Annotated in this window: 53 protein-coding genes; 36 read left to right on the top strand and 17 right to left on the bottom strand. The window is 67.7% G+C overall.

The window, feature by feature from the left end:
- The 6 genes from OK17_RS03100 to OK17_RS03075 all read left to right on the top strand — a co-directional run.
- Positions 1–544: nuclear transport factor 2 family protein (locus OK17_RS03100; protein ID WP_461416638.1), on the top strand; the 544-nt coding region annotated here is incomplete at its 5' end.
- A 172-nt stretch (positions 545–716) separates the two neighbouring features.
- Positions 717–1,664 (top strand): SMP-30/gluconolactonase/LRE family protein, encoded by a 948-nt coding sequence (locus tag OK17_RS03095; protein WP_461416637.1) that lies wholly within the window; start codon positions 717–719, stop codon positions 1,662–1,664.
- A gap of 44 nt (positions 1,665–1,708) precedes the next feature.
- Entirely contained in the window at positions 1,709–2,614 is a 906-nt protein-coding gene (locus OK17_RS03090; RefSeq protein WP_005194388.1) for an SDR family NAD(P)-dependent oxidoreductase, read from the top strand.
- A 37-nt stretch (positions 2,615–2,651) separates the two neighbouring features.
- On the top strand, positions 2,652–3,902 hold the full coding sequence (locus OK17_RS03085) for a cytochrome P450 (RefSeq protein WP_461416636.1): 1,251 nt from the start codon (positions 2,652–2,654) through the stop codon (positions 3,900–3,902).
- A 9-nt stretch (positions 3,903–3,911) separates the two neighbouring features.
- Positions 3,912–4,229 carry a 2Fe-2S iron-sulfur cluster-binding protein gene (locus OK17_RS03080; RefSeq protein WP_005194384.1) on the top strand — a complete coding sequence of 106 codons (318 nt, stop codon included), beginning with the start codon at positions 3,912–3,914 and terminating at the stop codon, positions 4,227–4,229.
- A gap of 1 nt (position 4,230) precedes the next feature.
- Positions 4,231–5,502 carry an NAD(P)/FAD-dependent oxidoreductase gene (locus OK17_RS03075; RefSeq protein WP_005194382.1) on the top strand — a complete coding sequence of 424 codons (1,272 nt, stop codon included), beginning with the start codon at positions 4,231–4,233 and terminating at the stop codon, positions 5,500–5,502.
- A 9-nt stretch (positions 5,503–5,511) separates the two neighbouring features.
- Here OK17_RS03075 and OK17_RS03070 read toward each other — a convergent pair whose 3' ends face one another.
- From OK17_RS03070 to OK17_RS03045, 6 genes are read right to left on the bottom strand one after another with little or no spacing between them, the layout of a single operon-like run.
- Positions 5,512–6,471, bottom strand: coding sequence for an alpha/beta hydrolase (locus OK17_RS03070; RefSeq protein WP_232716489.1), 960 nt, complete (start codon positions 6,469–6,471; stop codon positions 5,512–5,514).
- Entirely contained in the window at positions 6,468–7,145 is a 678-nt protein-coding gene (locus OK17_RS03065) for a GntR family transcriptional regulator (protein WP_461416635.1), read from the bottom strand. The genes OK17_RS03070 and OK17_RS03065 overlap by 4 nt, the downstream gene beginning before the upstream one ends.
- Positions 7,146–7,155: 10 nt before the next feature.
- Entirely contained in the window at positions 7,156–8,421 is a 1,266-nt protein-coding gene (locus OK17_RS03060) for a CaiB/BaiF CoA transferase family protein (RefSeq protein ID WP_232716492.1), read from the bottom strand.
- On the bottom strand, positions 8,418–9,512 hold the full coding sequence (locus tag OK17_RS03055; RefSeq protein ID WP_461416634.1) for an acyl-CoA dehydrogenase family protein: 1,095 nt from the start codon (positions 9,510–9,512) through the stop codon (positions 8,418–8,420). The genes OK17_RS03060 and OK17_RS03055 overlap by 4 nt, the downstream gene beginning before the upstream one ends.
- Positions 9,509–10,675: an acyl-CoA dehydrogenase family protein gene (locus tag OK17_RS03050; RefSeq protein WP_232716496.1), complete on the bottom strand. Its 1,167-nt coding sequence runs from the start codon at positions 10,673–10,675 to the stop codon at positions 9,509–9,511. The genes OK17_RS03055 and OK17_RS03050 overlap by 4 nt, the downstream gene beginning before the upstream one ends.
- Positions 10,672–11,484, bottom strand: a complete 813-nt coding sequence (locus OK17_RS03045; RefSeq protein WP_005194372.1) for an enoyl-CoA hydratase-related protein — start codon at positions 11,482–11,484, stop codon at positions 10,672–10,674. Before OK17_RS03045 ends, OK17_RS03050 begins: the two co-directional genes overlap by 4 nt.
- Positions 11,485–11,636: 152 nt before the next feature.
- Between OK17_RS03045 and OK17_RS03040 the strand changes: the two genes are divergently transcribed.
- The 3 genes from OK17_RS03040 to OK17_RS03030 all read left to right on the top strand — a co-directional run bounded on the left by OK17_RS03040 (position 11,637) and on the right by OK17_RS03030 (position 14,494).
- Positions 11,637–12,395: an SDR family NAD(P)-dependent oxidoreductase gene (locus OK17_RS03040; protein ID WP_232716497.1), complete on the top strand. Its 759-nt coding sequence runs from the start codon at positions 11,637–11,639 to the stop codon at positions 12,393–12,395.
- On the top strand, positions 12,392–12,811 hold the full coding sequence (locus OK17_RS03035) for a VOC family protein (protein ID WP_232716498.1): 420 nt from the start codon (positions 12,392–12,394) through the stop codon (positions 12,809–12,811). The genes OK17_RS03040 and OK17_RS03035 overlap by 4 nt, the downstream gene beginning before the upstream one ends.
- Before the next feature lie 105 nt (positions 12,812–12,916).
- Positions 12,917–14,494 carry an FAD-dependent oxidoreductase gene (locus tag OK17_RS03030; protein WP_461416633.1) on the top strand — a complete coding sequence of 526 codons (1,578 nt, stop codon included), beginning with the start codon at positions 12,917–12,919 and terminating at the stop codon, positions 14,492–14,494.
- Between the two features lie 7 nt (positions 14,495–14,501).
- Here the strand turns inward: OK17_RS03030 and OK17_RS03025 are convergent, their stop codons facing one another.
- A complete protein-coding gene (locus OK17_RS03025; protein WP_006865424.1) occupies positions 14,502–15,299 on the bottom strand; it encodes an IclR family transcriptional regulator in 798 nt (265 codons plus the stop codon).
- Between the two features lie 292 nt (positions 15,300–15,591).
- Between OK17_RS03025 and OK17_RS03020 the strand changes: the two genes are divergently transcribed.
- From OK17_RS03020 to OK17_RS02960, 13 genes are all read left to right on the top strand, one after another.
- Entirely contained in the window at positions 15,592–16,611 is a 1,020-nt protein-coding gene (locus OK17_RS03020; protein WP_461416632.1) for a 2Fe-2S iron-sulfur cluster-binding protein, read from the top strand.
- A gap of 126 nt (positions 16,612–16,737) precedes the next feature.
- The gene (locus OK17_RS03015; protein WP_461416631.1) at positions 16,738–17,943 is read left to right on the top strand and encodes a Rieske 2Fe-2S domain-containing protein; all 1,206 of its coding nucleotides are present in this window, start codon (positions 16,738–16,740) and stop codon (positions 17,941–17,943) included.
- A gap of 53 nt (positions 17,944–17,996) precedes the next feature.
- Entirely contained in the window at positions 17,997–19,181 is a 1,185-nt protein-coding gene (locus OK17_RS03010) for an acyl-CoA dehydrogenase family protein (protein ID WP_461416630.1), read from the top strand.
- Positions 19,182–19,198: 17 nt separating this feature from the next.
- Complete coding sequence (locus OK17_RS03005) at positions 19,199–20,110, top strand: VOC family protein (RefSeq protein ID WP_461416629.1); 912 nt, start codon at positions 19,199–19,201, stop codon at positions 20,108–20,110.
- Positions 20,107–21,726, top strand: a complete 1,620-nt coding sequence (locus OK17_RS03000) for a flavin-containing monooxygenase (protein ID WP_232716511.1) — start codon at positions 20,107–20,109, stop codon at positions 21,724–21,726. The genes OK17_RS03005 and OK17_RS03000 overlap by 4 nt, the downstream gene beginning before the upstream one ends.
- A 59-nt stretch (positions 21,727–21,785) precedes the next feature.
- Positions 21,786–22,772 carry an alpha/beta hydrolase gene (locus OK17_RS02995; protein WP_461416628.1) on the top strand — a complete coding sequence of 329 codons (987 nt, stop codon included), beginning with the start codon at positions 21,786–21,788 and terminating at the stop codon, positions 22,770–22,772.
- A complete protein-coding gene (locus tag OK17_RS02990) occupies positions 22,769–23,671 on the top strand; it encodes an SDR family NAD(P)-dependent oxidoreductase (protein WP_232716515.1) in 903 nt (300 codons plus the stop codon). Before OK17_RS02995 ends, OK17_RS02990 begins: the two co-directional genes overlap by 4 nt.
- A 52-nt stretch (positions 23,672–23,723) precedes the next feature.
- A complete protein-coding gene (locus tag OK17_RS02985) occupies positions 23,724–24,605 on the top strand; it encodes an SDR family NAD(P)-dependent oxidoreductase (protein WP_461416627.1) in 882 nt (293 codons plus the stop codon).
- Positions 24,605–26,629 (top strand): flavin-containing monooxygenase, encoded by a 2,025-nt coding sequence (locus OK17_RS02980; protein ID WP_461416639.1) that lies wholly within the window; start codon positions 24,605–24,607, stop codon positions 26,627–26,629. Before OK17_RS02985 ends, OK17_RS02980 begins: the two co-directional genes overlap by 1 nt.
- Positions 26,626–28,311: a 3-ketosteroid-delta-1-dehydrogenase gene (locus tag OK17_RS02975; RefSeq protein ID WP_232716520.1), complete on the top strand. Its 1,686-nt coding sequence runs from the start codon at positions 26,626–26,628 to the stop codon at positions 28,309–28,311. Before OK17_RS02980 ends, OK17_RS02975 begins: the two co-directional genes overlap by 4 nt.
- Before the next feature lie 13 nt (positions 28,312–28,324).
- Positions 28,325–28,840, top strand: a complete 516-nt coding sequence (locus tag OK17_RS02970; protein ID WP_232716615.1) for a flavin reductase family protein — start codon at positions 28,325–28,327, stop codon at positions 28,838–28,840.
- Positions 28,837–29,112 (top strand): hypothetical protein, encoded by a 276-nt coding sequence (locus OK17_RS02965; protein WP_232716521.1) that lies wholly within the window; start codon positions 28,837–28,839, stop codon positions 29,110–29,112. The genes OK17_RS02970 and OK17_RS02965 overlap by 4 nt, the downstream gene beginning before the upstream one ends.
- A gap of 62 nt (positions 29,113–29,174) precedes the next feature.
- A complete protein-coding gene (locus OK17_RS02960; protein ID WP_232716522.1) occupies positions 29,175–30,074 on the top strand; it encodes an alpha/beta fold hydrolase in 900 nt (299 codons plus the stop codon).
- Positions 30,075–30,139: 65 nt separating this feature from the next.
- Here the strand turns inward: OK17_RS02960 and OK17_RS02955 are convergent, their stop codons facing one another.
- Together OK17_RS02955 and OK17_RS02950 are read right to left on the bottom strand one after the other, a co-directional pair.
- Positions 30,140–30,793: a Dabb family protein gene (locus OK17_RS02955; protein WP_232716523.1), complete on the bottom strand. Its 654-nt coding sequence runs from the start codon at positions 30,791–30,793 to the stop codon at positions 30,140–30,142.
- On the bottom strand, positions 30,786–31,133 hold the full coding sequence (locus OK17_RS02950) for a hypothetical protein (protein ID WP_040535266.1): 348 nt from the start codon (positions 31,131–31,133) through the stop codon (positions 30,786–30,788). The genes OK17_RS02955 and OK17_RS02950 overlap by 8 nt, the downstream gene beginning before the upstream one ends.
- 103 nt (positions 31,134–31,236) lie before the next feature.
- Here OK17_RS02950 and OK17_RS02945 point away from each other — a divergent pair, with 103 nt between their 5' ends.
- Positions 31,237–31,890: a PadR family transcriptional regulator gene (locus tag OK17_RS02945; protein ID WP_232716525.1), complete on the top strand. Its 654-nt coding sequence runs from the start codon at positions 31,237–31,239 to the stop codon at positions 31,888–31,890.
- Positions 31,891–31,911: 21 nt separating this feature from the next.
- Here the strand turns inward: OK17_RS02945 and OK17_RS02940 are convergent, their stop codons facing one another.
- The 3 genes from OK17_RS02940 to OK17_RS02930 form a co-directional block, all read right to left on the bottom strand.
- Entirely contained in the window at positions 31,912–32,715 is an 804-nt protein-coding gene (locus OK17_RS02940) for an IclR family transcriptional regulator (RefSeq protein WP_232716527.1), read from the bottom strand.
- Positions 32,716–32,830: 115 nt separating this feature from the next.
- On the bottom strand, positions 32,831–34,072 hold the full coding sequence (locus OK17_RS02935; protein WP_461416626.1) for an NADH:flavin oxidoreductase: 1,242 nt from the start codon (positions 34,070–34,072) through the stop codon (positions 32,831–32,833).
- A 58-nt stretch (positions 34,073–34,130) separates the two neighbouring features.
- On the bottom strand, positions 34,131–34,733 hold the full coding sequence (locus OK17_RS02930; protein WP_461416625.1) for a TetR/AcrR family transcriptional regulator: 603 nt from the start codon (positions 34,731–34,733) through the stop codon (positions 34,131–34,133).
- Between the two features lie 319 nt (positions 34,734–35,052).
- Between OK17_RS02930 and OK17_RS02925 the strand changes: the two genes are divergently transcribed.
- From OK17_RS02925 to OK17_RS02885, 9 genes are all read left to right on the top strand, one after another.
- A complete protein-coding gene (locus OK17_RS02925; protein WP_232716618.1) occupies positions 35,053–36,309 on the top strand; it encodes an ABC transporter substrate-binding protein in 1,257 nt (418 codons plus the stop codon).
- Positions 36,310–36,330: 21 nt separating this feature from the next.
- Entirely contained in the window at positions 36,331–39,108 is a 2,778-nt protein-coding gene (locus OK17_RS02920; protein ID WP_461416624.1) for an ABC transporter permease subunit, read from the top strand.
- Positions 39,105–39,815 (top strand): ABC transporter ATP-binding protein, encoded by a 711-nt coding sequence (locus tag OK17_RS02915; RefSeq protein WP_232716534.1) that lies wholly within the window; start codon positions 39,105–39,107, stop codon positions 39,813–39,815. Before OK17_RS02920 ends, OK17_RS02915 begins: the two co-directional genes overlap by 4 nt.
- A gap of 161 nt (positions 39,816–39,976) precedes the next feature.
- Positions 39,977–40,765, top strand: coding sequence for a 2-keto-4-pentenoate hydratase (locus OK17_RS02910; protein WP_461416623.1), 789 nt, complete (start codon positions 39,977–39,979; stop codon positions 40,763–40,765).
- A gap of 36 nt (positions 40,766–40,801) precedes the next feature.
- On the top strand, positions 40,802–41,707 hold the full coding sequence (locus tag OK17_RS02905) for an acetaldehyde dehydrogenase (acetylating) (protein ID WP_006865400.1): 906 nt from the start codon (positions 40,802–40,804) through the stop codon (positions 41,705–41,707).
- The gene (gene dmpG, locus OK17_RS02900; protein WP_006865399.1) at positions 41,704–42,798 is read left to right on the top strand and encodes a 4-hydroxy-2-oxovalerate aldolase; all 1,095 of its coding nucleotides are present in this window, start codon (positions 41,704–41,706) and stop codon (positions 42,796–42,798) included. Before OK17_RS02905 ends, dmpG begins: the two co-directional genes overlap by 4 nt.
- The gene (locus OK17_RS02895) at positions 42,785–43,633 is read left to right on the top strand and encodes an SDR family NAD(P)-dependent oxidoreductase (protein ID WP_461416622.1); all 849 of its coding nucleotides are present in this window, start codon (positions 42,785–42,787) and stop codon (positions 43,631–43,633) included. Before dmpG ends, OK17_RS02895 begins: the two co-directional genes overlap by 14 nt.
- Before the next feature lie 106 nt (positions 43,634–43,739).
- Positions 43,740–44,600 (top strand): LLM class F420-dependent oxidoreductase, encoded by an 861-nt coding sequence (locus tag OK17_RS02890; RefSeq protein WP_232716542.1) that lies wholly within the window; start codon positions 43,740–43,742, stop codon positions 44,598–44,600.
- Between the two features lie 5 nt (positions 44,601–44,605).
- Entirely contained in the window at positions 44,606–45,112 is a 507-nt protein-coding gene (locus OK17_RS02885; RefSeq protein WP_461416621.1) for a nuclear transport factor 2 family protein, read from the top strand.
- 4 nt (positions 45,113–45,116) lie between these two features.
- On the opposite strand, the gene OK17_RS02880 is transcribed toward OK17_RS02885, so the two are convergent.
- Positions 45,117–46,034 carry a LysR family transcriptional regulator gene (locus OK17_RS02880; protein WP_461416620.1) on the bottom strand — a complete coding sequence of 306 codons (918 nt, stop codon included), beginning with the start codon at positions 46,032–46,034 and terminating at the stop codon, positions 45,117–45,119.
- Between the two features lie 48 nt (positions 46,035–46,082).
- Here OK17_RS02880 and OK17_RS02875 point away from each other — a divergent pair, with 48 nt between their 5' ends.
- Together OK17_RS02875 and OK17_RS02870 are read left to right on the top strand one after the other, a co-directional pair.
- Positions 46,083–47,279 carry a TDT family transporter gene (locus OK17_RS02875; RefSeq protein ID WP_461416619.1) on the top strand — a complete coding sequence of 399 codons (1,197 nt, stop codon included), beginning with the start codon at positions 46,083–46,085 and terminating at the stop codon, positions 47,277–47,279.
- A 95-nt stretch (positions 47,280–47,374) separates the two neighbouring features.
- Positions 47,375–47,587 (top strand): hypothetical protein, encoded by a 213-nt coding sequence (locus tag OK17_RS02870; RefSeq protein WP_461416618.1) that lies wholly within the window; start codon positions 47,375–47,377, stop codon positions 47,585–47,587.
- 46 nt (positions 47,588–47,633) lie between these two features.
- Here OK17_RS02870 and OK17_RS02865 read toward each other — a convergent pair whose 3' ends face one another.
- Positions 47,634–48,428 (bottom strand): VOC family protein, encoded by a 795-nt coding sequence (locus OK17_RS02865; RefSeq protein WP_461416617.1) that lies wholly within the window; start codon positions 48,426–48,428, stop codon positions 47,634–47,636.
- A gap of 291 nt (positions 48,429–48,719) precedes the next feature.
- Here OK17_RS02865 and OK17_RS02860 point away from each other — a divergent pair, with 291 nt between their 5' ends.
- Entirely contained in the window at positions 48,720–49,286 is a 567-nt protein-coding gene (locus tag OK17_RS02860; RefSeq protein WP_461416616.1) for a hypothetical protein, read from the top strand.
- Here OK17_RS02860 and OK17_RS02855 read toward each other — a convergent pair.
- The 3 genes from OK17_RS02855 to OK17_RS02845 form a co-directional block, all read right to left on the bottom strand.
- On the bottom strand, positions 49,261–49,785 hold the full coding sequence (locus OK17_RS02855) for a C40 family peptidase (protein ID WP_461416615.1): 525 nt from the start codon (positions 49,783–49,785) through the stop codon (positions 49,261–49,263). The genes OK17_RS02860 and OK17_RS02855 overlap by 26 nt on opposite strands.
- 128 nt (positions 49,786–49,913) lie before the next feature.
- Positions 49,914–50,309: a hypothetical protein gene (locus OK17_RS02850; protein WP_006865389.1), complete on the bottom strand. Its 396-nt coding sequence runs from the start codon at positions 50,307–50,309 to the stop codon at positions 49,914–49,916.
- A 2-nt stretch (positions 50,310–50,311) separates the two neighbouring features.
- Positions 50,312–51,544: a Rieske 2Fe-2S domain-containing protein gene (locus OK17_RS02845; protein WP_232716558.1), complete on the bottom strand. Its 1,233-nt coding sequence runs from the start codon at positions 51,542–51,544 to the stop codon at positions 50,312–50,314.
- Between the two features lie 225 nt (positions 51,545–51,769).
- On the opposite strand from OK17_RS02845, the gene hsaA reads away from it, so the two are divergent.
- Positions 51,770–52,954: a 3-hydroxy-9,10-secoandrosta-1,3,5(10)-triene-9,17-dione monooxygenase oxygenase subunit gene (gene hsaA, locus OK17_RS02840; protein ID WP_232716561.1), complete on the top strand. Its 1,185-nt coding sequence runs from the start codon at positions 51,770–51,772 to the stop codon at positions 52,952–52,954.
- Positions 52,955–52,993 lie beyond the last annotated feature (39 nt).

Raw genomic sequence — 52,993 nt, 5'->3', positions numbered from 1 at the left:
GGTGGCCGCGCCTAACGTGCCGCCCATGGCGAACAACACATGGTCCAGGCAGGAACTCGAAGAGGCGTATCAGCGGTGGTTCACCACGATCAACCGCGCGGGGTCGGGGGAGGGGAGCTGGCGGGACTTCCTCGAATTGTTCACCGAGGACGTCGTCTATCACGAGCAGATGGCCGGGGAGCTGAAGGGCAGGGAAGGCATCTGGGCGTGGGCCGAACCCAGCCTGGCGCAGTTCCCCGGCTCGCACACCGAGAGTTTTCCCGAGCACTGGCATGTCATCGACGAGACCAACGGGACGATCGTCGCACGCCTCGACAACGTGATGAGCGATCCCGGTGACGGAAGCCGGTTCGCGGCCCCGCACATCAGCGTCCTCGACTACGCCGGTGGCGGGAAGTTCTCCCAGCAGCGGGACGTCTACGACGTGACGACCTTCCTGGACCTCATCAAGGCGTGGGGGCGTCGTGCGATGGAGCTGGGGACCTTCGACGACGAACAGCGGGCGTGGTTCGCCGCGGTGTACCCGGAGACCGTCCCCGACTGACCGTTCGGGCGGGGTGGTCCACTGAATGGGAAGGTCCCGACCGCCCCGCCGTCGAACACTTAACGTACCTCTGTACGCGGCTCTGTGATCCAGCTCACGACGAGCCTGGCTGGCCGCCCACCACGTTGTCGCACAACGTAACTCAGCACCTCACGTTCCGGAAGGTTCACCGATGACCACTCCAGTCGATGCCGTCGCAGCTGCCGTAGCCGCCGCGGACGCACCCACATTCGAGGCCCGCAAGATCGCGTCGGGGTTCTCCTGGCCGGAATGTCCGCGCTGGCACGACGGGGCGCTCTGGTTCTCGGACATGTACACCGGGACGCTCAAGACCCTGGACGCAGAGGGCAACGCGACCGTCGTCATCGACGCGAACGGACGCGCGGCCGACACCGATGTCCCGATCACCCTGGGCGGTTTCGGTTGGCTGCCCGACGGTCGGTTGATCGTGAACTCGATGCACGAGCAGAAGGTGCTCGTCCACGGCGGCAACGGGATCGACGATCTCACCGTGTACGCCGATGTCAGCGGGTTCGCGATCAAGGCCGTCAACGACATGGTCGTCGACGCCGACGGTCGTGCCTACATCACCCAGCTGGGTTTCGACATCTTCCAGGGCGAGACCCCGATCACCTCGCCGCTGATCGTCGTCGAGCCCGACGGTACCGCGCACGTGCCGGCCGGTATCCCGGAGCTGAACTGCGGCAACGGAATCGGTATCAGTGCGGACGGTTCCAAGGTCTACGTCGCCGAGGTCATGGCGCAGAAGATCACCGTGATCGATCGTGCCGCCGACGGATCACTGTCGAACGCAAGGGATTTCGCCACCTGCCCGTTCATGCCCGACGGCATCGGCCTGGACGAGGAGGGCGGCGTCTGGGCGGCGATGCCCGGCGGCGGATACGTCGCACGCTTCACCGAGGACGGCCTGACGGACGCGGTGCCGATGCCGCTCGAAGGCGGGATCGCCTCGGCCTGCCTGCTCGGTGGATCCGATCGCAGCACCCTCTACATGACGGTCGGCTACGAGGTCTTCGACTTCGAGAAGTCCGCACGTGAAGCGCTCGGCGCGATCTGGGTCGCCGACGTCAAGAACCACGGCGGCCAGACGCGCCCCTGAGCTCCGACCACCCACCTGTTTCGAACCGATTCGAGGACGACAACATGACAGCACAACTCGACTTCACCGATCGCGTCGTGATCGTGACCGGCGCCGGCCGCGGCATCGGCCGTGCACACGCCCTTCTCCTGGGCTCGCGCGGCGCCTCGGTCGTGGTCGGCGACCTGGGCTCGACCACCGACGGCTCCGGCGTCGAGGCGGGTGACCCGGCCGCCGACGTCGCCGCGGAGATCACCGCCGCCGGTGGGAAGGCGGTGGCGGTCGCCTCCGACATCACCACCGACGAGGGCGCGCAGGCGCTGGTGGACGCGGCGATCTCGAACTTCGGACGGATCGACGCGGTCATCAACAACGCGGGCATCGTGCGGGCGGCACCCTTCCGCGAGGTGCCCGACGCCGAGTACCAGCGCCACCTCGACGTGCACTTCCTCGGACCGATGCGTCTGCTCCGTGCCGCGTGGCCCCATCTGCTCGACTCGCCGGCGCCCCGCGTGGTCAACACGATCTCGCAGGCGATGCTCGGCAACCCGGGAATGGCCCACTACGGCGGTTCGAAGGGCGCACTGTTCGGCCTGACCCGAAATCTCGCGCTCGAGGGCCTCGAAGCCGGCGTGAAGGTCAACGCGATCGCACCGGGCGCAGGCACCCGTATGGCCGAGGCCGCCGCGGACACCTTGTCGCCGGAGATCATGGAGTACATGCGGACTCAGCTCCTGCCGGAGCACGTCGCTCCCGTCGCGGCGTTCCTCGTCCACCCGTCCTGTGAGGTCACCGGCGAGGTCTTCAACGTCGCGGGCGGGATCGTCAACCGGCTCGCACTGGTCAACACCACGGGCATCCACGACCCCGCCCTCACCGTCGAGACCGTCGCCGAACAGTGGGACCAGATCATGTCGATCACGCCCGAGGCGATCCCGCAGGTCGTCGCCCCGGCGCAGATGCCGGTCTGACCGCCACCGAACGTTCCCACAGCCCTGGAGTCCTGACATGAGTACCGAAACCACCGCCGGCGCAGCCGAGCTGGACGAGGCCTACACGGTCTATCCGTTCTCGCCGGTGTCCCCGTCCGAGGCGGCCCTGCGCTACAAGGCGATCGCCGAAGACCGGCCGATGACCAAGATCACCATGCCCTACGGCGGCGAGGCCTGGATCATCCACCGCAATGCCGTGGCACGCGAGATGCTCGGCGACCCCCGATTCGTCCGCGAGCCCTTCCGTACCGGTGAGCGGGTGGTGCCCTACTTCGTGGAGTTCCCCGACTTCCTCAAGACCACACTGCAATTCGAGGACCCGCCGCAGCACACCAAGCTGCGCAAGCTCGTGCAGAAGTCGATCTCGCCGAAACGGGTCAAGGCGATGCGGGATTCGGCGGTCGAGTTCGCCAACAAGCTGATCGACGACATGCTCGCCAAGGGTGCGCCGACCAACCTGGTCGACGACTACGCGGTGGCGCTGCCGATCCAGATGCTGGCCAACCTCATCGGCGTGCCGCCGGAGGATCGACCCAAGTTCCAGAAGTGGAGCTCGGCGACGCTCGCGGTCGCGAACATGCCCGAGGAGGAAGCCACCGCCAACATGACCGAACTGGTCATGTACATGTTCGCCCTCATCGAGGAGCGCCGGAAGAATCCGCGGGAGGACCTGCTCAGCGACCTCACCAACGCGCAGGACAAGGACGACACCCTCACCGACGGTGAGATCCTGTCCGTGGCACTGGTTCTCATCATCGGCGGCTTCGACAACACGGCCAACTTCATCTGCGCCGGGGTCCTGTCGCTCCTGCACAACACCGACCAGCTCCGAGTGCTGCTCGAGGACATCGACGGGGTGACGCCCACCGCGGTCGAGGAGATCCTGCGTCATGGGCGCTTCGAGCTGAACGGCAAGGTCGGCGGCCCCAGCGGGCTGGTGCCCTTCGTGGCCACCGAGGACGTCGAACTCGACGGCCAGCTCGTCCGCAAGGGTGAGGCGATCATGGGCGACCCGGCGTCGGCCAACCACGACGGGGCGGCGATCGACCACGTCGACGCGTTCGACATCCGCCGGCAGTCCAACCCCCACCTGACACTGAGTTACGGCATGCATCACTGCCTGGGTGCTCCGCTGGCCCGGATGGAGATGCAGGTCGCCATCGCCGAGCTGTTCCGCCGCCTTCCCGGCCTGCAGCTCGCCGGCGACCCGGTCATCAACAACGACAACCTGACCCAGCCGATCGTCGACCTCCCGGTCAGCTGGTAGGAGGTCCGCATGCCCAAGGTGTTCTACACACAGCCCGACGGGGCGGTGAAGGTGATCGACGGCACGGCGGGCGACTCGGTGATGGCGACCGCGGTCAAGAACGGGGTCAGCGGGATCGTCGGCCAGTGCGGCGGCACCCTGTCCTGCGCGACGTGCCACGTCTACCTCGATCCCGAAGAAGCTCACCTGTTCCCCGAGATCAGCGAGGACGAGGACGACATGCTCGACTGCACGTCGTCGGATCGCGAGGACACCTCGCGTCTGTCGTGCCAGCTCACCCTGGCCGACACCGACCTCCACGTCACCATCCCCGATGAACAGGTCTGAGGTGACGCCACACAGCGTCGCGGTCGTCGGTGCGTCGCACGCCGCAGTTCATCTCGCGGACCGGCTGCGCACGGACGGTTTCGCCGGCCGGATCGCGTTGTTCACCGACGAACCGCACGTGCCCTACCATCGGCCGCCGCTTTCGAAGGGGTTGCTCAAGGGCGCGATCGATCCCTCGACGCTGTCGTTGCGGGCGGAGTCGTACTTCGACGATCAGCGCATCGATCTGTACCGGCGCACCCGCGTGACGGGAGTGCGCCGCACCGGTGACGGTGTGGTGCTCGCGCTGTCCGACGAGAACGGCGACCGCAGTGAGCGGTTCGATCGACTTGTCCTCGCCACCGGCGCTCGGGCCCGTCGCCTCGCACTGCCGGGTGCCGACCATCCCGACGTCCTCGTCCTCCGCGACCTCGACGACGCCGATCTGCTCCGAGAGCGGGCCACAGCCGGTCCGGCGGTGGTCATCGGCGGCGGCTTCATCGGTCTCGAGGTCGCCGCGGGTCTCCGTGCCGCCGGTAGCGACGTGACGGTCATCGAGACGGCCGATCGTCTGCTGGCCCGTGCGGTCGGGACCCACACCGCGGCAGCGCTTCTCAACGCGCACGAGTCGATGGGAACCGTCGTCCTGCTGGGCCGGCGGCCCGTCGAGATCGTCCGGTCCGGCACGGATACCGACGACGGCGGCCCGGACCGCATCCGGGGCGTGCGCCTCGATGACGGCGTGGTCGTTCCCGCGGCGACGGTGATCGTCGGGATAGGTGCCGAACCACGGACCGAACTCGGGGAGATGCTCGGACTGGAGTGCGACGGTGGGATCGTCGTCGACGACAACTGTCTGGCCTCCGACGGGTGGACACTCGCGATCGGGGACTGCACGATTCACGTGTCCGCGAGTGGGCGGCGCTACCGGCTGGAATCCGTCGACAATGCCACCGAGCAGGCGAATACGGCGGCGGCGATCCTTCTCGGTGCCGAACCGGCGACCCGACCCACGCCGTGGTTCTGGTCCGACCAGGGGGCGCAGAAGCTCCAGATCGTCGGATTGTCCGGCGGCCACAGCGAAGTGGTGCACCGCACCGACCCGAAGCGGCCCGACCGTCAGGTGTCGTTGTACTTCTCCGGCGGCCGGCTGGTCGCCGCGGAGTGCCTCAACTCGCCGGCCGATTTCATGACGTTGCGGACCGCACTGAATCGCGGTCACCGTCCACCCCCGGAGCTGTTCGCGGACGAGAGCGTCCCGATCAAGAAGCTGCTGGCGCCCGCCCGCGCCTGAGCGTGGGGATCAGTGCTTCGCCGCGGGCACGGGATGGCGGAAGCGCGCGGCGACCAGGGCGCCGACCTCGGCGAGCGCCGCACGACCCCGCGCCACCGACGGCGCCTGCATCGCGAACCCGTGTCCCACACCGGGATAGCGCAACTGGGCGGTGGGCACACCGGCCTCGCGGAGACGCTCTCCGAATTCCTCGATGCCATCGCGCAGCGGATCACCGTGTCCGACCGCGATGATCGCAGGCGGGAGTCCGGAGAGGTCGGCGGCGAGCGCAGGTGTCCCGTACTCGTCGTCGAGTGAGGAATCGCTGCCGAGGTAGAGATCCTTCATCCAGTCGATGTCCTCGGCGGTGAGGAACGGGCTGTCACCGAATTCGCGCATCGACGGCCGATCACGACGCCGCTCCACACCGGGATAGAACAGAACCTGCTGGGCGATGGCCGGTCCCTGCTCGTTTCGGCTGCGCAGCGCAGTTGCGGCGGCGAGTCCGCCTCCCGCACTGTCGCCCCCGACGCCGATCATCGACGGGTCGACGCCGAGGTCGGCCGCGACCCGGTGGGTCCACACGAGCGCCGCGTACGCGTCGTCGTTTCCTGCGGGATAGGTGTGTTCGGGCGCGAGCCGATAGTCGACGTTGACGATGACGGCGCCGGTGGCCTCGGCCAGGTCGCGGGCCAGGCGGTCGAAGGAGTTCAGCGACCCCATGATCATCCCGCCGCCGTGATACCAGACCAGCGCTGCCGCACCGGTCTTCGGAGCGGCATGCGGACGATAGATCCGGACCGGGACCGGGGCGCCGTGGCCCTCGGCGACCGCGTCGGTGACCGAGAACATGTCCGGGCCGGGTGGGCGCACGATCGATTCCAGACTTTTCCGGATGCCGGCCACGCCTTGTTGGCGAACCGACTTGGCGCCGGCAGCGGCCATCCGGTCGACGATGGCCGCCAGGTCGGGATCCCACGGTGATGTCACGGCCGGCCACCACCCAGGATCATCCCGGTGTTGGCCTCGCCGCCGCGCCGGTGCTCGTCCATCAGCTCGATGAGGCGGGCGTTGTCACCCTCGGCCAGGGCGTCGATCATCTCTTTGTGTTCCCCGCACACACGTTGTCGTCCGGCCGGGTCGTACAGGTACGCAGCGTGATAGGGCATGGCGAGTTTCCAGAGCCGGCGCAGTTCGGCGACCACCAGGTGAAGCCCGGAGCGCTCGAACATCGCGAAGTGGAAGATCTGGTTCTCGGTGCGCATCGTGACGATGTCACCGCGGTCTGCGGCCTCGGTGATCCGCGTGGCGATGACGTGCATCTCGTCGAGTGCCGCGGCGTCGAACCGGGGGAGCCGACCGAGGACCTCGCGCTCCAGAGCCGAACGCATGAGGTATATCTGGTCGAACTCGTCCTGGTCCAACCGCACGACGGTGTACCCGACATTCTGCCGGTGGGCCACCAACCCCTGAGCGGTCAACTCGCGCAGGGCCTCCCGGATGGGGAGTCGGCTGACACCCAGACGCTCGGCCATCCACTCCTGTCGGATCGGCTGTCCCGGAAGTAGCTCACCGGTCGCCATCATGCGCTCGATCTCGGCGACGACACGTCTGACCGACCGCGACTGTGCGGGTTCGGATGGCGCGGTCGTGTTGCGTCCCATGGTGTCCTTCCTACCCGTCGCCGAACACGCCCGACGACCGGAGCTCGGCCAACCGGCTCGGGTCGTAGCCCAGGGCGGCGAGGACTTCCTCGGTGTGCTCGCCGCGACGTACCGCCGGGCGGGGCGAGCGGTGAGTCGACCTGCTCAACGAGATCGGGACACCGACGCCGCGATACTCGTCGGTGTCGAGGAACAACCCGCGATGCCGGACCTGCGGGGAGGTCAGAGCCTCCGCGACGTTGTTGACCGGGCTCGCCGGGACTCCCGCGCGCTCGAGCCGTTCCGCGAGATCGTCGCGGTCCCACTGCGCGATACGTTCGCCCAGGAGGGCGGCCAACTCGACGCGATGCTGCGACCGCTCGCCGTTGTGCACGAACCGCGGGTCGTCGGCGAGTCCGGGCACCCCGAGAACCTCGACGAGCGAACGGAACTGACGGTCGTTGGCCGCGCTGACGAAGAAGTCGCCGTCTCGAGCGGAGAAGACCTGGTAGGGCACCACGGTCGGGTGGAAGTCGCCGGTGCGCTGCGGTACCGCACCGCCGGAGACCCAGTTCGCGGCATGCGGATGCAGGATGGAGATCACCGAATCGAGCAGTGTCATGTCCACCAGTTGCCCGCGGCCGCTCCGATCCCGCTCGTACAGCGCCAAGAGTATGCCGCTCACCGCCATGTTGGCGGCGACGATGTCCACGATGGGGATGCCCACGCGCAGCGGATTCCCATCGGGGTAACCGTTCACGCTCATCAGACCGCCGAACGACTGGAGGACCGCGTCGTATCCGGGTAGCCCGCCCATCGGTCCGTCGACGCCGAAACCGGTGATACGGCAATAGATCATCCGCGGGTGTCGCTCGGCGAGAACGGTGTCGTAGTCGAAACCCCACCGCGCCATCGTGCCGGCCTTGAAGTTCTCGATCACGATGTCGGCACCGGCCAGGAGATCGGCGAGGACCTCCCGTCCCGCGTCGGTGCGGAGGTCGAGGCAGATGTTCTCCTTGCTGTGGTTGAGGCTCTGGTAGTAGGCGCTCGTGGCGCCCTCGTCCTCGAACGGAGGTCCCCACCCTCGGGTCTCGTCACCCGCGGGCGCCTCGACCTTGATCACCTCGGCACCGTGATCGGCCAGGATCTGCGCCGTGTAGGGCCCGGCCAGGACCCGGCTCAGATCGAGAACCCGCAGGCCGCTGAGGATTCCGTGGTCGATGGCCGACTCGGCGGCACGCCACGCTGCCCGGGGATCGACCCCGGTCTTCTCGTCACCCACGAGATCCGTGCTCATCGGGCACTCTCCGGCGAGGCTTCCGGCGCTTCGGTCCCGGTGATGATGTCCCACGGGTCGGCGCCGCCGTCGAGCACCTGCTCGGCGAGCACATCGGCCCATTCGGCTTCGGTCCCGTGTCGGTCGCGCCATGTCCAGAGCGCCGTCGTCGACCGGCCGAGGCGGTGCTCTGCGGTGAAGCCGATCGCACCGTGGATCTGGTGTCCGGCCGCGGCCACCTCGTCGGCGTATGCCGACGTCACCACCTTCGCCGCGGCCACCGCGGCCCGGGCGCCGCCCGGATCGCGCGAGGTGGCCTCGGCGGCGACTCGTGTCGCGGTCTCCATCATGGTGGTTCGGGCGGCCATCACCGCGAGTCGCTGTTGGATGGCCTGGAACTTGGCGAGCGGTCGGCCGAACTGGATGCGTTCCGAGGCGTACTGCACGGTCAGGTCGTGGACGGTGCGTGCGGCTGCGGCCAGTGCCGTCGAATACGCCAGCGCGCCTCGCAACCGGACATCGGCGGCCTCGAACGGGGAATCGGCGTCGAAGTCGGCCACCGCCTTGTCGAATCGGATGTCGCCGAACGACACCCCGAGCAGGTCCGTGCCGTCTGCGACGTTCACCCCGGGGCCACGGAGGTCGACGATCGCCACCAGCGGTCCGTCGGAGCCGGGTACGAGTACGACCACCGAGTCGGCGGACGTCGCGTGGACGACGTCGCTGACGATCCCGTTGAGTATCAGGCGATTCGCGCCGTCGGCAGTGCGATCGAGCCGCGAGTCCACGGCATCGGCGACCGCGATCGTCGCGGTGATCCCCTCCAGCGGATGGCCTACTGCGCCGGCGAGCCATGAGGCCAGGAGCGCATGCTCGACGTACGGGGTGATCGCCCCGGCCGCGGTCACCGTGGACAGCACGGCGAGCGCGTCCTCGAGATCGGCCCCCTGCCCGTCGGCGTCATCGGGAACATCGAGATCGGTGAAACCTGAGTCCGCGAGAGCTGTCCACAGTTCCGTGTCGATGCTCGTCGGCGGTGTCTCGGCGCCCACGGGAACCCGGTCCAGAATCGAGGTCGTCGCCGCGACGAGTTCGGCGGCCAGGTCGCTCATCGAATCCCCATTCCCCGCGCCACGATGCCGCGCAAGATCTCGTTGGTTCCGCCCCGGAGGGTGAAAGCAGGTGTGTGCAAGACACTTTGGCCGAGGAGGCGCTCCAGCGGGGTGCCTCCGCTCCGGCGTGCGACGACGCCCGACGCGCTGCGTACAGCGTCGACGAGTTCGCCCTCGAACGTCGAGCCCAGGTCTTTGACCATGGCGGCCAGCACATCCGGTTTGTCGCCGGCGGACAGTTCGGCCGCCACGCGTAGGGACATCTGTCGTAGCGCCCAGGCCTGCGCGGTGAGGGTGCCGAGGGTCCGGCGCTGCTCGGGGGTCGCCCCGGTCCCGCGGAGATGATCCGCCCACGCCCGCAACAGCGGCAGTGTGCTGAGGTAACGCTCGGGGCCGGAACGTTCGAAGGCCAACTCGCTCATCACCTGTTGCCACCCGTTGCCCCGGCGGCCGAGCAGCGCCGACTTGTCGACGACGGCATCATGGAAGACCACCTCGTTGAAGTGGGCCTGGCCGTCGATGCTCCGCAGCGGGCGTACCTCGATGTCCGGATGGGACAGGTCGACGAGGATCTGGGACAGGCCCTGCTGCCGGTCCTCCGGGGTGCCGTCGGTGCGTGCGAGCAGGACCATCGCGTGGGAGATGTGGGCGCCGGTGGTCCAGACCTTGGTGCCGCTGATGGTCCAGGTGTCACCGGTGTCCCTCGCCCGGGTGCGGACGCTCGCGAGATCCGAACCGGCATCCGGTTCGGACATCCCGATCGCGAAATAGATCTCACCCGAGGCGATCCCGGGAAGGTAGCGGCGCTTCTGCTCCTCGGTGCCGTTGGCGAGGATGCCCGGGGCCATCTGCCGGTCGGCGATCCAGTGTGCGGCGACCGGAGCGCCGTGGGCGAGGAGTTCCTCGGTGATGACGAATCGTTCGACGGGGGTGCGTCCCCGGCCGCCGTACTCGGTCGGCATCGTCATGCCGAGCCATCCGCGTTCGCCCAGTCGTCGACTGAACGCGGGGTCGAAGCCGGTCATCCAGCTGTCGACGTCGGGAGCGAATGCGCCGCGGGCGATCTCGTCGCGGAGGAACTCGCGGACCTCGGTCCGCAGAGCCTCCAGGGCGGCGTCGTCGACCCCGACCGACGAGCCGCGGGTCTCGTGGAGTGCGGTCATGACCGGCCGGGTCCGCGCGACGACCAATTCTGCCCCTTGCGGGCCATCGACCACATCTGGGTGCCGCGCTCGATCTCGACCGCCGAGTCCCAGGTGACCGCGGGCGGACCGAGCTCGAGTCGGACGCTGGACATGACGCGGCGGGTCAACTCGGGATCGCGTGCGGCGGGTGCGGTGAGTCCCTCCACGATCGCGGGGATGTCCTCGATCGGGGCGGCGGCGTAGGCCAGACCGCGTTCGACGGCCTGTTCGCCGGTGAGTGACTGACCGCATGCGGCGAGCGCGATGGTGTTCGCCCGTCCCATCGCCCGGTTCAGCAGCGTGATGTGTCCGCCTCCCGGGTGGATGCCGCGGGCGAGGAAACCGCTGTCCAGCTTGGCATCCGGGGTGGCGATGAGCAGGTCGACGGCGAGTGCCAGGTTGAGGCCGGCGCCCACCGCGCCGCCGACCACCACGCCGACGGTCGGCACGGGGAGCGAACCCACGCGCATGAAGGCCTTGTAGACCGCGGACAACTGCACGACCGACTCCGGCGAGGCGGGATCGGCGGAGGCGGCTGCGAGGATGCGGGTGTCGGCACCGCTGCAGAAGTAGGTGCCCGCGGCGTCGACGACGACGGCGCCGATGCTGTCGTCGGCGGCGACCTGGTCGCAGAACTGCTCGATGGCGGCGGCCATGTCGAGGGTGATGGCGTTCTTGCGACGCGGATTGTTCAGGGTCAGCCGGGCGACGCCGTCGGTGAACGACGTGATGATCGACGCTGCTTCGTCGTCGGAAGGCTGCGCAATGGGAGCTGTGTCGGACGTCATGCAGGGGAGCGTAGCTGATTGGATTCAAAAAGCGATCCAAAATCATTGACTTGCCGGAGCGACTGCGGTGAACTGACTGCACGAGCCGATCGTCGTCTCCGCGCACCGCCGCGAGACCCTCTGGCCGATTCCATTCTTCGAAGGAGATTTCCTTGTTCAATTTGACCGGACATATCGCATTGGTCAGTGGTGCCGGACAGAGCGTCGGTGAGGGGATCGCGAAAGTGCTGGCACGCCAGGGCGCTTCGGTGATCGTGAACGACCTGCACGCCGACCGGGCCGAGAAGGTCGCCGCGGCCATCGCCGAGGAGGGCAATCGCGGGATCGCCGCCGCCTTCGACGTCACCGACTTCGACGCGACCGCGGAGGCCGTGCGGGTGGCCGAGGCCGAACTCGGCGGGCACGTCGACATCCTCGTGAACAACGCCGGTGTGGCCGAGGGGCGGGTCATCAAGCCCTTCCGTGACCTCGCCCCGGAGGAGTGGCGCGCGCCGATCGACCTCAACATCTTCGGCGCCATGAACTGCATCAAAGTCGTCCTGGACGGGATGTGCGACAACGGTTGGGGACGCATCGTGCAGATCTCCTCCGGCTCGGCACGCACCGGCCAGAACATCAACCAGACGATGTACGCCACGGGCAAGAGCGGGATCGAGGGATTCATCCGGCACCTGGCAGCCGAGACCGGCCAGTACGGGGTCACCGCGAACATCGTGGCACTGGGCCATCAGAAGAATCTCGAGGACAAGATGCCTCCGGAGATGATCGAACGAATCCTCACCCAGATCCCGATCGGGAGGCTGGGGGATCCCATCGAGGTCGGTGCCTTCTGCGCGTACCTCGCCTCGCACGAGGCCGGCGGGATGACCGGCCAGACGCTCGATTTCAACGGCGGGTCCCAAACCCGATGAACGCGGGACCAGCGGCCCCGAACGAGACGGGGGTCGTCTTGTCGCTCGCCGCGGTTCGGGTGTCCGACCTGCGCGGATCGACCGATTTCTACGCTCGCGGGTTGGGATTCGTCGTCGAGCGTGAATTCGCCACTCCGGCATTCGATGCGGTCATCTTGCGCGCCGGCACGGCGGGGATCGAGCTGATCCGCCCGAAAGGTGCCGCGGGGGAGGAGAATCCCGATCACGGGAACATGTTCGACAAGCTGGTCCTGAACGTCGCCGACGCGGCGGCCACCCTGCGACGCGGGGTCGACTGCGGCGGGACCGAAGTGTCCCCGGTGGTCGAGCACGCCTCCTACGGGATGGCGATCGGGGTCCTCGCCGACCCCGACGGCCACCGCCTGGAGCTGGTCTCCCGGAACGGTTCCCTCTGAGCGGGAGACCCCCACGTGGGTTGCGGCCGCCGCGACTAGCGTCTCGTCGTGTGGCGCCGATCGATGCGCGATCGGCGATGATTCCGAGCAGGGGTGTGGCGCCTGATGGCCGTGGATGATCAGCAGTGGGACAGCAGTTACGACGTCGTCGTGATCGGCTCGGGTGGCGCCGCGCTCGCCGGTGCGCTTGCCGCGGTGAAGCGCGGGCTGTCGGTGTGCGTGGTGGAGAAGAGCTCGTACTTCGGCGGGACGTCGGCATATTCCGGTGGGAGCGTGTGGCTTCCGGGCAACCATGTGCTGGAACGGCAGGGTGTCGACGACTCCGTCGAGAACGGGTTGACCTACTTCCGGTCACTTGTGGGCGACCGCACCTCCGAGGCTCTGCAGCGGACGTTCCTGGAGACCGGCCCGGAGGTGGCGCGGTTCCTGGAGGACGAGGCCGGGATCCCCCTGGAGCACCGCCCTTTCCCGGATTACTACGCTGCCCCCGGTCGCAAGGACTTCGGCCGGAGCATCTTCGCCGCCTCCATCTCGGCCGGCGAGCTGGGCAACCGCCTGCGGGACATCCGACCGCCGGTCCCCGCCGATCAGTTCGGCATGGAGGTCGACCGCTCGGAACTCGACGGTGGTCAGGCCTGGATAGCCCGGATGGTGCTGGCGCTCGACGAGTCGGGCCGTGCCGACCTGCATCTCGGCACGGCGGCGGAGCGTCTGATCGTCGACGACGCGGGGGACGTCATCGGGCTCGAGGTCAGCGCCGGCGCACACAGACGGACGATCCGGGCCCGGGCCGGGATCATCGTTGCCGCAGGTGGTTACGAGCGCAACGCCGAACTGCGGCGCGTTCACCAGCAGATGCCGACCGCGGACTGGTCGGCGTCGCATCCGGACACCGGCAGCGGTGACGCGTTGCGGATGCTCTCGGAGGTGGGGGCGCAGGTGGACCTGCTCGACCAGTCCTGGTGGTGTCCCGCCACCCTGTTCCCGAATGGCCGCGCCGCGTTCACCCTCGGGGTCCGGGCGGGGATCATCGTCGATTCGGCGGGGCAGCGGTTCGCCAATGAGATGTTGCCCTACGACCAGATGGGCCGGGCGATGTTGCAGCGGATGCGCGACGGGGCCGGCGAGGTGTTCTGGTTCGTCTTCGACAACCGGTTCGGCGACGAACTCCCGGCGATCTGTGTGCCCGCGCCGGAGCGCGCCGCGATGACCGCGGCGGGCCTGTGGCACACCGCCTCGACCGTGGGAGAGCTCGCGGCGGCCACCGGCCTCGACGTCGAGAAGCTCACGGCGACAATCGATCGGTACAACGGTTTCGCCGCAGCGGGCCGGGACGAGGATTTCGCGCGCGGAGAAGATCCCTACGGCCGGTTCTTCGTCGGAGCGCAGGACGCCGCACAGTGCCTGCCGTCCCTCGACGGTTCGCGATTCCACGCGGTCCGCCTGGTGCTGGGTGACCTCGGCACGAAAGGTGGTGCGGTCATCTCCACCGAGGGCGCGGTGTGTCGAGCAGACGGCAGCGTGATCCGTGGTCTGTACGCGGCGGGGAACTCCTCGGCCTCGGTCTCGGGTGAGGTATATCCGGGGCCCGGTACGCCACTCGGATCGGGGATGGTGTTCGCCTACCGTGCCGTCGCCGACATGGCGGCCCATCTGGCCGGCGCCCCGGGTACCACCACGTAGAGGGTCCTCAGTGGTCGGTGAGATCTGCTGCGACGCAACGTTCCCAGATCTCGCCGGCCACGATACGGGCCGGCCCCATGAGCTTTCGGAGATCGACCGCGCCCACCGGAGCGCAGACCGAGAGGCCGGCGAGATTGCCGTAGATGTGATCGTGCGGTCCGATCGAGACGCCCACGCAGGCGACGCCGGGGAAGGCCTCACCGCGGTCGAAAGCTGCACCGCGGTCCCGGATCTGGGCCAGCTCGGCGTCGAACTGGGCGGGGCTCGTGATCGACAGGGCGGTCTGCTTGACGAGCGTGCCGTCGTCGAGCTTGTGCAGACCCCGAGGAGATTGCCGCGGGGCCACCTCCGCGTACGCGATGATGACCTTGCCGAGGGCGGTCAGATGGGCGGGAACCCGCTGGCCCACCGCGGTGGGTGTCGGGCCGCTGAGCCGCCCGTTCACCTTCGCGAGGTAGACGGTGTCACCGCCGTCGACGACGCCCAACTGGATCGTGTAACCCGTCCGCTGGGCGAATGCGTGCATCACCGGCCGTGCGGCTCGGAGCAGACGATTCTGGTTGAGCGCGGCCTGGCCCATCTCGTAGGCCTTCACCCCGAGCTCGTAGGTCTGTTCCGGTGACCGGGCCAGCCAGCCGGCACTGGCGAGCTGCTCGAGCAGCCGATGCACGGAGGATCGGGGTAGTTTGGTGCGCGCAGTGACCTGCGCCAGTGTCATCGGGGCCGATCCGTTGAACGCCTCGAGTACCGCCGAGATCCGATCCACGACCGAGATGGGTCCGTCGCTCGTCTGTGTCGTCCTCACCGCTCCTCCTCCGTGATGCCCGTCACAGTACCCCGCATGTTGTGGCTCTCACCACGGGGTGCTGGGTCCGGTTGCCCATCTTCGCCCCGGCGGACGGCCTCCGCCGACGGGCTTCCCGTCCAGCGGAACGACCGCCGGAATCGGGGGCGCCGATTCGTATGATTCCCGTCTGTTCGGCGCTTCGAGTGGCCTGGGTCACTCGATCGGACGTCGAAACGGTACATGACACATCGGATGGGTGGGCACCATGATCTGGGACAGGATTGACGGTCGGAACGATCGGCCCGGCCGGATGGTCAGGGTCGTCGGTGTCGTCGACGAGACGCACGACACCAGGTCGTTGCTGGTCGAACCCGCACCCGAGGACACCGCGGCGTTCGGCTACTCCGCGGGCCAGTTCTTGACCATCCGGGTGCCCGACCAGGGGCGAGGGGGAGCGCGATGCTATTCGCTCGCGAGTTCGCCGCACGTGGACACGACCCTCAAGGTCACGGTCAAACGCGTGGACGGCGGTCACGGCTCCAACTGGGTCTGCGACACGATCGCGTCGGGGGATGAACTCGAGGTTCTCCCGCCGGCGGGTACGTTCGGCCCCAAGTCGCTCGACGAGTCCGTCGTGCTCATCGCCGGAGGGAGCGGCATCACCCCGGTGATCTCGATCGCGAAGTCGATCCTCGTCGCGGGTTCCGGAGACGTCGCGCTGATCTACGCCAACCGCGACGAGCGGTCGGTGGTCTTCGCCGAGGAGCTGCGTGAACTGGCAGATCGCCACGGCACCCGGTTCAGCGTCGTCCACCTGCTCGACTCCGTCCAGGGGCGGCCGACCGGTGCGGGCCTGTCCGCTCTGCTGCAGCCATACCTCGACCGGCAGGTCTACGTGTGTGGACCGCCGCCGCTGATGGACCTCGTCGCCTCTGTGTGTGAGGCCCTGGGTGTCGAGCGTGGTCGGGTTCATGCGGAGCGGTTCGTCTCGTTGCAGGGCAACCCCTTCGACGCCGTCGGCCCCGTCGGGGAGGAGGCGCCCGAGGACGACGACGATCCGGGTTGTTCGGTCGAGGTCCACCTCGACGGCGAGTCGCACGTGGTGCCCTGGAGGGGCCGGAAGAAGCTACTCGACGCGCTGCTGGAAGCAGGTCTCGACGCGCCGTTCTCCTGCCGGGAAGGGGCGTGCAGCGCATGCGTCTGCAGTCTCACCGCGGGCGAGGTTCGATTGGCGCACAACGAGATCCTGTCCGACGACGAGATCGCCGAGGGGTACATCCTGGCCTGTCAGGCCGAGCCGGTGGGCGAGAAGATCACGATCGAGTACTGAACTCGCGGTGGTGCCGAAAAGCCCTCCCACTCGATGGGAGACCCACGTCACACCGACCGCCCTGCTTGCCAAGCTGAGGACACCGCGACGAGTGGCACGGTCGCGATCATCCGATCAGGAGGCGTTGTGAGTACGACCATCGAACCGAGCGGCGAAGTCAGGGACATCGACACCGGTGCGCCGCCACAGCGTTACGCCCGGGGATGGCACTGCCTCGGACTGGTTCGCGATTTCGCCGACGGAGCTCCGCACCAGGTGGCCGCTTTCGGTACCGAACTCGTGGTCTTCGCCGGCGAGGACGGCACGCTGAACGTGCTCGACGCCTTCTGCCGGCACATGGGCGGCAACCTGGCGCTCGGAACCGTCAAGGGCAACACGATCGCCTGCCCCTTCCACGACTGGCGTTGGCGCGGCGACGGCAAGTGCGCGGGTATCCCGTACGCGAAAAGGGTTCCGCCCATTGCGCGAACACGGGCCTGGACGTCCACGGTGGTGAGTGGCCAGCTGTTCGTCTGGCACGACCCGCAGGGATCGGTTCCGCCCCCCGAGCTCGCCATCCCGGAGATCCCGACCTACGGCGACGAGGGCTGGACCGACTGGGTGTGGAACTCGATCGACGTGACCGGATCGCACTGCCGCGAGATCGTCGACAACGTCGTCGACATGGCGCACTTCTTCTACGTGCACTACGGCATGCCGACCTACTTCAAGAACGTCTTCGAGGGGCACATCGCCAGTCAGGTCATGCGGTCGCGACCCCGCGCGGATGCGGCCGGGGTGAGCCAGAGCACCAACTACAGCACCGAGAGCCAGTCCGACGCATCGTATTTCGGACCCTCGTACATGATCGACAAGCTCTGGAGCGGCGGCCGTGATCACGACGGCGACCCGAACATCTACCTGGTCAACTGCCACTATCCGATCTCGCCGACATCGTTCCGGCTGCAGTACGGCGTGCTCGTCGAGAAGCCCGCGGGGATGGCCGACGAGCAGGCGAACCAGATCGCACAGGCCGTGGCCAAGGGAGTCGCCATCGGCTTCGAACAGGACGTGCAGATCTGGAAGAACAAGTCGCGCATCGACAATCCCCTGCTGTGCGAGGAAGACGGGCCTGTCTACCAGCTCCGGCGCTGGTACGAGCAGTTCTACGTCGACGTCGAGGACATCGCGCCGGAGATGGTCAACCGGTTCGAGTACCAGATCGACACCGAACGCGCCCTGAAGAGTTGGCAGGCCGAGGTCGACGAGAACCTCGCCGCCGGCCGAAGCGCTCTGGCGCAGAACCCGGCCTCGACACCGAACCGCGAGGCCGCCGGCCAATCCGTGTCCTGACCCCCATCGACAACACCGAGTGCCGCCGGCGCTCACTTCTGAGGAGAACACCTATGAGCCACGAAGTGCTCGACAAGGTCATGGACATGGCCGACGAACTGCGCGCGGGTGCGGAGGCGTCCGAGAAGCTCGGACGCCTGTCCGACGATGTCGCGAAGGGACTCAAGCAGTCCGGCATCATCCGACTGCTCCAGCGCAAGACCTATGACGGGTATGAGGCGCACCCGAGGGAGTTCGCCGAAACCGTGATGGGGACGGCGGGAATCTACGGATCGGCCGGCTGGATCGGCGGGATCGTCGGCGTCCACCCGTGGCAGCTGGCCTTCGCCGACCCCCGGGTCCAGGACGAAGTGCTCGGCGGCGATTCGGACACCTGGCAGGCGTCGCCCTACATGCCCGGTGGTGTCGCGACACCCGTCGAGGGCGGTTACCGGATGACGGGGCGGTGGCAGTTCTCCTCCGGCACCGACCATTGCGACTGGATCTTCCTCGGCGCCTTCACCGGTGACTCGGACGGCAAACCGCTGATGCCGCCGGTCGGACTGCATGTCATCCTGCCGCGGTCGGACTACCAGATCGTCGAGGACTCCTGGGATGTGGTGGGGCTCCGGGGAACCGGCAGCAAGGACATCATCGTCGAGGACGCCTTCATCCCGGCACATCGCGTGATGCGCTCCGGTGACGTCATCGACGGCACCGCGGCGAAGGAGTACGGCGTCACCGAGACGCTGTACAAGATGCCGTGGTCGACGATGTTCCCGCTGGGGATCACCTCGGCGACGATCGGTATCTGCGAAGGAGTGCTGGCAGCGGGGATCGCCTATCAGCGCGATCGGGTGGCCGCCACGGGTGGCGCGATCAAGGACGACCCCTATGTCCTGCACGCCCTCGGTGAGGCCGCTGCCGAGATCGACGCCGCACGGCAACAGCTCTTGGGCAACGTCGACCGCATCTACGACCTCGTGGACGCCGGCACCGAGATCGACTTCGAGATGCGGGCCGCCTCGCGGCGCAACCAGATCCGCGCCGCCTGGCGCGCAGTCCGCGCGGCCGACGAGATCTTCGATCGGTCCGGCGGCAACGCGCTGCGGATGGACAATCCATTGCAGCGGTTCTGGCGGGACGCGCACGCCGGACTGCACCACGCGATCCATGTCACCAGCACCACCTATCACGCCGCCGCGCTGGCATCCCTGGGTGTCGAGGTCCCCGCAGGTCCCCTGCGGGTGATGATCTGAGCCGGGGGATCACGACGATGGGTCTGATCGCAGCGCTCGGCTACGTACGGGTGATGGCCACCGACATCGATCGGTGGCGCGAGTTGGGTTTCGAGGTACTCGGATTCGCGCCGGGGACCGGACCCGAAAAGGATGCGCTCCACTTCCGGATGGACGAGCGCGCAGCTCGGATCACCGTGGAACGCGGCAATGCCGACCGGGTCACGGCAGTCGGCTGGGAGGTGCGCGACCACCTCGCACTCGCCGAACTCCGGCAAGTGCTCGACGAGGCCGGCACCCCGTACTCGGAGATGGACCAGGACCTGTGTGACCACCGCCGGATCGAGGGCGGCATCAGCCTGAAGGATCCCGGCGGAACGCCGCTCGAGATCTTCCACGGCCCGGTGCTCGACCACAGCCCGGTTCTCACCAGGTACGGACAGAAGTTCGTCACCGGCCCCCAGGGGCTCGGGCACGTCGTGATGCCGACGACCAACTTCGACGAATCCTACGTGTTCTACACGGCGACACTGGGATTCCTGCCGCGCGGGGCGTTCCGGATGCCCACGCCACCCGGGATGCCGCCGTCGAGGATCCGCTTCCTCGGGATCAACCAGCGGCACCACAGTCTCGCCATCATGCCGGCGCTCGAAGGGCGTGATCCCGGACTCATCCACGTGATGGTCGAGGTCGACGAGCTCGACGCCGTCGGCCGGGCCTACGACCAGGTCATGGCCCGCGACTTCCCGGTCTCCTCGACCCTCGGCAGGCACACCAACGACAAGATGGTCTCGTTCTACGTCCGGGTACCGGGCGGTTGGGACATCGAGTACGGCACCGGCGGGGTGCTGGTCGACGAAACGCACTACACCGCAGAAGAAATCACCGCCGACAGTTATTGGGGCCACGAGTGGATGTGGGCCCGGCAGGCCAAGGAGTCAGCATCGTGACCATCTCAGACACGCAGGGCGCGCGGACGACCGATCACGACGTGATCGTCATCGGCGCGGGCATCTCCGGCCTCTACGCCGTCCACAAGCTCCGCGGCGACGGCCTTGACGTGCACGGTTTCGAGTCCGCCGCGGACGTCGGCGGAACCTGGTACCACAATCGGTACCCCGGGGCGCGGTGCGATGTGGAGAGCATCGACTACTCGTACTCGTTCGACGAAGACCTGCAACAGGAATGGACCTGGACCGAGCGTTTCGCGACGCAGGCGGAGATCCTCGCCTACCTGCGTCATGTCGCGGACCGGTTCGACCTCAGATCTGCCTTCGACTTCCTCACGCGGGTCACCGCGGCCACCTACGACGAGGAACTCGCGCAGTGGGCGGTGAGCACCGACACCGGCTCCACCGTGACCGCGCGGTTCCTGATCATGGCGACCGGTGTGCTCTCCGCGACCAACAAACCCGACATCCCCGGCCGTGATCTGTTCGCCGGCGAGACCTACCACACCGGCGAATGGCCGCATCACGACGTCGATTTCGCCGGCAAGCGTGTGGGTGTCATCGGTACCGGGTCGTCGGGAATCCAGTCGATCCCGGTGATCGCCGAGATCGCCGAACACCTCGTGGTGTTCCAGCGCAGTCCCAACTACTCCATCCCCGCGGGTAACCGGCCGCTCTCCGAGGAGGTCATCGCCGAGGTCAAGGCCAATTACGCCGAACGCCGCCGGCTCTCCCGGATGAGCGGGGGAGGGACCCCGAACGCGCCGTACCCCAAGGGTGCACTCGAGGTGGACGAGGCGGAACGTACCCGCGTCTACGACGAGTGGTGGCAACGCGGTGGCTACCTGTTCGCCAAGGCGTTCCCCGACCAGACCACCAACCTCGCGGCCAACGACACCGCGCGTGAATACGTCGAGGCGCGCATCCGGGAGATCGTCCGGGACCCGGCCGTCGCCGACATCCTGATCCCGACGGATCACCCGATCGGCACCAAGCGGATCGTCACCGACAGCGGTTATTTCGAGACCTTCAACCGCAGCAACGTGACCCTGGTCAACCTGCGCGAGACCCCGATCGAGGAGATCACCCGGACCGGGGTCCGGACCTCGGGGGAGAACTTCGACCTCGACATGCTGATCTTCGCGACCGGGTTCGACGCGATGACCGGATCGTTGTCCCGCATCGGCATCCGCGGACGTGGCGAACGCACTCTCACCGAGGAGTGGGCCGCGGGGCCCCGCACCTACCTCGGCCTGGCGGTGCACGGCTTCCCCAACATGTTCATCCTCACCGGACCGGGGAGCCCGAGTGTCCTGGCCAACATGGTTCTCGGTGCCGAACAGCATGTGGACTGGGTCGCCGATGCCATCCGTCATCTCGACGAACACAATTCGGCGGCCATCGAGGCGGAGAGCGACGCGGTCGACAGCTGGGTCGCCGAGTGCTCGGCCAAGGCGGCCGGCACCCTCTTCCCCTCGGCGAACTCGTGGTACATGGGCGCCAACATCGAGGGCAAACCCCGGGTCTTCATGCCGTACATCGGCGGGTTCGGGAACTACGCGAACGTGTGCGCCGAGGTGGCCGAGGCCGGTTACAAGGGCTTCGAGATCTCCTGACCCGATGACGCGATCCCACACCATCCAGACGGATGGAAACCGACGGATAGGACACCGACATGAGCCGTCGTAGCGACCTGCATCCCGACGTCGAAGCGATGCTGACCGCCCTCGAGGCGGGATTCCCCGACGTCACCGAACACGATCCCCGCGAGCTGCGGGACATCATCGTGTCTCGGCGTGCTCCGCTCACCCGGCAGCCGGACATGGCGATCGCCCGCGATCTCACGATCGACGGACCGGGCGGCGACCTGGCGCTGCGGGTGTTCGTGCCGCACCGCGATTCCGACGACGGAAACAGGAGCGGAGGTCTGCCGGTCGTCGTGTTCGCACACGGCGGCGGGTTCGTCTTCTGCGACCTGGACAGCCACGACGAGTTCTGTCGATCGATGGCGGCGGAAGTGGGTGCGGTCGTGGTGGCGGTCGACTATCGTCTCGCGCCCGAACACCGGGCCCCGGCGGCGATGGAGGATGTCTATCGGGCACTGTGCTGGACGTCGGAGAACATCTCCGGGTTCGGTGGGGATCCGCATCGCATCGCACTGGCCGGCGACAGCGCGGGCGGAAACCTGGCCGCCACGACCAGTCTGGCCGCCCGCGACCGCAACGGGCCGAAGGTGTGCGCCCAGGTCCTGCTGTACCCGGTGATCGACGACGACTTCGACACCGCGTCGTACCGCGACTACGGAGTCGGGTACTACAACACGACCAAGGCCATGCGGTGGTACTGGGAGCAGTACGCACCCCAGGGGCGGCACAGCGCCCTGGTGATCCCCACCGACGCAGACACATTGGCCGGTCTGCCCCCGGCGGTGGTGGCCACCGCCGAACTCGATCCGCCGTGTTCGGCCGGTGAGGAGTACGCCCGATTGCTCGCGGCCGCCGGCGTCCCGGTGATCGCTCACCGATTCGACGGACTCTTCCACGGCTTCCTCACCTTTCCGCAGCTCTCGCTCACGCCACCCGCGCGCGAGAAGGTCTGGCAGATGATCCGCGACATCCTCGCGGCGACTCCTGCGGACGAAAATCAGAGGAGCGCAACATGACACCACAGCAGGGGACACAGCAGCTGAGCGGCAAGGTCGCGCTGGTGACGGGCAGCAGCCGCGGGATCGGGCGCGGCATCGCCCGGCGACTCGCGAGCGCCGGGGCCACCGTCGTGGTCACCGCGCGATCCTCTACGCCGTCGCCGTCGATCCGCAACGGCGAGAAGCTGCTCATCTCCGGAACCCTCGACGAGACCGTGCACCTGATCGAGGAGGCCGGTGGAACCGCCCACGCGATCACCGCCGATCTCGAGGATCCAGAACAGCGCGACCGCCTCGTCGACGGCGTGGTCGAGGCCGCCGGCGGTATCGACATCCTGGTCAACAACGCCGGCTTTGCCGACTACTCGTCCGTCGAGGACATGAGCGTGGCAACCTTCGACCGGACGATCGAGCACTACCTCAAGGTGCCGTTCCTCCTGTCCCAGAGGGCGATCCCGCACATGCGGCGCAACGGTGCGGGTTGGATCGTGAACATCGGCTCCTCGACCGGGCTGAGCCCCATCCGGCCGTTCCGCGAGTACAACAAGACCTCCGGCGACGTGATCTACGCATCGGCCAAGGCGGCGCAGCACCGGTTCACCCAGGGCCTCGCGGCCGAGTTGCTCGACGACAACATCGCGGTCAACGCGGTCGGACCGTCGACGGCGATCATGACCCCCGGCGCCGAGGCACTGCTGCCGGACGGCTACGAGACCGAGCCGGTGGACTATCTCGCACAGACCGTCCTGGAGATGTGCACGCTCCCGGCCGCCGAGCGCACGGGCCTCGTCGCCTTCAGCCTCCACTATCCGTGGGCCACCGGGACACCGGTGTTCTCGGTGGACGGCCGCACCCAGCTCCCGCCACTCGAACCGCCGGCCTGGGCCAACCCCCACATAATGCCGGCCGGCGTGTGAACGCCGAACAGACGTGACGGGGACACGACCAGAATCGAGCGAGACAGGAATCATGACCAACGAAGCAGCACAGCGGTTTTCGTCGGGGACCGCAGTGGTCACCGGTGCCGCGGCCGGAATCGGTGAGGGATTCGCCCGTCACCTCGGTCTCCTCGGGATGCACGTGGTGGTGGCCGACATCGACCGCGATCGGGCCGCGGCCGTCGTCGACGACATCGCCGCGGCCGGCGGTCGGGCGAGCGCCTACGCCGTCGACGTCGGCGACCCCAGCAGGGTCGAGGAGTTCGCGGCCGCGGTGTTCGAGGGCCACGGCAGTGTGGAACTGCTGATCAACAACGCCGGGATCGAATCGGCCGGGTTGATCTGGGAGATCGACGACGCCCGGTGGCGACGGCTCATGCAGATCAACGTCGACGGTGTCTTCTACTGCATCAAGTCGTTCGTGCCGCGGATGATCGCCGCCGGGACCCCGTCGTGCATCGCCAACCTCTCCTCGGTCGGCGGTTTGAATACCGTTGCGGTGCAGGCCCCGTACATCGTCAGCAAGCATGCCGTGCTGGCGATGACCGAGTGCCTCCACCAGGACCTGTCCATCGTCGGCGCACCGATCCAGGTGAGTGCGGTGATACCGCACTCGATCCGCAGCGACATCTTCCGGTCGGCACTGCGCGAGGCCCCGACCGACAATCCCACGGCCAACGCGGTGTTCGCCGCGATGCAGCGCGACAACGTCGAACGCGGACTCGACCCTCTCGACGCCGCCGCCCACATGCTCGATCAGATCGCGGCCGGTGAGTTCTGGATCCACTCCGACGACGAGATGTGCACGGCCGCAGCGCATCGGCGGGGCCGGCAACTGCTGGACCTCGCCCCGCCCGCCGACCCACGAGACATGCTCACCCGCATGGGTGTGCCAGTACCGGAAGGTGCATGATGACCAACGCAGTATCTGCGACCACCCACTCAGCGACGACCAACGCCGGCGCCGCCGATTCGGCATCCGTCGACGAGGCAGCCCTGCGAGCCGCGATCGCGAACTGTGATCCGGCGCCCCTGCTGATGTCACTGATCCACGTGACGGGCGATCTGGGTCTGCTCGAGGAATTCGGGCCCAGGCTCGAGATCTCCGTACCGGGAACGCATTACCAGACGGCGAACAGCAACACCCTGCCTGCCGGCGTGTACCCCGCGGACGTCGTCGCCGACATCCGTGAACGCGCCGTCGAACTCCTCGTCGGTTCCGACCTGACCGCTGCCATGGGGGTGCCGCCGGCCGAGGTCTTCGCCGACATGGCTCGGGTGGCGACCTCTCAGGTGGTCGACGACGAGTTCGTCCCTCTCCTCCTGGAGCAGGCCGGATTCGTCAGCGACCGGCGGAACGTCCCGGTGACGGTGGCTCCTCCCGCCGACTTCGACGTCATCGTCATCGGCGCCGGGATCACGGGTATCAACGCTGCCATCAAGCTGGGGGAGGCCGGGTTCTCCTACACGGTGTTCGAGGCGAACAGCGACATCGGCGGGACCTGGCACCGCAACCTCTACCCCGGTGCAGCGGTCGACACGCCGAGTCACTACTACTCCTACTCTTTCGAACTCAACCCCGAGTGGACCCGGTACTACCCGACCGGACCCGAATACCAGCGGTACCTGCTGTCCGTGGTGGACAAATACGGCCTCCGCGAACACATCCGGCTGAACACCGAGGTGGTGTCCGCCACCTGGTCCGAGGGTGACCAGCGGTGGCAGGTCGTCATCCGCGATGCCGCGGGCAAGACCTCGACGCGTTCGGCGCGTGCGGTGGTGAGTGCACTCGGCATGCTGAACGCACCCAACATTCCCGACGTCCCGGGCCTCGACTCCTTCGCCGGGACGGTCGTGCACACCGCGCAATGGGATCCGGCGCTGGATCTGACCGGCAAGAAGGTGATCGTGCTCGGCACCGGGTGCACCTCGGTGCAGGTGGTGGCGAGCATCGTCGACCAGGTCGCCTCTCTCGACGTCGTCGCACGATCCCCGCACTGGATCGTCCCGGAACGCGCCGTGGTCAATGATGTTGCCGCAGAACAACGGTGGGCCCTCGCGCACCTACCCTTCTACCACGAGTGGTTCCGGTTGCGGTCCTACTGGTTCGCCTCGGACAATCTGTACCGCCTGCCGCGGGTGGATCCGGAATGGGCGGCGACGCACTTCTCGGCCTCGGCCGAGAACGACATGGTGCTCCGCAACGCGCAGAAGTATCTGCAGGACAACTTCGCCGACGATCCGGAACTCATGGCGAAGCTGACCCCTGACTTCCGGCCCTACGCCAAGCGGATCGTCAAGGACCCCGGTTTCTACGCGGCCCTCAAACGCGATCACGTCTCCCTGCATCGCGCGTCGTTCGCCGAGGTGACCGCCGACGGGGTGCGCACCACCGAGGGGGAGTTCCTCGAGGCCGACGTCATCATCCTGGCCACCGGGTTCAAACTGCAGTTCACCACCGCGATCGACATCGTCGGCCGCGACGGCAGGAGCCTGGCGCAGGTGTGGGACGGCGGCGAGGACCCGCGTGCGTACCTGGGCGTGCAGGTCTCGGGCTTCCCGAACCTGTTCGTCACCTCCGGCCCCAACTCCGCACCCAATCACGGTGCCGGGCACAACATCACGAGCGAAGAGCAGGTCCACTACATCGTCGAGTGCCTGCAGTACCTGATCGAGAACGATCACCAGTCCATGGATGTGCGACCCGAGGCGCTCGCGGAGTACAACGCGCGGGTGGACGAAGCGCTCGACGAGACGGTGTGGATGCATCCGGGAGGTCAGGTCAACAGCTACTACCGGAACAGTGCCGGCCGGGCCGTGGTGCCGTGCCCGTGGCGTCTCGTCGACTACTGGACGATGCTGCGCGAACCACACCCCGAGGACCTCACGTTCGTCACCGCCGACCGTAGCCCTGACGTCGAAGCGGTCCGGTCATGAACGCGACTGTGCCGCAGACCGATCAGACCGTGGACCTCCTGGTCGTCGGCTCGGGTACCGGACTGGCGGCCGCGCTGGCCGGCCACGAGCTCGGCCTGTCGACGCTGGTGGTGGAGAAGTCGGAGTACGTCGGTGGTTCGACGGCGCGCTCCGGCGGGGCGTTCTGGGTGCCGGGCAATCCGATCCTGCGCCGTGAGCAACCCGACGACGGCCCGGCGGCCGCGGCCGACTACGTACGCGCGGTGGTGGGTGACAGCGCTCCTGCCGAGAGGGGTGCGGCCTTCCTCGAACACGGTCCCGAGGCCATCGCGATGCTCGAGCGGACGACGCCGATGACGTTCATGTGGGCGCGCGGCTACTCCGACTACCACCCGGACGAACCGGGCGGATCCGCAGTCGGCCGCACCTGCGAATGCAAGCCCTTCGACGTCGCGACGCTCGGCCCCGAACAGGCACGTCTGCGACCGGGGTTGATGGAATCACCCCTGCCCATGCCCATCACCGGTGCCGACTACAAATGGCTGAACCTGTTGCGAAGCACGCCGAGTCGTTCGCTCCGCCGCATCGTGAGGGCATTGGGTATCGGGCTCGGAGGGCTCGTCGTCAAGCGTAGGTATGCCGCCGGCGGACAGGCGATCGCCGCCGGACTGTTCGCGGGGGCGCTGGCCGCGGACATCCCGATCTGGACCGACACCCCGATGGTGGATCTCGTCGTCGAAGACGGCCGTGTGGTGGGGGCCGTGGTGAACCGGGACGGCGTCGATGTCACCGTTCGCGCGCGCCGGGGCGTGGTGCTGGCGGCCGGCGGTTTCGATCACGACATGGAGATGCGGCACAAGTTCCAGTCGGAGTCGTTGTCGGCGAACAGCAGTCTGGGTTGCACGACGAACACCGGCGATGCGATCAAGATCGGTCAGGACCTGGGTGCGGGGGTGGCGTCGATGGAACAGGCGTGGTGGTTCCCCGCGGTCGCGGCCGTACCCGGCGGGTCGCCGTCGGTGCTCCTGGCCGAGCGGTCACTGCCGGGGTCGTTCATCGTCGATGCGTCCGGGCGCCGATTCATCAACGAGGCACTCGACTACATGACCTTCGGGCAGCGGGTACTCGCCCGGGAGCAGGCGGGCGACCCGGTCGGGACCATGTGGCTGGTCTTCGACCAGCGATACCGCAACAGCTACCTCATGGCGGGCAGCCTCTTTCCCGGGCAGCCGCTGCCCCGAGCCTGGTACGAGCACGGCATCGCGGTCCGCGCGGATGATCCGGGTGACCTGGCCATCCACATGGGTGTCGACGAGACCGCGTTCCGGAACACCTTCGACGCGTTCAACGCGGCGGCCGCCGTCGGCGTCGACCACCAGTTCGGACGCGGCACCAACGCCTACGAGCAGTACTACGGCGATCCGACCATCAGCCCGAATCCCACGCTCCGCGCGCTCGACGGTGGACTGTTCGCCGTACGACTGGAGTTGAGCGACCTCGGGACGTGCGGCGGTCTGCAGGCGGACGACCGGGCTCGCGTGCTGCGCGAGGACGGATCGGTGATCGACGGCCTCTACGCCACCGGCAACACCGCGGCGAATGCGTTCGGTGCGACCTACCCCGGCGCGGGCGCGACCATCGGACAGGGCCTCGTCTACGGGTACATCGCCGCACTGAGCGCGGCCGGCCGGCTCGCGAGGTGACACGGTGAGCCAGATGACCGACGGGCCGATCGTCGACGGCGCATCGATGCGGCATGTGCTGGGCCACTTCGCCACCGGCGTCGTGGCGATCACCGGTATCCATCCCGACTCCGGGGAACCGGTCGGGCTGGCGGCGAACTCGTTCACCTCGGTGTCCCTCGATCCGCCGCTGGTGGCGTTCTGCGTGGGCCTGACCAGCACGTCATGGCCTCTCGTGCGTGCCGCAGGCCGGTTCACGATCAACATCCTCGCCGACTCGCAGGAAGCGGTCTGTCGTCGTCTGGCGTCACCCGGTGCGGACAAGTTCCGCGACGTCGACTGGACACCGGCGCCTTCGGGTGCCCCGGTCCTGACGGGTGCGCTGGCGTGGATCGACGCCGAGCTCGATGCCGAGCACGCAGCGGGCGACCACACCATAGTCGTGGCGCGGGCACATCATCTCCGCGCGTCCGACCAGGAGCCGCTGTTGTTCTACCGCGGCGGTTACGGTCGGATCGCTCGTCCGGATCCGGCCGGAGGCGTCGTATGACGATGCAGCCCATCTCGTGCCAGGGGTGCGGCCGGGAGGTGCTGGTCGAGAAGTTCAGCGCGGCGCACACCTCGATCCAGTGGCCGTTCGACGCACGCGAGTGCCCTTTCATCGCGGCCCGTGACGACGCCGGAACCGCTGCCGGTTTCGGCGCGAACACCCACGGGTGCGAGCAGCTCCTGCGCACCATCGATCAGGCGTTCGCGGAGCAGTCCCTCACCGAGAGTGGTATCGAACTCCCTGTGGGACAGAACGTTCCGCGACTGCACTGAACGACGACCGGTGAATGGGACGGGCGCCGTCACGCCGGTCGCGGAGGTGGGACTCTGCGAGTATGGTGACCGACAGCGCGATCGAGACAACCGTAGCAAGCGGAAACACGGAGACGTCGGGCGTCCCCGAACTCCGTGAACTCGCCACCGAACACGGCACATTGCGATATCGGGAGGCCGGCGACGGACCGCCCCTGCTCTTGCTGCACGGCTCCGGACCCGGCGTGACCGGGTGGCGCAACTTCAGCGGCAACATGCCGGTTCTCGCGCGGCACTACCGGACCATCGTCCTGGAGTTCCCCGGTTTCGGGGTCAGCGACAGTTTCGGTGCGCCGCACCCGATGCACTCGGCGCCGACCGCGGTGCGGGCTCTCCTCGACGGTCTCGACCTCGATCGTGTGCGACTGATCGGCAATTCCATGGGTGGCTTCGTGGCCACCGACTTCGCGCTCTCCGATCCGGAGCGGGTGGAGAAGCTGGTGACGGTCGGCGGCGCCGGGACGAGCCTCTTCGGCCCGCAACCGGGTGAGGGCATCATCCGGCTCGGCGAGTTCGTCGACAACCCGTCCCGCGAATCCCTGGTGGCCTGGCTGAATTCGATGGTCTACGACCGCTCGCTGATCACCGAGCAGATGATCGACGAGCGGTGGGAGCAGGCCACCGATCCGGAGACGCTGGCCAGTTCGCGGGCCATGTACGGGCGGGCCGCACTGGACCGGATGGCGCAGGCAATGCGGTCGTCGGAGGCGACACCCGGATGGGCGAACCTGCGCAAGCTCTCCGTGCCCACCCTGATCACGTGGGGGCGTGACGACCGGGTCAGCCCGGTCGACATGTCCATCCTGCCGATGCGGATGATCCCCCACGGCGAGATCCACATCTTCCCGAACTGCGGCCACTGGGTGATGATCGAGCAGAAAGAAGCCTGGGAGTCGGTGGTCCTGGCCTTCCTGGCCCGCTAGGGAGGTGCGGGTCCCGGTCGTCTGGTCGGTGGATCAGATAACCGGGGGATCAGATGACCGGGGGATCAGATGACCGGGGCCGGTAGCCGACAGTAGCTGTGGCAGACACGATCGGAGATGATCCGATCCGGGCATTCCGGGTCGAACCAGCGGTCCACGAGTCCCCAGTGGACCGGATGCATCATGTACTGGCCGGTGAGAGCGTCGACGTCGGCGAACTCCTGCTCCCAGACGTGGGTCCACGTCGACGCGCCACGTGCCCGGATCACCGGGCTCAACTGCCATGCCCTGATTCCCGACATGTGATCGGGCATCGTCAGCGTGGCGTTCTCGAAGCGGTCGACCTCGGCGGCCGGCGCGGTCTCGTCGACCCGCAGGAGCAGGGTCCGGTAGACGGTAGGTGAGGGGCCGTCGTCGCGTCGGCCGGTCGTGTCCGGGCCGTCCGCTCCGAGGTACTCCACCGCATCCACATGTCGCACCGCGCTGTGCGCGAGGACCGCGTCGAGCACCGCCCGGGTGTCCTCCCAGTCCCCGGCGTCGGCGAACTGGAGATGGACGAGCAGATCCCCGCCGTTGCGGACCCCGGGCAGGGTCGCTTCGATCAGGATGCGCTGAGCCCGAGACTCTTCGGCGACGCCGCGGAGACGTTTGACGAGGACCGCGGTCTCGAGGTCGTCTCGTGGGTCGGCCAGGTGGAGGAGCGAGGTGACCTTATACATCGTTCAGCTTCTCCACATCGTCGGCGGAGGCCGCCATCGAACGGGTGCGCTCGACGATCAGTGGCTCCATGGACGTCCACCATCGGGACGGTTCGGGGTCGTGCCGGCCACGGACCGCCGCGGCCCACCAGTCGCCGGGCCCGGACACGGTCCACGTCGCCGTCACCGTGTTGTTCTCCCCGTCGATCCACGCCGGCGGACTCACCAGGACCCGGTCGAGCGTCAGGCCGCGTTCGCGGGCGGACGGCGCGTACTCGTGCAGGTACGCGTCGATGAACTCCGGGGCGCGGCCGGGTCGGACGACGACCTGATCGACGATGTAGATGGTGGCGTCGGGCATGTGACCACGGTAGGTGCCCGTATCACCGCTCCGGACAACGGTTCCCGGTAGCCGGGAGCTGACCCACCGCGAGGGCATGGTGCGCTTTGTAAGGTAGACGACCATGGGACCTGACAGCGCTGCTCATCCGCACCTCCCGGCGACCAGCTGGGCGGTGCTGGGGATGCTGTCGTTCGGCGAGGAACTGACGGGCAACGACCTGAAGAAGTGGGCCGACTGGAGCATCGGGTTCTTCTACTGGAGTCCCTCGGTGAGCCAGGTGTACACCGAACTGAAGAGGCTCGAGGATCGTGGGCTGGTGACCTCACGGATGGTCGCCGGTGACGGTGAGCGGGGACGGCGCCTGTATGGCATCACCGACGCCGGGGTGTCGGCGTTGCGGAGCTGGTCCCGTGACGCCGACGTGGAGCTGCCGGTTCTCAAACACGGTGTGATGCTTCGCCTCTGGATGGGCCACCTGCAGGAACCGGAACAGCTCAAGGAGCTGGTGCAGGCCCACATCGACAATCTCACCGAGCAGGCCCGTCGCGCCGGGGTCCACGCCGAGCACTCCGACGACGAACCTGCCTGGGCCTTCTCGCAGATGAGTCTGCGGTGGTCGCAGCGCTACTTCGAGTCCGAGATCCGTTTGGCCAGAGAGCTTCTCGACGACATCGATGCCGCGGCGATCCGCTACCGCGAGTCCGCCGCACACGACGAGAACGGTTTGCCGATCCCACGGGACCCGGGGACCTGGCGGTCGACCGTCGAGGACTGACGGGTTGCGCGGGGTCGGCGGCTATCCCTCGGACAGCACGCTCGCGGCGGTGGGTAGCGAACGCAGGAGATCGCGGCGCTGAAGTGTCGGTGTCACCCGCACCCCGGCCGACAGGCTCCGCCAGATCGCGCCGGCCGCGAGCTGTACCGGGCTGGTCATCCGATGGTCGAAAGCCATGTCCCGCAACGGTCCACAGATCGACACCGCGGTCGTCGCCTCACCGACGGGGCCGATGGGGGCGGCGATGCACCCGAACCCGCGGAGTGCCCCGTCCCGGTGCGTGGCGAACCCGCGCTCCCGGACCAGTGCGTCACCGGGGAGGTCGCGGCCGTTGAAGGCGAGCAGGGCGTTCCCCAACGCGGTCCGCTCGGCCGGCAGGCGACCACCGACCCGGGTCGGCACATGAGCCGCGAGCCGGCCGCCGATCTTGTCCAGATAGACGATGTCCTCGCCGTCGAGAACTGCGAGATGCACGACCATGCCGGTGATCCGATACAGGTGGTGGAGATGATCGGCGGACGCCGAGTGCACCCGATCCTGGTGGACTGCCAGCGACCCCAGCTCGACGAGGCGGATGCCCAGGCTGTAGTCACGGCCCTGTCGTCGGAGCCACCGCATCGCGACCAGACGGTCCAACATGCGGTGCGCCGACGACCTCGGCACCCCGGTGCGGACGACGACCTCCGCGAGGCTGAGCGTCTCCCGCCCGGCGAACGCCTCCAGGACCAGCGACAGGCGATCGAGGACGGCGGTCGGGGCCGCGTCGTTCACGGGTGTCCCCGGCCGGTCGCAAGAGATCGGGGCGGGTTCGGCAAGCGTCGTCATGTCGGCACTCCTTCAGGCAGCTAACGCTCTGACATGGCTATTTCGATTAGGAATATGCCATAGCGGAGCGCGCTTGTGAAGCAGGTCACGCAACTTCGTCCCGGTTTCGCGTCGGTCAGCGGGCCGGCTCGACCACTAGCGGGCACCTGGTGCCGGTGAAGATGCTGGCCGCGCACAGATTGCAGTGGATGCACAGTGAGGTCGCATCGCGATCCTTGCCGATCCGGTTGATCAGGTCCGGCTCCCGAAGCAGCGCGCGCGCCATGGCGACGTACTCGAAACCGTCCGACATCGCGGTGTTCATGGCCTCGAGGTCGGTGATCCCGCCCAGCAGGACCAGGGGCATCGTGAGCGCGTCGCGGAACTGGCGGGCGAAGTCGCGGAAGTACAGCGGCTCATAGGGGTAGTGGGAGAACACCATGTTGCCGAACATCTTCATCCCGAGCTTGACGATGCCCTTCTGGGTCTCCGCCATCTCGCGCACGGGAACGTCGCCGCGGAAGAGGTACATCGGATTCAGCAGCGACGACCCGCCGGTCAGCTCCAGTGCGTCGAGGTGGCCGTCGGCCTCGAACATCGTTGCCACACGGAGGGATTCGTCGAGCCACAATCCGCCGGGGACGCCGTCGGCCATGTTCATCTTCGCCAGCACCGCGATGTCGTCTCCGGCAGCTTCCCGGACCGCCGCCAGGATGCGGCGCGCGAACTCGGCGCGGTTGGTCAGCGACCCGCCCCAGGAGTCCTTGCGGCGATTGAGATTAGGGCTCAGGAACGAACTCGCCAGGTAGTTGTGGCCGAGATGGACCTCGACGGCATCGAAGCCGACCTCCTTGGCGTATCGCGTGGCCTGTGCGTGCGCCTCGATGACGCGCGCGATGTCGGCCGGCGTCGCAGCACGGTCGAGGGCCATCGCGAGCGGGTTGGGCCGGGTCGACGGTCCGATCGACGGCAGGCCGGTCGAGCGGGAGTTGGCCACCGGCCCGGCATGCCCGATCTGCGCCGAGATCTTCGCGCCGGTGGCGTGGACGGCCTCGGTGAGCCGTCGCAGGCCGGGTAGCGCCTCCGGTCGCCAGTGGATCTGGTCGCGTTCGGTCCGTCCCTCGGGTGCCACCGCGAGGTAGGCGACCGTGGTCATGCCCACACCGCCCTCGCCGACGGCGACGTGGAAGTCGATGAGGGCATCGGTGACCAGTGCATTCGTGGTCACCCCTTCGAAGGTCGCCGACTTGATCACCCGGTTCCGCAGTTCCACGGGTCCGATGCGTGCCGGGGCCAGCGGATCGGGATGCGGAGGTGCGGGGCGCGTGGACTCGGTGAGCGGCAACGAAGTGATGGGGGAATGGTTCTCGACGGTCATGGGGTTCCTTTCGGATCGGGCTGTGGTCGGAGGGGGAGCGGGGTCGGTCCCCGGTGTGTCACGGGGCCGGGACGGTGATCGTGAGCCAGCGGAGCGCCTCGTCCACCGCGTCGGCCGAGTCGATGTCGGGGGCGAGTTCGGCCCAACTGAGCAGGGCGTCGAAGGTGGCCGCCTGGTACGCCGTGGCAATCGCGCGGCACGCGGAGGTCGGCGCCTCGGGGAGTCGTCTGCCGATGAAACCGGCGAGTTCGTCGATCCATGGCCGATACGCGGCGGGGGCCATCACCACGAGTTCGGGCTCGGACGAGATCAGCCGCAACCAGTCGGCACTCACGCGCTGGACGTGCGGTTCGTGTGAGACCGACTCGGCGATCGCGTGGCGGACGGCGTCGCCGAGGGGGGCGTCGGCGGCGGTGGCGGCCAGTGCGGCGGTGAGGCGTTCGGTCGCCGGTTCGACGCCCAGCCAGGCGATGTCGGATTTGGATGGGAAGTGACGCAACAGTGTCCGCGCGCTCACTCCCGTCGCGGCGGCCAGGTCCTGCCAGCTCGTGGCCGCGAAACCGTGCGTCGACCAGAGGCGGTACGCCTTGGCGACGACGTCATCGGTGTCGAGGACAGACGGCCGTCCACGGCGCCGGGGCGTGCCGGGTGCGAGCGTCATGAGAGCTACATCACCATTATTGGCGAGGACTGTCAATAATGCGACGGCACGTTCGTCCGATCGGGCCGATGTCAGGGGTGCTGACTGAAGTGGCTGCGGCAGGCCTGATTTCGGGTCGTCTGACCAAACGACGCCACGTTCCCGGCTCAGATTTTCCGACCTCCCAGTCAATGGGAACGCCTCATCGCGGGCCCGTGGCGGTACGCACATAATTCACTGCCGCCACCCGGAGGGTGATGTGCATCACGCGAGGAACTGTGCGTGTCGGATGTCTCGTCCGGTGCGGGTTCTCGCACATCTCGTGAAGGAGAAGCCCGATATGAAACTCGGCGGACTGATTCGGCACCGGCGGACCATCGTCGGCGTCGGTGCCCTGGCCGTGGTCGCCACCTTCGGCGCCACCGCCTGTGGCAGTGATGATTCCACCAGCGACAGCGCCTCGTCGGCCTCGACGTCATCGCTCCCCTCGGAGCCGGCGTCCGGCGAACCGATCAAGATCGGATTCGTCTCACCCGAGGGCGGCGCCGCGGTGTCGATTCCCGAGTACCGACAAGGCGCCGAAGCCGCGGTGCAGTACGTCAACAACAATGCCGGCGGCCTCGCCGGCCGGCCGATCGAACTCGTGGTCTGCAAGCAGCAGGAGGAGCCGACCTCGGCCACCAAGTGCGCCAACGAACTGGTCGAGAAGAAGGTCGCAGCGGTGCTGTCGCCGGGCACCTCGATGGGACAGGTGATCGTGCCGATCATCTCCGGCGCCAAGATCCCCTACGTCACCCTCAACGCGGTGTCGCCGATCGAGCTGACCTCCCCCGACGTCGCCGCGCTGTCGGCCGGACTGCCCGGCACGCTCACCGCGATGGCCAGTGGGGCCAAGGACAAGGGGATGAAGTCGGTCACCCTGTTCGCCAGTGACGGCGGCGGGATGGGCAACGTCATCACCCAGATGGGAACGCCCGTCTTCAGTGGCTACGGCGTGGATCTGAAGGTCGTGCCCCTGCCGCTCGGCGTGCCGGATCCGACCCCGATGGTCTCGGCGGGTCTGTCCGAGAAGCCCGACGGCGTGAGCATCATCGCCGACGCGGCGACCTGTGCGGGCGTGCTGAAGGCCGTCCAGACCGCCGACCCGAACGTGGAGAAGATCCTGATCCCCACCTGCCTGGACCCCAACGTCACCAAGGTGATCGGCCTGGACACGGTCAAGGGCAACGTCGGCATCACCGCCACGGACTACCTGTCCGACAACCCGGACTCGGTGCTGTACCGATCGGTCCTGGGTCAGTACGCACCTGATCTGTCGATCACCGGCGCCGGTGCGTCGGGTTACCAGGTGCTGCTCGGGTTCGTGCGCACCGCCGGTGGCGTCCAGGGCGACGTGACCCCGGCCTCGCTGGGGGCGGCGATCAAGTCCGCCAAGGATGTCGAGATGCCCGCCGGCGGCGGCATCACGGTGACCTGTAATGGCAAGGCGTTCCCGCAGATGCCTGCGCTGTGCTCCAGCCAGATGCTCTACGGAACCGTCAACGACGAAGGCGTGCCGGTCGACCTGAAGCTGGCCGGCCAGCAGCCGGCCGCCTAGCCCGGCACACGAGGACAATTCATGACCGACCATCTCTCCTATCTCGTACTCGGCCTCGGCAACGGGGCGGTGTACGCGGCCATCGGGCTCGCGCTCGTCATGACCTTCAAGAGTTCCGGCGTCGTCAACTTCGCGACCGGCGCCGTGGCTCTGTACACCGCCTATACCTATGTCCTGCTGAGGACAGGGGAGCTGATGGTCCCGATCCCGGGACTCCCCAAGACGGTCCATCTCGGTGGGCCTCTTGGGGTCGTCCCGGCCATGGCGATCGCCCTGGTGATCGCCGCCGTCCTCGGACTCGTGTTCTACGCCTTGATCTTCCGTCCGATGCGCAACGCCTCGGTGGTCGCCAAGGCGGTCGCATCGATCGGTCTGATGATCGTGCTCCAGGCGCTCATCGCGCAGCGGGTGGGAACCGAGATCCCGCTCGTGGAGCCGATCTTCCCGATCGAGACCATCACCATCGGCGACAGTCGGGCCCCGACGGACCGGATGTGGCTCGCCGGCTGCGTCGTCGGCCTGGCCGTGGTCACCACACTGGTCTTCCGGTACACACGATTCGGCATGGCCACCGAGGCGGCCGCGGAATCGGAGAAGGGTGCATACCTGACCGGGTTGTCGCCCGACCGGATCGCGTTCAGCAACTGGGCGCTGTCCTCGGTGCTGGCGGGTCTCGGTGGCATCCTCATCGCACCGTTGGTCACCTTGAACCCGGTGGCCTACACGATGTTCATCGTGCCGGCGCTCGCCGCCACCCTGGTCGGCAACTTCTCGTCGATCTGGCTCACTGTCATCGCCGGTATCGCCATCGGTGCCCTGCAGTCCGAGGTCACCAACCTCCAGAACACCTTCGACTGGCTTCCGAAAACGGGTATGGGGGAGGCGATCCCGCTCATCCTGATCATGGCCTTCCTCGTCGTCCGGGGCCGGCCGCTACCCGACCGCGGTGCGGTCGCCCGACCGGCACTCGGCCGGGCGCCCCGCCCCGACCACGTTCTCCTCCCGGCGCTCGTGGCGATCGCCGCCGCGGTCATCGCACTGCTGGTGACCGGCGGCAGCTACCGCGCCGCGATCATCACCAGCATGATCTTCGGCATCGTCGCACTCTCCCAGGTGGTGGTCACCGGGTACGCCGGCCAGGTGTCGTTGGCGCAGTTGACCCTTGCGGGTGTCGGCGCCTACTCGCTCTCGGTGCTCAACACCCATCTCGGCATCCCGTTCCCGTTCGCACCGATACTGGCGGCCCTCGGCGCCACCGTCATCGGTGTGGTGGTCGGCCTACCCGCGCTCCGGGTCCGAGGGCTCCCGCTGACCGTGGTGACCCTCGCCCTCGCGGTGTTCCTCGAGGCGTTCTGGTTCCGGAACCCCTCCCTGAACGGCGGCGTCAACGGCGCACCGATCGACACGCCGCGTATCTTCGGCATCGATCTCGGAATCGGTGCGGGAGAGAGCTATCCGCGGATCGCGTTCGGACTGCTGTGCTTGTTCACGCTGGCCGTCGTGGCCCTAGGGGTCGCGTGGCTACGTTGTAGCCCGCTCGGCACCGACATGCTCGCGGTCCGCGCCAACGAACGCTCAGCCGCCGCGACCGGTATCGACGTCTCCCGAACCAAGTTGGCGGCGTTCGCGATCGGAGCCTTCATCGCCGGTCTGGGCGGTGCTCTGCTCGGCTACCAGCAGACCCTGGCGACCGCCGAATCGTTCACGGTGTTCCTGGGCGTCAGCCTCTTCGCGGTCATGTACATCGCCGGTATCACCTCGATCACCGGCGGCATCCTGGCCGGGCTCATGGCACCCGGCGGTCTGCTCTACATCCTCGTCGACCGCTTCCTGCACGCCGGCGAGTACTACACCCTGATCAGCGGCATCCTGCTGATCGTGTCGGTCATGGCGAACCCGGACGGCATCGCGAGCCGGCTCCCGAAGATCCCGTGGCCGGCCCTGTCCCGTCGTGATCGTTCGAACGCCGTTGCGGCAGAAGATGATCGGGTGACCGCATCGTCTCCGACCCCGGCGATCGACCGCGACCGGGCGGCTCTCGCCGTCGACGGTGTGGGCGTGTCCTACGGTGCGGTGGTCGCCGCGGAAGACGTCACCTTCGAGGTGTACCCCGGCGAGATCGTCGGGCTGATCGGACCCAACGGTGCGGGGAAGACGACTGTGATCGACGCGATCACCGGCTTCGCCCCGTCCACCGGCACGGTGACGCTCGACGGTGACGACGTGAGCGCTCAGCGTCCGCACGTGCGGGGCAGGCGCGGTCTGGGCCGGTCCTTCCAAGATGTCGAACTGTATGACGACCTGTCCGTCGCCGAGAACGTGACGGTCGGGGCGACCCGGTCGCGGTCCGACGAACCGATCGAGACGCGGGTGGCCACGGTGCTCGCCACCCTGGGCATCAACGAACTGGCCGACGCCGAGGTGGCGACACTCTCGCAGGGGCACCGGCAGCTGGTGTCGGTGGCCCGCGTGCTGGCGATGTCGCCGATCGTCGCGCTGCTCGACGAGCCGGCCGCCGGACTCGACTCGAGCGAGAGTCGCTGGCTGGGCGAGCGTCTGTGCAAGGCGCGCGACGCCGGGATGTCGATCCTGATGGTCGACCACGACATGGACCTCGTCCTGTCCATCTGCGACCGGATTGTCGTGCTCGATCTCGGTCGGGTCATCGCGACGGGGACGCCGGACGAGATCCGCGCCGACGCCGCGGTCGTCCGGGCCTATCTCGGTGCACCTGTCGAGTCCGTCGAGACCCCGTCCGTCGAGACCCGCCCCGTCGAAACAGAGGAGGTCCTGTCATGACCGCACTCCGCTGCCGCGGACTGTCCGCGGGCTATGTCCGGCAACGTCCGTGTGTCCGGGACGTCGACCTCGACGTCGAAGCCGGTCAGATCGCATGTCTCCTCGGGCCGAACGGCGCGGGCAAGACGACGCTCCTGATGTCCCTGGCCGGGATGGTGCCGCGTTTCGCCGGTGAGGTGACGGTGGACGGGAACGTCCTGCCGGCCGATCGCCCGCGGGATTCGGTGCGGTCGGGACTGGTGCTCGTGCCGGACGATCGTGCTCTGTTCCGCCAGCTGCCCACCGTTGCGAACCTCCGCCTCGCGGTGAAGGCACGGGGCGATCGTGCCGCGGCGATCGAGGAGGTGCTCGGTTACTTCCCCTCGCTCCGGAAACGCCTCGGGGTCGAGGCGGGACGGCTCTCCGGTGGTGAACAGCAGATGCTCGCCATCGGCCGGGCCATCGTGCAGCGGCCCAAGGTGCTCCTCATCGACGAGCTGAGCATGGGACTCGCACCCGTGATCGTCGACGAGATCCTCGACGTCCTCCGCAGACTGGCGGACGAGCGGGGGATGGCCGTCGTACTCGTCGAACAACACGTCCAGCTCGCCCTGAGCATCGCCGACCGGGCCGGGATCCTCGTCCACGGCAGCATCGCGATCGACGACTCCGCCCAGGCGTTGCGTGCAGACCCAGCCCGGATCGAGAGGGCGTACCTGAGCGTCTGACGCCGGTCCGCTCGCTGAATGAGAAGACCGCCGCCACGGTCGCGGCGGAGATGGTGACATGGTCGCCGGCGGTGATTTTCGGGCGATCGGACCGAGGGGTGCCCCGAAAATGCAACGTGTTCTAAACTAGAACACGTTCACATTGGAAAGGTGAGGGCACAATGGCGGTTGACCAGCACGTTCGCGAGCAGATTGCGGCGCAGCTGTGGAAAGCGGAGACGTCGGCGACGGCCATCGACCGTCCCACGGACACCCATCCCGACCTCGACGTGGTCGACGCCTACGAGATCCAGCTGATCAACATCCGCAAGCGTCTCGACGCCGGGGCCAAGGTCGCCGGGCACAAGGTCGGCCTCGCCTCCGAGGCGATGCAGAAGATGATGGGCGTCGACGAGCCGGACTACGGTCACCTCCTCGACGAGATGCAGTACTTCGAGGAGACCCCCATCGACGCGAAGAAGCTGTGCTTCCCGCGGGTCGAGGTGGAGGTCGGGTTCATCCTGGGCGAGGATCTACCCGGCGAGGGATGCACCAACGACGATGTCATCGCCGCGGTCGAGTGGGTGGTGCCCTCGATCGAGCTCATCGACTCCCGCATCAAGGACTGGAAGATCACGCTGTGCGACACCATCGCCGACAACGCCTCGTCGTGCGGCTGGATTCTCGGACAGCAGCGTGTCCCGATCAGCGAGATCGACACCGGCGACATCGACGCGGTCCTGCATCGTAACGGGGAGATCGTCGCGAAGGGCAATTCGTCCGCGGTGCTGGGTCATCCGTTGAACGCGGTGTCGTGGCTGGCGCGCAAGGTGGACAGCTTCGGCGTCCGGCTGCGCAAGGGCGACGTGATCCTGCCCGGCACGGCGACGCGGGCGATCGACATCTCCTCGGGTGACCACTTCGTGGCCGAATTCGCCGGCCTCGGTTCGGTCACCCTCGACTTCACCTGACATTCAACAGACTTCACTAGCAAGAGGAGGGTCCACGTGGCGGCAAAACTGACCGCGGCGATCATCGGATCGGGCAACATCGGCACCGACCTGATGTACAAGCTGGAGCGTTCGGAGGTCATCGAACCCCGATGGATGGTCGGCATCGACCCCGACTCGGAGGGCATGAAGCGCGCCGCCGACCACGGGCTCATCACGATGAGCGGTGGTGCGGACGAACTCCTCGGGTCGCAGGACAAGCCCGATCTCATCTTCGAGGCCACCTCGGCCTACGTGCACCGTGAGTACGCCCCGAAGTACGAGGCCGCCGGGATCACCGCGGTGGACCTCACCCCGGCAGCGGTCGGACCCGCGGTGGTCCCGCCGGCCAACCTGCGTGAACACCTCGACGCCCCGAACACCAACATGATCACCTGTGGTGGGCAGGCGACGATCCCGATGGTGCACGCGGTCTCGTCCGTCGTCCCGGTCCCGTACGCGGAGATCGTCGCGTCGGTCGCCTCGGTCTCGGCCGGTCCGGGCACCCGCGCCAACATCGACGAGTTCACCGCGACGACCTCGGCGGGAGTGGAGACGATCGGTGGTGCCCAGCGCGGCAAGGCGATCATCATCCTCAACCCCGCCGACCCGCCGATGATCATGCGCGACACCATCTTCTGCGCGATTCCCGAGGATGCCGACACCGACGCCATCGCGGAGTCGATCCACCGGCGCGAGAAGGAGATCCAGCAGTACGTGCCGGGTTACCGCCTCCTGCAGGACCCGCAGTTCGACCCGCCGAGCGTCCTGAACGGCGGCTACGCGCGCGTGTCGATCTTCGTGGAGGTCGAGGGTGCGGGCGACTTCCTGCCGCCCTACGCCGGCAACCTGGACATCATGACCGCCGCCGCGACCAAGGTCGGCGAAGAACTCGCGAAGAAGAAGTTGGGAGTCCCCGCATGAGCACCAACGTGGTTCTGACACCGCGCGACCCGAAGCTGATGGCGAACGCGCGCAAGTACTCCGACACTCTCGACATCCGCATCACCGATTCCTCCCTGCGTGACGGCAGCCATCACAAGCGCCATCAGTTCACCGAGGAGGAGGTCCGGGCGATCGTCGGCGGCCTCGACGAGGCCGGTGTGCCGGTCATCGAGGTCACCCACGGCGACGGCCTCGGTGGCTCGTCGTTCAACTACGGGTTCTCCAAAACCCCTGAGCAGCAGCTGATCAAGGCCGCGGCGGAGACCGCCAAGCGGGCCAAGATCGCCTTCCTGATGCTGCCGGGACTCGGGACCAAGGACGACATCCGCGCCGCGCAGGACAACGGCGGCCAGATCTGCCGCATCGCCACCCACTGCACCGAGGCCGACGTCTCCATCCAGCACTTCGGCCTCGCACGCGACCTCGGCCTCGAGACCGTCGGCTTCCTGATGATGAGCCACAGTCAGCCGCCGGAGGTCATCGCCAAGCAGGCCCGCATCATGGCCGACGCCGGCTGCCAGTGCGTGTACGTCGTCGACTCCGCGGGCGCGCTGGTCCTCGAGGACGTCACCGTCCGAGTCGAGGCTCTGGTCGCCGAACTCGGCAACGACGCGCAGGTCGGGTTCCACGGCCACGAGAACCTCGACATCGCGATCGCCAACTCGGTCAATGCGATCCGCGCGGGAGCCCAGCAGATCGACGGCTCCATCCGACGCTTCGGCGCCGGTGCGGGCAACACTCCCACCGAGGCCTTCGTCGGTGTGTGCGACAAGCTCGGCATCACCACCGGAGTCGACTTCATGAAGATCGCCGACGTCGCACAGGACGTCGTCCGGCCGGCCATGCCGTCGGAGTGCCTGGTGGACCGCCCGGCGATGATGATGGGCTACGCCGGTTGCTACAGCTCGTTCCTCAAGCACGCGGAGGGCCACGCCGAACGCTACGGCGTCTCGGCCGCCGAGATCCTGCTCGAGGCAGGCGCCCGCAAGCTGGTCGGCGGCCAGGAGGATCAGCTCATCGACATCGCACTGGAGCTGAAGAAGAAGCAAGACGCGAATGCCGGTGTCTGAGAGTCCCGATTCCGAGGGGTCCGGTTCCGGTTTAGACGCATCGAAGTACGGCCCGTGGGCGGTGATCGCCGGCGGTTCGGAGGGCGTGGGTGCCTCGTTCGCCCACCAGCTCGCCGACGCCGGGATCAACGTCGTACTCATCGCGCGTAAACCCGGACCACTGGAGGAGACCGCTGCCGAGGTCCGGGCCCGCGGTGTGCAGGCGCTGACCCTGTCGGTCGACCTGACCGCACCGTCGGCCATCGACGAGATCGTCTCCGCCACCGATGGTCTCGACGTCGGCCTGCTCGTCTACAACGCCGGGGCCAACAGCTACGGCGCAGACTTCGTGGAGGGTGACCTCTCGAAGTTCCAGACCGTCATCGATCTGAACATCACCGCCCAGCTCGCGCTCGTGCACCACTTCGGTGCCCGACTGCGGGCGCGGGGGAGTGGCGGGTTGCTGCTGGTCGGTTCCATGAGCGGTTACCTGGGCGGCAAGCACCTCTCGATCTACGGCGCGGTCAAGGCTTTCGGACGGGTGTTCGCCGAATCCCTGTGGCTCGAGCTGCGGGACCATGGCGTCGACGTCCTCGAACTCGTTCTGGGAGTGACGCGTACACCCGCGATGGAACGGGCCGGGATGAATCTCGGTGGAGCAATGAAAGTCAGTGAACCCGACGACGTCGCCCGCGAGGGTCTCGAGCACCTCGCCGACGGCCCGGTCTGGGTGGCCGGCGGGAACGCCCGCCGGGCGGAGAAGATCAACGGCCCCGACCGCCGCAGTCTGATCCTGGCGCAGCACGAAGCCATGCTGAAGTTGTTCCCGCAGAAGGTTGCATCATCTGCTCCTTGAGTAGCCCGGAGCTTGCGGAGGGCGTATCGAAAGGAGCCGTCCCCGTGCTCCCTGAGGTGCGAGGAGCGCAAGCGACAAGCCACGAAGGGCTGGTGAGCCAACACCCATGACCGACCACTATCGCGTCGGCATCACCAGCCCGATCGTCACGCGACTGCCGGGTGTCGCGGGCGAGTGGGAGGCCACCGCGGGGATCGCCGAACTCGCCGACATCGCCGCGGCGGCGGATGAGCTGGGGTTCGAGTACCTCACCTGCAGCGAGCACGTCGCGGTGCCCACCGAGATCGCCGGTCAGCGCGGCGGCACCTACTGGGACCCGTTGTCCACCTTCGGGTTCCTCGCGGGACGGACGCGGAAGATCCGGTTCCTCACCCAGGTGCTGGTGCTCGGGTACCACCATCCCCTGGAGATCGCGAAACGGTACGGGACGCTCGACGCCATCAGCGGGGGACGGGTGACGCTCGGCGTCGGAGTCGGTTCGCTGCGGGAGGAGTTCGATCTCCTCGGCGTCGAGTTCGACGGTCGCGGTGACCGCGCCGACGACGCGATGCGCGCACTGCGGGCCTCGTTGTCGGCCTCCGAGCCTGCCTACGAAGGCACCCATTACGAGTTCGGCGGCTCCATCGTCGAACCGTGTGCCGTCCAACAGCGGGTACCGATCTGGGTCGGCGGACGAACCCGGCGGTCCCTGCGCCGGGCCGTCGAGCTCGGAGACGGGTGGGTTCCGTTCGGGCTGGGCCGCTCCCGGCTCCGGGAGATGCTCGACGCGGTCGAGATCCCAGGCGGCTTCGAGGTCGTGCTCGGCGCCGGGCCGCTCGATCCGGAGGACGCCGACAGCACCGCCGCAGAACTGGAGAAGACCCGCGCCGCCGGTGCGACGATCGTGGGCGTGACGATCCGGGCAACGTCGGCCGACCACTACATCGGCCAGCTGCGACGACTCGCCGAACTCGGTCTGAAGGGGTGAACGCGATGACGATCGAAGAGCGATTGAGGCAGCTCGAGAACACTGTTCGGCTTCTTGCCGACGAACGGGAGATCATCCGCCTCGTCACCTCGTACGGACCACTCGTCGACAGCGGCGACGCCGAGGCGGTCGCCGCGCTGTGGACGCCCGACGGCATCTACGACGTCGACGGCCTCTTCATGCAGGGCCGCGACGACATCGTCGCGATGGTTCGCTCCGACGCCCACCAGGGACTCATCGCCCGTGGCTGCACGCATCTCCAAGGGGCGGTCCATGTGAACGTCGACGTCGACGAGGCGATTGCGGCCAGCCACTCGCTTCTGGTGTTGTCCGGCGACAAGGGGTTCCGCGTTCTCCGCGCCACCGCGCATCACTGGAGGTTCGTACGCACCGGGGCCGGCTGGAAGGTCGCCCGGCGTACCAGCCGTGCCCTGGACGGCAACCCCGAGGCGCATCACCTGCTCAACGCGGGTGCCCACGGAACCGATGTCGAGCCCCGTGCACTGCCCTGAGTGTTCAGGATCGACCGATGTGTGCCAGGAACTCCCGTGCCGCACCAGCATTGGGTTGAGGACCGGACGACCACACCGCCCGTAACTGACGTTCGAGATCGAGGTCGTCGATCGGGATACGGACCAGCCGTCGGTCGAGATCGTCGGCGACCGACAGGTTGCTGAGCACCGCCGGCCCGGCCCCCGCGATGACCGCGGCGCGCACCGACGCCGTGGTCGACAGTTCCAGCACCGGTGCGGTGACCTCGCGGGACGGTCCCAGCGCCCGTGTGAGAGCGCGTTCGAAGAACTCGCGCGTGCCCGAGCCCTCCTCGCGGGTCACGAGCGCGGTACCGGCGAGATCGGCGGCCCCGATCCGACGGCGGCTGCGCGTCCACGGATGATCGGGCGGCACGACGACGACCAGCTCGTCACGCGCGATCGTCCGGCTCCGGAGTCCGGGCGCCACCCGAGGTCCCTCGACGAACCCGAGTTCGACCTCGCCGTCGCGCACCAGCGAGCAGACGTGGTCGGAGTTGGCGGCGGTGAACGACACCTTCGGCGCGGGTTCGTGCTGGGCCGCGAAGGACACGAGCCAGCGGGGGAGGAGGTGCTCCGCGACGGTGAGACTCGCGGCCAGCCGCAGCTGATCGCGTCGTTCCAGCCGCAGCGCGGCGAGTCCGGCATCGAATTCGCCTGCCAGCGTGAGCAATCGGTCGGCCCACTCGGCGACGAGCCGGCCCGACTGGGTCGGGACCGATCCGCGCGGCGTCCGTGTCAGCATTCCGACACCCAGCTGGGTCTCCATCGCGCGGATACGTGCCGACACCGCCTGCTGGGTGACACCGAGCTCGGCAGCCGCCGCATTCAGACTGCCCGTGCTGACGACCGCCTGCAGGGTCTCCAACGAGGCGAGGTCGGGCATCCGCGGACTGAGAACCATCGCCCGAGGGTACAACCGCCGTTGGTACCCCGGCTACAAGCGACGTTTGTGACCTTCCAACGATTCGGGCTCTACCGGGGGCGCGGCATCCACGCGATCGTGGTGGTCATGACCACGATGACCGCTCGCCCGACCGGGACCGGCTCTCTGCCCGGCACCGCGCGCGGAGTGCGCGCCCGGGTCACCTACTTCCCGCCGAACTGGTTCGCGGTGGTGATGGGCACGGGGATCGTCGCGATCGCCGCGCACGGCCTGCCCTGGCAGCCGGCCGTCATGAGCGTCGTGGCCGCCGGGTTCTGGGTGCTGGCCTGCGTCGTGTTCGGGGCCGTGGTCGTCACCACGGTCGGACACTGGCTGACGGACCCCACCGTCGCTCGCAGCCACCACGACCACCGCGTCGTCGCGCACTTCTACGGTGCGGTGCCGATGGCGATCATGACCGTGGGGACCAGCACTCTCCTGGTCGGCGTCGGGGTCGTCGGCCGAGACGTGGCCCTCGGCGTCGATGTCGTGTGCTGGATCGTCGGCTCGTTCGGCGCCGTGGTCACTGCGCTGGTCATCCCGTACCGGCACCTGATCTTGCGGCGGGCTCACGTCGGGGAGGCGTTCGGCGGCTGGCTGATGCCGGTCGTGGCGCCGATGGTGTCGGCGTCGGCCGCGGCGATCCTGGCCGGTCAGCTCGTCGCCGGATGGGCACGGACCCTGGTTCTCGGCGTCGGGTTCGCGATGTTCGGCCTGGCGGTGGTCGCCGCGACGCCCATCCTGGTCGTCCTGGCCCGTCGGTTCCGGACCGGCGACCACGGCGCCGCGACCATGATGCCGACCTGGTGGATTGTGTTGGGCCCGCTCGGGCAGTCGGTCACGGCGGTGTGTCTGCTCGCCCACGTGGCGCCCGACGCTGTGTCCGCCTCGGTTGCGGGAGCGATGCACGAGTTCGCGGTCGCCTATGGGCTCGTCGTGTGGGCGGTCGCCACGGTCTGGATTCTCGTCGCCTCGCGGCTCACCGTCCGCACCGCTCGTGCGGGTATGCCGTTCGCGATGACGTGGTGGTCCTTCACCTTCCCGGTGGGTACCTACGTGACCGGTTCCTCCGCGCTGGCGCTCACCGTGGGCGGGATGGTGTTCGAGGTCGCGGCGGTCGCCGGTTTCACGGTGCTGGTCCTCGCCTGGGGTGTCGTCGCCGCCCGGACCGTCCGGGGCGTCGTCTCCGGTGAACTCCTCCGACTGCCGATCCCGGGATGTTGACGCCTGTCGCGGTCGTCAGGATCATCGGAAGGGCGCCGGAAGGTCGCGCTCGGACATCCGGTGTGCCGAGCACCCCGCAACCGGAAGGAGTCGCCATGGCAGACACTCAAGCGTGGACCGGAGGGGAAGCGAACGACGCCGACGTGGTGGAGCAGACGACGCCCGTCGACCCCGTCGACGTGGAATCCCCCGTCGGGTCGGAGGTGCCGTCGATCTCTCTCGAGGCCGATCCCGCCGACGTCGTCGAACAGGCGGCCGCGCTCGGTCCCGACGACCCCGACGAGTACCCGCCCGACGACGATCGGTAGAGAACACACGCACATGGCGCGTGTTTCTTCTACCGATCACGCGGCGTCACATCCCGGCCGGCGGATGTCCGAGGCAGATCAGCGCGCCCATCGGGTCCTTGATCGCCGCGAGCGTCCCGTACGGGGTGTCCTCACCGGGCATCACGATCTCGCCGCCGAGGGACTCGACCTGCTTGACCGTCGCCGCCACGTCGTCGACGGTGATGTAGATCTGCCAGAACGACGGCACCTCGTCGGGAAAGAGCTTGGCAGCGTCCATGATCCCGGCGTAGGACTCTTCGCCGTAGAAGATCTGGCCGTAATGGTCGGGGCCAACGGCGTCGGGGTCACCGCCGGTGCCGACCTCCTCGATGCGCGCGCCGAGCACCGCGCGATAGAAGTCGAGTGACTTGGCGTAATCCTTGGACTGGCATTCGAACCAGTACGGGGTGCCGTGATCGCCGAACTCGGAATAACCCTTGTGCTGCTTCGGCTGCCAGAAGCCGATGACCGCTCCGGCCGGATCGGTGGCGACCGTCATCGTGCCCTCGTCACCGATCGGCATGGGCGGGACCATGATGGTGCCGCCGGCCGATTCGACCGCGTTCACGGTGGCGTCCGCGTCCTCGGAATGCAGGTACACCGACCAGATGTTCGGCGGCCCGGCCTCTTCCATGGCGGGACTGAGCCCGGCGACCGGTTTGCCGTTCTTGAGAAAGTTCCGGTAGCCGCCGAACTCCTCGTTCGGTGTCTCCGTCTCCCAGCCGAAGATCTCGCCGTAGAACTGTTCGGCTCTCGCCGTGTCGCTGCTCATCAGGTCGAACCAGATCGGCGCCCCGGACGGGGCTGCGTACTCGGCCATGCTCGTATCCCTTCGTTGCCATGCGGAATGTTGCTGAACGACTGAGGTGGAGACTCTCAGCGTCGCGCAAACTCATCGCTCCGACAGCGGGTTGGGATGCTCCGGTGAGATCGATACCGGCGCGTGATTTCGATACGGCTCGTCGCAGGCTCCTCGCCTACTCAATCGGCGGGGGATGAGGCTTCGCCTATGCCGGCCGAGTAGTGCCGACCGAGCGAAGCGAGGACGGTGCGTATCGAGGTCCTCGCACACTCGATCAGCGCGAGACGGGGAGATGGCAATCTGGTCGGCATGACGACAGAACCGGGCATCGTCGACAGACTCCGCACCTTCGTGTGGCCTGCCGCCCTCGTCGGTGGCCTCCTCCTGGTGCTGTTCGCTCAGGTGGAGTGGGGAAGCACCGACGAGGGCGTACAACCGTCCATCACCGGTCTCGGGCGGGTGACCGTCCCGGGGGCGAGCGATGAGGACGTGGCCTTCTTCTTCGAGGACAACACCGACCGGCCCGGTCTGAGTGTGGTGATCCTCGGTGCGGTCATCGCGCTGGTCGCCGCGTTGGCGTGGTGGCGCGAGCGTCTCCGTCCGGCGGCGATCGGGGTGATCGGCCTGGCCGCGGTGGTCGCTCTGGTCGTGGGGCTCCGGACGCTGAGTGATCCGGCAACGCACCTGTTCTCCGACCGGGTCGCCGAGGCCCTCGACCTCGAACTCCCGACGATGCACCCGGGTTACGGGCTGCTCGGCACCGTGGTGGTCGCGGTGCTGCTGCTCGTCGTCGTGGGGTTCGCGGTCGCGACCTCGGTGTGGCCCGGACGGTCGGTGGGCCCGGTGGTGGTCAGCCGAAACGACGAATCGTCTTGATGGGCCCCATGTCCTTGACCTTGGTGAAGCCGATGGGCTTGCCGGTGGCGTAGGCGTTGAACACTCGGCCGCCGCCGGCGTAGATGCCGACGTGCCCAGCGTCGCGGCCGAAGATGATGATGTCGCCGGGGGCGAGGGCGCTGAACGGGATCGCGTTGCCGACCCTCGCCTGCTGCTGGCTGGTCCGCGGCAGTTTCACGCCTGCTGTGTGGAAAGCCCACTGGACGAGACCGGAGCAGTCCCAGGAGTGCGGACCGGTGCCGCCCCATCGGTAGGGCTTGCCGATCTGGGTCATCGACGCGCCGAGCGCCGCCAGACCGGTGGGGGTGGGGATGGGCAGGTAGATCGGTACCGAACCGGTGGAATCACTGGAGCCGGAACTCGACCCGGCCGCGGCGGCGCGTCCGGCATCGGCGAACGGTGAACCCACGAACGGCGCCGCGACGGACAGAGCGACAGCACAGGTGACCCGCACACAGCGGGTTCGCAAATCGGACATGACGCTCAGATTGACCGACCGAATACCCGCGTGTCGCCTTTAGTTCTCGACGTGTGATGAAGGTGTGACCGTTGTGATGCGTGAGGCTAAGGACAATTAATGATGCCGGTGGTGCTCAAATTCGACGCTCACCAATAACCGTCGGGATCGGTGGCGGGTGACTCCGGGGGAATGATCCCCTCGGCGACGCCGTGGTCGATACTCGCCGACAATCGGGCGCACGTCGGCATCATCGCACCGGGGAGCAACGGTCCGTTGCCGTCGTCACCGCCGGCGCGCATCTGCTCGAGGCCGTGGCATCGGTTCCGGGCGTCGGCGTTCCACTGCACGCTCGTGTGGTGAGCGCTGGTCTTCTTCACCAGCACGCACGCGTGGCAGGCGCGGCATTCGATCTCCCGCATGCCTCCCTGTAGGTAGTGCTCGCGGTCGCGCTGGGTCGCCGCGTGGACCCGGGCCGCCCGGTCGGGATCGTCGCCGAAATCGGGCGCCTTGGCCCAGTGTGCTCGTGACGCGGCCCGGGTCATCGTCAGACCTGCGCCTTCTCCGAGGAGTCCGTGGCGCCGTCAGCCGACTGTTCGGCCGCAGCCTTCTCGGCCTCCTGGCGCCGGAGGTTCTCCTCGATCTCGGCATTCCAGCTCTCGACCGCCTTCGAGGTGTCGATCTCGTATTCGAAGCGGCCGGTCATCTCCTCGGTGACGTCGGCCTTGTCGACGTAGAACTGCTCGTACCAGCGGCGGAGCTGGTACACCGGGCCGTCTTCCTCGACGAGGAGCGGATTGTCGATGCGGGTCTTGTTCTTCCAGATCTCGACGTCCTGCAGGAAGCCGACCTCGACGCCGGCGCTGATCTTGGTCGCCATCTTCGACGCCTGCTCGGCGGTGAGGCCCTCGGGCACCTTCGCCATGACGCCGTACATCAGGACGAACGAGTTCTCGTCGATCGGGTAGTGGCAGTTGGTCAGGATGGTCTCGACCGCGAAGCCGCCGTAGTACTGGACCATCGGGTTCAGCATGTAGGACGGACCGTAATAGGCGGCGATCGATTCGAGCCGGCTGTCGCCGTAGTTGGTGCCCAGCGTGACATCGGGGCGCCCGTGCGAATTCATGTACTGCGCGGCGATCTCGCCCTCGAAGACGTTCTTGAAGTAGTCCGGCAGGGCGAAATGCACGTAGAAGAAATGCGCCATGTCGACGACGTTGTCGATGATCTCGCGGCAGTTCGAGCCCTCGATCACGATCCGGTTCCAGGTCCAGTCGGTCCACTCCTCGGACCCGACCTCGGCCAGCTCCGGGATGATGACCTCTTCCGGCGGCGGGTTGCCCTCGGGGTCGTTGTAGACGAAGACCTGGCCGTTGCGGACCATCGACGGCCACGAGCGGGTCTTGGCGAGCTTGGGGTTGCGCTTGGCGTACGGGACGCCGGCGCAGCGGCCGTTGCCCTTCCACAGCCAGCCGTGGAACGGGCAGGCCACGTTGTCGCCGGACAGCTTGCCCTGCGACAGGTCGCCGCCCATGTGGCGGCAGTAGGCGTCGAGGATGTTCAGCTCACCCTTGGTGTCGACCCAGACGACGAGCTTGGTACCGAAGATCTGCACGGAGTGCGGCTTGCCGTCGTCGAACTCGCTGAACAGACCCAGGCAGTGCCACCCGCGGGCGAACCGGGTGGGCGGTGCGCCGGTGTCGATCTCCCGGATACCCACCTCGGCGTCGTCGGACGAACCGGGGGTCTTCGGGGTCATCGTGTCGGGTGCTGGTGACATGTGCCCTCTCCTGTCTGTGGCTGGTGTCGCGTCGAACCTTGCCACCAATACTAGAACACGTTTCAAATCCTTTGGGTGGATCGCTGTCCAGATTTCCGATCAGTGCTGTACATGGGCATAAAGTCCCGGTGCTCGACAGAAATGAGAACGTGTTCTAATCTCGAACTCGATGAGTAAGCGGCCGGCGCCGTCCGGCCGAGGGAGAGACAGGTAGGAGCAGGCGAGATGCCAGCACAACGGAGCGAAGCCGCCGAGCAGGTCCTGGAGAAGATCAACGCACTGCTCCCGGAGATCGAGCAGCGGGCGCAGGCCACCGAGGATCTGCGCCGAATCCCCGAGGAGACCGTGTCCAGCCTCGAGACGGCCGGCTTCTTCAAGCTGTTGCAGCCCGAGCAGTGGGGTGGATACCAGGTCGATCCGGTGACCTTCTACGAGGCCGTGCGGCGTATCGCGTCGGCCTGCGGGTCCACGGGTTGGGTGTCGGGCATCATCGGCGTCCACAACTGGCACCTCGCACTCTTCGACCAGCAGGCGCAGGAGGACGTCTGGGGCAAGGACCCCAACGTCCGCATCTCGTCGTCGTACGCGCCGATGGGTATGGGTGAGGTCGTCGACGGCGGCTACAAGGTCAACGGTTCGTGGGCCTGGTCGTCGGGCTGCGACACCGCCGACTGGGTGTTCGTCGGCGGACCGGTCATCAAGAACGGCAAGCCGGTCGACTTCGTCAGCTTCCTGATCCCGCGCGAGGACTACACGATCAAGGACGTCTGGAACGTCGTCGGTCTGCGCGGCACCGGCTCCAACACCATCGAGGTCAAGGACGTCTTCGTCCCCCGCCACCGCATGCTCAGTATGCGCACCATGTCGATGGGGCAGAGCCCGGGCCTCGAGCAGAACACCGCGCCGGTTTACAAGATGCCTTGGGGCACAATCCATCCCAGCACCATCGCGACTCCGATCGTCGGCATGGCCTACGGCGCCTACCACGCTCACGTCGAACACCAGGGCAAGCGCGTCCGCGCCGCCTACGCCGGCGAGAAGGCCAAGGACGATCCCTTCGCCAAGGTCCGTATCGCCGAGGCCGCCAGCGACATCGACGCCGCCTGGCGCCAGCTGTCGGGCAACCTGCAGGCCGAGTACGACCTGATCCTCGCAGGCGATGAGGTTCCCATGGAGCTCCGTCTCGCGGCCCGTCGCGACCAGGTGCGTGCCACCGGCCGGGCGATCTCCGCCATCGACCGTCTCTTCGAGAACTCGGGCGCCCACGCACTCGAGAACGGCACTCCGATCCAGCGGTTCTGGCGCGACGCCCACGCCGGACGCGTGCACGCCGCCAACGATCCGGAACGCGCCTACGTCGCATTCGGCAACGGCGAGTTCGGGATTCCCATCGGCGACACGATGGTCTGACCCTTCGAGACGCTCGCAGGCTCGCTCCTCAGGGAGCAG

This window comes from Gordonia sp. GN26, assembly GCF_054823965.1.
Note: the sequence above shows the minus strand (reverse complement) of the source record. Positions and strands in the feature narration are given on the sequence as shown.

Coding starts and splice junctions, on each gene's coding strand:
- OK17_RS03010 (WP_461416630.1), top strand. CDS start 17,997: ATGAGCCACGAAGTGCTCGACAAGGTCATGGACATGGCCGACGAACTG.
- OK17_RS02975 (WP_232716520.1), top strand. CDS start 26,626: ATGAACGCGACTGTGCCGCAGACCGATCAGACCGTGGACCTCCTGGTC.
- OK17_RS03090 (WP_005194388.1), top strand. CDS start 1,709: ATGACAGCACAACTCGACTTCACCGATCGCGTCGTGATCGTGACCGGC.
- OK17_RS03095 (WP_461416637.1), top strand. CDS start 717: ATGACCACTCCAGTCGATGCCGTCGCAGCTGCCGTAGCCGCCGCGGAC.
- OK17_RS02990 (WP_232716515.1), top strand. CDS start 22,769: ATGACACCACAGCAGGGGACACAGCAGCTGAGCGGCAAGGTCGCGCTG.
- OK17_RS02885 (WP_461416621.1), top strand. CDS start 44,606: ATGACGATCGAAGAGCGATTGAGGCAGCTCGAGAACACTGTTCGGCTT.
- OK17_RS02845 (WP_232716558.1), bottom strand. CDS start 51,544: ATGTCACCAGCACCCGACACGATGACCCCGAAGACCCCCGGTTCGTCC.
- OK17_RS03080 (WP_005194384.1), top strand. CDS start 3,912: ATGCCCAAGGTGTTCTACACACAGCCCGACGGGGCGGTGAAGGTGATC.
- OK17_RS03030 (WP_461416633.1), top strand. CDS start 12,917: ATGGCCGTGGATGATCAGCAGTGGGACAGCAGTTACGACGTCGTCGTG.
- OK17_RS02865 (WP_461416617.1), bottom strand. CDS start 48,428: ATGGCCGAGTACGCAGCCCCGTCCGGGGCGCCGATCTGGTTCGACCTG.
- OK17_RS03060 (WP_232716492.1), bottom strand. CDS start 8,421: ATGAGCACGGATCTCGTGGGTGACGAGAAGACCGGGGTCGATCCCCGG.
- OK17_RS02960 (WP_232716522.1), top strand. CDS start 29,175: ATGGTGACCGACAGCGCGATCGAGACAACCGTAGCAAGCGGAAACACG.
- OK17_RS02970 (WP_232716615.1), top strand. CDS start 28,325: ATGACCGACGGGCCGATCGTCGACGGCGCATCGATGCGGCATGTGCTG.
- OK17_RS02880 (WP_461416620.1), bottom strand. CDS start 46,034: ATGGTTCTCAGTCCGCGGATGCCCGACCTCGCCTCGTTGGAGACCCTG.
- OK17_RS03005 (WP_461416629.1), top strand. CDS start 19,199: ATGGGTCTGATCGCAGCGCTCGGCTACGTACGGGTGATGGCCACCGAC.
- OK17_RS02945 (WP_232716525.1), top strand. CDS start 31,237: ATGGGACCTGACAGCGCTGCTCATCCGCACCTCCCGGCGACCAGCTGG.
- OK17_RS02930 (WP_461416625.1), bottom strand. CDS start 34,733: ATGACGCTCGCACCCGGCACGCCCCGGCGCCGTGGACGGCCGTCTGTC.
- OK17_RS03045 (WP_005194372.1), bottom strand. CDS start 11,484: ATGACGTCCGACACAGCTCCCATTGCGCAGCCTTCCGACGACGAAGCA.
- OK17_RS02980 (WP_461416639.1), top strand. CDS start 24,605: ATGACCAACGCAGTATCTGCGACCACCCACTCAGCGACGACCAACGCC.
- hsaA (WP_232716561.1), top strand. CDS start 51,770: ATGCCAGCACAACGGAGCGAAGCCGCCGAGCAGGTCCTGGAGAAGATC.
- OK17_RS02940 (WP_232716527.1), bottom strand. CDS start 32,715: ATGACGACGCTTGCCGAACCCGCCCCGATCTCTTGCGACCGGCCGGGG.
- dmpG (WP_006865399.1), top strand. CDS start 41,704: ATGAGCACCAACGTGGTTCTGACACCGCGCGACCCGAAGCTGATGGCG.
- OK17_RS02860 (WP_461416616.1), top strand. CDS start 48,720: ATGACGACAGAACCGGGCATCGTCGACAGACTCCGCACCTTCGTGTGG.
- OK17_RS02910 (WP_461416623.1), top strand. CDS start 39,977: ATGGCGGTTGACCAGCACGTTCGCGAGCAGATTGCGGCGCAGCTGTGG.
- OK17_RS02850 (WP_006865389.1), bottom strand. CDS start 50,309: ATGACCCGGGCCGCGTCACGAGCACACTGGGCCAAGGCGCCCGATTTC.
- OK17_RS03050 (WP_232716496.1), bottom strand. CDS start 10,675: ATGACCGCACTCCACGAGACCCGCGGCTCGTCGGTCGGGGTCGACGAC.
- OK17_RS02965 (WP_232716521.1), top strand. CDS start 28,837: ATGACGATGCAGCCCATCTCGTGCCAGGGGTGCGGCCGGGAGGTGCTG.
- OK17_RS02925 (WP_232716618.1), top strand. CDS start 35,053: ATGAAACTCGGCGGACTGATTCGGCACCGGCGGACCATCGTCGGCGTC.
- OK17_RS03035 (WP_232716498.1), top strand. CDS start 12,392: ATGAACGCGGGACCAGCGGCCCCGAACGAGACGGGGGTCGTCTTGTCG.
- OK17_RS02920 (WP_461416624.1), top strand. CDS start 36,331: ATGACCGACCATCTCTCCTATCTCGTACTCGGCCTCGGCAACGGGGCG.
- OK17_RS02995 (WP_461416628.1), top strand. CDS start 21,786: ATGAGCCGTCGTAGCGACCTGCATCCCGACGTCGAAGCGATGCTGACC.
- OK17_RS02985 (WP_461416627.1), top strand. CDS start 23,724: ATGACCAACGAAGCAGCACAGCGGTTTTCGTCGGGGACCGCAGTGGTC.
- OK17_RS02950 (WP_040535266.1), bottom strand. CDS start 31,133: ATGCCCGACGCCACCATCTACATCGTCGATCAGGTCGTCGTCCGACCC.
- OK17_RS02935 (WP_461416626.1), bottom strand. CDS start 34,072: ATGACCGTCGAGAACCATTCCCCCATCACTTCGTTGCCGCTCACCGAG.
- OK17_RS03055 (WP_461416634.1), bottom strand. CDS start 9,512: ATGAGCGACCTGGCCGCCGAACTCGTCGCGGCGACGACCTCGATTCTG.
- OK17_RS03085 (WP_461416636.1), top strand. CDS start 2,652: ATGAGTACCGAAACCACCGCCGGCGCAGCCGAGCTGGACGAGGCCTAC.
- OK17_RS03065 (WP_461416635.1), bottom strand. CDS start 7,145: ATGGGACGCAACACGACCGCGCCATCCGAACCCGCACAGTCGCGGTCG.
- OK17_RS02955 (WP_232716523.1), bottom strand. CDS start 30,793: ATGTATAAGGTCACCTCGCTCCTCCACCTGGCCGACCCACGAGACGAC.
- OK17_RS02855 (WP_461416615.1), bottom strand. CDS start 49,785: ATGTCCGATTTGCGAACCCGCTGTGTGCGGGTCACCTGTGCTGTCGCT.
- OK17_RS02870 (WP_461416618.1), top strand. CDS start 47,375: ATGGCAGACACTCAAGCGTGGACCGGAGGGGAAGCGAACGACGCCGAC.
- OK17_RS02915 (WP_232716534.1), top strand. CDS start 39,105: ATGACCGCACTCCGCTGCCGCGGACTGTCCGCGGGCTATGTCCGGCAA.
- OK17_RS02890 (WP_232716542.1), top strand. CDS start 43,740: ATGACCGACCACTATCGCGTCGGCATCACCAGCCCGATCGTCACGCGA.
- OK17_RS02895 (WP_461416622.1), top strand. CDS start 42,785: ATGCCGGTGTCTGAGAGTCCCGATTCCGAGGGGTCCGGTTCCGGTTTA.
- OK17_RS03020 (WP_461416632.1), top strand. CDS start 15,592: ATGGTCAGGGTCGTCGGTGTCGTCGACGAGACGCACGACACCAGGTCG.